At 74.1% G+C, this 57,122-nt stretch carries 49 protein-coding genes (1 of these 49 cut by a window edge); 28 read left to right on the forward strand and 21 right to left on the reverse strand.

What is annotated here, in order from left to right:
• Positions 1-819: the 3' portion of a sensor histidine kinase gene (locus tag ACTEI_RS16090; protein ID WP_164465983.1), read on the forward strand. The gene continues 1,305 nt to the left of window position 1, outside the view; 819 of the gene's 2,124 nt are visible here — the last part of the coding sequence; its start codon lies beyond the left edge, outside the window; it ends in the stop codon at positions 817-819.
• Here the strand turns inward: ACTEI_RS16090 and ACTEI_RS16095 are convergent.
• Positions 786-1,184 (reverse strand): response regulator, encoded by a 399-nt coding sequence (locus ACTEI_RS16095; protein ID WP_122978416.1) that lies wholly within the window; start codon positions 1,182-1,184, stop codon positions 786-788. The genes ACTEI_RS16090 and ACTEI_RS16095 overlap by 34 nt on opposite strands.
• 164 nt (positions 1,185-1,348) lie before the next feature.
• Here ACTEI_RS16095 and ACTEI_RS16100 point away from each other — a divergent pair, with 164 nt between their 5' ends.
• A complete protein-coding gene (locus ACTEI_RS16100) occupies positions 1,349-2,104 on the forward strand; it encodes a ZIP family metal transporter (RefSeq protein WP_122978417.1) in 756 nt (251 codons plus the stop codon).
• Here ACTEI_RS16100 and ACTEI_RS16105 read toward each other — a convergent pair.
• From ACTEI_RS16105 to ACTEI_RS16115, 3 genes are all read right to left on the reverse strand, one after another.
• Entirely contained in the window at positions 2,087-5,200 is a 3,114-nt protein-coding gene (locus ACTEI_RS16105) for an ATP-binding protein (protein WP_122978418.1), read from the reverse strand. The two genes, ACTEI_RS16100 and ACTEI_RS16105, sit on opposite strands and share 18 nt — an antisense overlap.
• A 10-nt stretch (positions 5,201-5,210) precedes the next feature.
• On the reverse strand, positions 5,211-6,845 hold the full coding sequence (locus ACTEI_RS16110; RefSeq protein WP_122978419.1) for a methyl-accepting chemotaxis protein: 1,635 nt from the start codon (positions 6,843-6,845) through the stop codon (positions 5,211-5,213).
• Between the two features lie 78 nt (positions 6,846-6,923).
• Positions 6,924-7,862: a YihY/virulence factor BrkB family protein gene (locus ACTEI_RS16115; protein WP_122978420.1), complete on the reverse strand. Its 939-nt coding sequence runs from the start codon at positions 7,860-7,862 to the stop codon at positions 6,924-6,926.
• 352 nt (positions 7,863-8,214) lie between these two features.
• Between ACTEI_RS16115 and ACTEI_RS16120 the strand changes: the two genes are divergently transcribed.
• The 5 genes from ACTEI_RS16120 (at position 8,215) to pflA (ending at position 15,608) form a co-directional block, all read left to right on the forward strand.
• Positions 8,215-8,511 (forward strand): hypothetical protein, encoded by a 297-nt coding sequence (locus ACTEI_RS16120; RefSeq protein WP_145831127.1) that lies wholly within the window; start codon positions 8,215-8,217, stop codon positions 8,509-8,511.
• 266 nt (positions 8,512-8,777) lie between these two features.
• Positions 8,778-11,444 (forward strand): bifunctional acetaldehyde-CoA/alcohol dehydrogenase, encoded by a 2,667-nt coding sequence (adhE, locus tag ACTEI_RS16125; RefSeq protein WP_122978422.1) that lies wholly within the window; start codon positions 8,778-8,780, stop codon positions 11,442-11,444.
• Between the two features lie 143 nt (positions 11,445-11,587).
• Positions 11,588-11,887, forward strand: coding sequence for a hypothetical protein (locus tag ACTEI_RS16130; RefSeq protein WP_145831126.1), 300 nt, complete (start codon positions 11,588-11,590; stop codon positions 11,885-11,887).
• 641 nt (positions 11,888-12,528) lie between these two features.
• Positions 12,529-14,790 carry a formate C-acetyltransferase gene (pflB, locus tag ACTEI_RS16140; RefSeq protein ID WP_122978425.1) on the forward strand — a complete coding sequence of 754 codons (2,262 nt, stop codon included), beginning with the start codon at positions 12,529-12,531 and terminating at the stop codon, positions 14,788-14,790.
• A complete protein-coding gene (gene pflA, locus ACTEI_RS16145) occupies positions 14,787-15,608 on the forward strand; it encodes a pyruvate formate-lyase-activating protein (protein ID WP_239082758.1) in 822 nt (273 codons plus the stop codon). The genes pflB and pflA overlap by 4 nt, the downstream gene beginning before the upstream one ends.
• Before the next feature lie 170 nt (positions 15,609-15,778).
• On the opposite strand, the gene ACTEI_RS16150 is transcribed toward pflA, so the two are convergent.
• On the reverse strand, positions 15,779-16,774 hold the full coding sequence (locus ACTEI_RS16150; protein ID WP_239082759.1) for an Acg family FMN-binding oxidoreductase: 996 nt from the start codon (positions 16,772-16,774) through the stop codon (positions 15,779-15,781).
• A gap of 269 nt (positions 16,775-17,043) precedes the next feature.
• Here ACTEI_RS16150 and ACTEI_RS16155 point away from each other — a divergent pair, with 269 nt between their 5' ends.
• On the forward strand, positions 17,044-17,532 hold the full coding sequence (locus ACTEI_RS16155) for a universal stress protein (protein ID WP_122978427.1): 489 nt from the start codon (positions 17,044-17,046) through the stop codon (positions 17,530-17,532).
• Positions 17,533-17,670: 138 nt separating this feature from the next.
• Here the strand turns inward: ACTEI_RS16155 and ACTEI_RS16160 are convergent, their stop codons facing one another.
• Positions 17,671-20,112 (reverse strand): phosphoketolase family protein, encoded by a 2,442-nt coding sequence (locus ACTEI_RS16160; RefSeq protein ID WP_244940683.1) that lies wholly within the window; start codon positions 20,110-20,112, stop codon positions 17,671-17,673.
• Between the two features lie 281 nt (positions 20,113-20,393).
• Here ACTEI_RS16160 and ACTEI_RS16165 point away from each other — a divergent pair, with 281 nt between their 5' ends.
• A complete protein-coding gene (locus ACTEI_RS16165) occupies positions 20,394-21,164 on the forward strand; it encodes an alpha/beta fold hydrolase (protein WP_164465984.1) in 771 nt (256 codons plus the stop codon).
• A gap of 173 nt (positions 21,165-21,337) precedes the next feature.
• Positions 21,338-21,775: a hypothetical protein gene (locus ACTEI_RS16170; RefSeq protein ID WP_122978429.1), complete on the forward strand. Its 438-nt coding sequence runs from the start codon at positions 21,338-21,340 to the stop codon at positions 21,773-21,775.
• Between the two features lie 96 nt (positions 21,776-21,871).
• Here ACTEI_RS16170 and ACTEI_RS16175 read toward each other — a convergent pair whose 3' ends face one another.
• The gene (locus tag ACTEI_RS16175) at positions 21,872-22,843 is read right to left on the reverse strand and encodes a zinc-binding dehydrogenase (protein ID WP_122978430.1); all 972 of its coding nucleotides are present in this window, start codon (positions 22,841-22,843) and stop codon (positions 21,872-21,874) included.
• Positions 22,844-23,191: 348 nt separating this feature from the next.
• Between ACTEI_RS16175 and ACTEI_RS16180 the strand changes: the two genes are divergently transcribed.
• The gene (locus tag ACTEI_RS16180; RefSeq protein WP_145831125.1) at positions 23,192-24,259 is read left to right on the forward strand and encodes an ABC transporter permease; all 1,068 of its coding nucleotides are present in this window, start codon (positions 23,192-23,194) and stop codon (positions 24,257-24,259) included.
• Positions 24,260-24,264: 5 nt separating this feature from the next.
• Here the strand turns inward: ACTEI_RS16180 and ACTEI_RS16185 are convergent, their stop codons facing one another.
• Complete coding sequence (locus tag ACTEI_RS16185) at positions 24,265-25,611, reverse strand: hypothetical protein (protein WP_239082693.1); 1,347 nt, start codon at positions 25,609-25,611, stop codon at positions 24,265-24,267.
• Complete coding sequence (locus tag ACTEI_RS16190; RefSeq protein WP_122978432.1) at positions 25,590-26,627, reverse strand: NAD-dependent epimerase/dehydratase family protein; 1,038 nt, start codon at positions 26,625-26,627, stop codon at positions 25,590-25,592. Before ACTEI_RS16190 ends, ACTEI_RS16185 begins: the two co-directional genes overlap by 22 nt.
• 124 nt (positions 26,628-26,751) lie before the next feature.
• On the opposite strand from ACTEI_RS16190, the gene ACTEI_RS16200 reads away from it, so the two are divergent.
• The 11 genes from ACTEI_RS16200 to ACTEI_RS16255 all read left to right on the forward strand — a co-directional run bounded on the left by ACTEI_RS16200 (position 26,752) and on the right by ACTEI_RS16255 (position 39,232).
• Positions 26,752-27,420, forward strand: coding sequence for a glycosyltransferase family 2 protein (locus ACTEI_RS16200; protein WP_187646007.1), 669 nt, complete (start codon positions 26,752-26,754; stop codon positions 27,418-27,420).
• A complete protein-coding gene (locus tag ACTEI_RS16205; protein WP_122978434.1) occupies positions 27,417-28,073 on the forward strand; it encodes a TIGR04282 family arsenosugar biosynthesis glycosyltransferase in 657 nt (218 codons plus the stop codon). Before ACTEI_RS16200 ends, ACTEI_RS16205 begins: the two co-directional genes overlap by 4 nt.
• On the forward strand, positions 28,070-28,888 hold the full coding sequence (locus tag ACTEI_RS37010; RefSeq protein WP_145831124.1) for a class I SAM-dependent methyltransferase: 819 nt from the start codon (positions 28,070-28,072) through the stop codon (positions 28,886-28,888). The genes ACTEI_RS16205 and ACTEI_RS37010 overlap by 4 nt, the downstream gene beginning before the upstream one ends.
• Entirely contained in the window at positions 28,861-30,027 is a 1,167-nt protein-coding gene (locus tag ACTEI_RS16220) for a molybdopterin-dependent oxidoreductase (RefSeq protein ID WP_122978435.1), read from the forward strand. Before ACTEI_RS37010 ends, ACTEI_RS16220 begins: the two co-directional genes overlap by 28 nt.
• Positions 30,027-30,446, forward strand: a complete 420-nt coding sequence (locus ACTEI_RS16225; RefSeq protein ID WP_122978436.1) for a hypothetical protein — start codon at positions 30,027-30,029, stop codon at positions 30,444-30,446. The genes ACTEI_RS16220 and ACTEI_RS16225 overlap by 1 nt, the downstream gene beginning before the upstream one ends.
• Before the next feature lie 9 nt (positions 30,447-30,455).
• On the forward strand, positions 30,456-31,151 hold the full coding sequence (locus ACTEI_RS16230; protein WP_122978437.1) for a response regulator transcription factor: 696 nt from the start codon (positions 30,456-30,458) through the stop codon (positions 31,149-31,151).
• The gene (locus tag ACTEI_RS16235) at positions 31,144-32,151 is read left to right on the forward strand and encodes a sensor histidine kinase (protein ID WP_122978438.1); all 1,008 of its coding nucleotides are present in this window, start codon (positions 31,144-31,146) and stop codon (positions 32,149-32,151) included. The genes ACTEI_RS16230 and ACTEI_RS16235 overlap by 8 nt, the downstream gene beginning before the upstream one ends.
• A 417-nt stretch (positions 32,152-32,568) precedes the next feature.
• Positions 32,569-33,234: a GTP pyrophosphokinase gene (locus tag ACTEI_RS16240; protein ID WP_239082694.1), complete on the forward strand. Its 666-nt coding sequence runs from the start codon at positions 32,569-32,571 to the stop codon at positions 33,232-33,234.
• Between the two features lie 556 nt (positions 33,235-33,790).
• Positions 33,791-35,608, forward strand: coding sequence for a rhamnogalacturonan lyase (locus ACTEI_RS16245; RefSeq protein WP_164465985.1), 1,818 nt, complete (start codon positions 33,791-33,793; stop codon positions 35,606-35,608).
• A 187-nt stretch (positions 35,609-35,795) separates the two neighbouring features.
• On the forward strand, positions 35,796-36,734 hold the full coding sequence (locus tag ACTEI_RS16250) for an SCO6745 family protein (protein ID WP_425321052.1): 939 nt from the start codon (positions 35,796-35,798) through the stop codon (positions 36,732-36,734).
• A gap of 182 nt (positions 36,735-36,916) precedes the next feature.
• Positions 36,917-39,232, forward strand: a complete 2,316-nt coding sequence (locus ACTEI_RS16255; RefSeq protein ID WP_164465986.1) for a PAS domain S-box protein — start codon at positions 36,917-36,919, stop codon at positions 39,230-39,232.
• 26 nt (positions 39,233-39,258) lie between these two features.
• Here the strand turns inward: ACTEI_RS16255 and ACTEI_RS16260 are convergent, their stop codons facing one another.
• Complete coding sequence (locus ACTEI_RS16260) at positions 39,259-41,058, reverse strand: flavin-containing monooxygenase (protein ID WP_187646008.1); 1,800 nt, start codon at positions 41,056-41,058, stop codon at positions 39,259-39,261.
• A gap of 361 nt (positions 41,059-41,419) precedes the next feature.
• Between ACTEI_RS16260 and ACTEI_RS16265 the strand changes: the two genes are divergently transcribed.
• Positions 41,420-41,620, forward strand: coding sequence for a ferredoxin (locus ACTEI_RS16265; RefSeq protein ID WP_203723832.1), 201 nt, complete (start codon positions 41,420-41,422; stop codon positions 41,618-41,620).
• A complete protein-coding gene (locus tag ACTEI_RS16270) occupies positions 41,617-42,741 on the forward strand; it encodes an NAD(P)/FAD-dependent oxidoreductase (protein WP_122978440.1) in 1,125 nt (374 codons plus the stop codon). Before ACTEI_RS16265 ends, ACTEI_RS16270 begins: the two co-directional genes overlap by 4 nt.
• A 30-nt stretch (positions 42,742-42,771) precedes the next feature.
• Here ACTEI_RS16270 and ACTEI_RS16275 read toward each other — a convergent pair whose 3' ends face one another.
• The 5 genes from ACTEI_RS16275 to ACTEI_RS16295 all read right to left on the reverse strand — a co-directional run bounded on the left by ACTEI_RS16275 (position 42,772) and on the right by ACTEI_RS16295 (position 47,174).
• Positions 42,772-43,386, reverse strand: a complete 615-nt coding sequence (locus tag ACTEI_RS16275) for a TetR/AcrR family transcriptional regulator (protein ID WP_239082695.1) — start codon at positions 43,384-43,386, stop codon at positions 42,772-42,774.
• Positions 43,387-43,591: 205 nt separating this feature from the next.
• Positions 43,592-44,683 carry a hypothetical protein gene (locus tag ACTEI_RS16280; RefSeq protein WP_145831123.1) on the reverse strand — a complete coding sequence of 364 codons (1,092 nt, stop codon included), beginning with the start codon at positions 44,681-44,683 and terminating at the stop codon, positions 43,592-43,594.
• A gap of 182 nt (positions 44,684-44,865) precedes the next feature.
• Positions 44,866-45,993: a cation diffusion facilitator family transporter gene (locus ACTEI_RS16285; protein WP_122978443.1), complete on the reverse strand. Its 1,128-nt coding sequence runs from the start codon at positions 45,991-45,993 to the stop codon at positions 44,866-44,868.
• Between the two features lie 48 nt (positions 45,994-46,041).
• Positions 46,042-46,848 (reverse strand): cation efflux transmembrane domain-containing protein, encoded by an 807-nt coding sequence (locus tag ACTEI_RS16290; protein ID WP_122978444.1) that lies wholly within the window; start codon positions 46,846-46,848, stop codon positions 46,042-46,044.
• Positions 46,845-47,174, reverse strand: coding sequence for an ArsR/SmtB family transcription factor (locus ACTEI_RS16295; protein WP_122978445.1), 330 nt, complete (start codon positions 47,172-47,174; stop codon positions 46,845-46,847). The genes ACTEI_RS16290 and ACTEI_RS16295 overlap by 4 nt, the downstream gene beginning before the upstream one ends.
• A 142-nt stretch (positions 47,175-47,316) precedes the next feature.
• Here ACTEI_RS16295 and ACTEI_RS16300 point away from each other — a divergent pair, with 142 nt between their 5' ends.
• The gene (locus ACTEI_RS16300; RefSeq protein WP_211344351.1) at positions 47,317-48,543 is read left to right on the forward strand and encodes a hypothetical protein; all 1,227 of its coding nucleotides are present in this window, start codon (positions 47,317-47,319) and stop codon (positions 48,541-48,543) included.
• Positions 48,544-48,651: 108 nt separating this feature from the next.
• On the forward strand, positions 48,652-49,269 hold the full coding sequence (locus tag ACTEI_RS16305) for a hypothetical protein (RefSeq protein ID WP_122978446.1): 618 nt from the start codon (positions 48,652-48,654) through the stop codon (positions 49,267-49,269).
• On the opposite strand, the gene ACTEI_RS16310 is transcribed toward ACTEI_RS16305, so the two are convergent.
• Both ACTEI_RS16310 and ACTEI_RS16315 read right to left on the reverse strand, forming a co-directional pair.
• Positions 49,249-49,596: an antibiotic biosynthesis monooxygenase family protein gene (locus ACTEI_RS16310; RefSeq protein WP_122982189.1), complete on the reverse strand. Its 348-nt coding sequence runs from the start codon at positions 49,594-49,596 to the stop codon at positions 49,249-49,251. The genes ACTEI_RS16305 and ACTEI_RS16310 overlap by 21 nt on opposite strands.
• A gap of 111 nt (positions 49,597-49,707) precedes the next feature.
• A complete protein-coding gene (locus ACTEI_RS16315) occupies positions 49,708-50,484 on the reverse strand; it encodes an SAM hydrolase/SAM-dependent halogenase family protein (protein ID WP_122978447.1) in 777 nt (258 codons plus the stop codon).
• A gap of 296 nt (positions 50,485-50,780) precedes the next feature.
• Between ACTEI_RS16315 and ACTEI_RS16320 the strand changes: the two genes are divergently transcribed.
• Entirely contained in the window at positions 50,781-51,368 is a 588-nt protein-coding gene (locus tag ACTEI_RS16320; RefSeq protein WP_122978448.1) for a TetR/AcrR family transcriptional regulator, read from the forward strand.
• A gap of 151 nt (positions 51,369-51,519) precedes the next feature.
• Positions 51,520-52,113 carry a DUF4865 family protein gene (locus ACTEI_RS16325; RefSeq protein WP_203723835.1) on the forward strand — a complete coding sequence of 198 codons (594 nt, stop codon included), beginning with the start codon at positions 51,520-51,522 and terminating at the stop codon, positions 52,111-52,113.
• A gap of 141 nt (positions 52,114-52,254) precedes the next feature.
• Here the strand turns inward: ACTEI_RS16325 and ACTEI_RS16330 are convergent, their stop codons facing one another.
• The 4 genes from ACTEI_RS16330 to ACTEI_RS16350 all read right to left on the reverse strand — a co-directional run bounded on the left by ACTEI_RS16330 (position 52,255) and on the right by ACTEI_RS16350 (position 57,009).
• A complete protein-coding gene (locus ACTEI_RS16330) occupies positions 52,255-54,738 on the reverse strand; it encodes an ATP-binding protein (RefSeq protein ID WP_164465987.1) in 2,484 nt (827 codons plus the stop codon).
• Positions 54,739-54,740: 2 nt separating this feature from the next.
• Positions 54,741-55,058, reverse strand: a complete 318-nt coding sequence (locus ACTEI_RS16335; protein WP_122978450.1) for a chemotaxis protein CheB — start codon at positions 55,056-55,058, stop codon at positions 54,741-54,743.
• Between the two features lie 572 nt (positions 55,059-55,630).
• Complete coding sequence (locus ACTEI_RS16345; RefSeq protein WP_122978451.1) at positions 55,631-56,656, reverse strand: hypothetical protein; 1,026 nt, start codon at positions 56,654-56,656, stop codon at positions 55,631-55,633.
• Positions 56,653-57,009: a PadR family transcriptional regulator gene (locus ACTEI_RS16350; protein ID WP_122978452.1), complete on the reverse strand. Its 357-nt coding sequence runs from the start codon at positions 57,007-57,009 to the stop codon at positions 56,653-56,655. Before ACTEI_RS16350 ends, ACTEI_RS16345 begins: the two co-directional genes overlap by 4 nt.
• Between the last annotated feature and the right edge of the window lie 113 nt (positions 57,010-57,122).

Consider the following 57,122-nt stretch of genomic DNA (forward strand, 5'->3'; position numbering starts at 1 on the left):
GACCTGCTGGCCGGCGTCGGCGCGCACATCGCCGAGTTCGTGGAGCGCCGCCGCGCCGACGAGCTCAGCCTGGCGCTGACGCACAGCAAACAGGAGTACCTCGCCCTGATCGGCCACGAGATGCGCACCCCGCTGACCTCGATCAGCGCGTACGTCGAACTGCTGCGCGAATCCGATCCCGCCAGCGTCGTCGACGAGCTGCCCGGGATGCTGGACGTGCTCAGCCGCAACAGCGCCAGCCTGCGCGCCATCGTCGATCAACTGCTGGATCTCGCCGCGCTCGACAGCGGGCACGCGAGGATGGCGCGGGAACCGGTGGACCTGACCGCGACGGTGCGCGCGGCCGTCGCCGCGGTGCAGCCGGTCGCCACCGCGGCCGGGGTGACCGTGGCTCTCGACCTGCGCGCCGATGCCGTCGTGCCCGGCGACGCCGGCCGGCTGCGGCAGGTCGTCGACGAGCTGATCGGCAACGCCGTCAAGCACACCTTCGGCACGGGCCTGGTGACGGTGCTGCTGGAGCGCCCGGACCCGGCCGCCGTGGAGCTGACCGTCGCGGACACCGGCGTCGGGATCCCGGCCGCCGAGCAGGATCGGCTGTTCGAGCGCTTCTACCGCTCCGAGCACACCCGCCAGCACCGGATCCCGGGCAACGGGCTCGGGCTGGCGGTCAGCCGGGCCGTCGTCGAGGCGCACCACGGCAGCATCCGGCTGCTGCCCGCCCCGGGGCCGGGCACCCGGATCACCGTGCGGCTCCCGGCCGGCGCGCTCCCGGACCGCCCGGCGGGTCAGGGACACACCGCCGGCTCCGCGCCGTCGTGATGCCCGCCGTGCAGGGTCTTCTCCACGCAGGCCACCAGGTCGGCCGGTAGGAACGGCTTCAACAGCACCGCCGTGGCGCCGGCCTGCGCGGGCCGGGTGTCACCCGGGGTGAGGCTGCCGCTGACGAAGACCACCGGCAGGTCCTCGGTCGCCGGGTCGCCGCGCAGCGCCATGCACAGCTCGACGCCGGACATCCGCGGCATGTCGATGTCGCTGACCACCGCGGTCGGCCGGTGCTGGTGGACGGCGGTGAGCGCCTCGGCGCCGTCGACCGCCTCGATCACCGTGAACCCGGCCCGGCGCAGGATGCGCGCGGCGAGCACCCGGATGTCGTCGTCGTCCTCGGCGAGCACCAGAAGGGTCATGCGGGGGAACCGTTCTTCAGCGGCGGTGTCCTCGGAGGTTCGGGCCGGCGGGCCGACACCCCCTCCAGGGTAGAGAAGCCGCCGCGCCACCGGAGCTGTTTCGCCGGGGGAGCGGTGGGGCAATCCGACCTGCGCCCATCGACGTCGACGAACAGGAGGACCCGGTGCCACTCTGGCTGCAGGCCGCCGGTTGGGGATCGCTGGCCGGTTCGGCCCTGCTAATCGGAGCGGCGCTCGGCTATGCCGTCCGGGTCCCGCGGCACGTGGTGGCCGCGGTGATGGGCTTCGGCGCCGGCGTCCTGCTGTCCGCCGTCGCGTTCGACCTGATCGCCGAGGCCGAGGAGCGCGCCGGGATGGTGCCCACCGTCCTCGGCGCCGTGACCGGGGCGGTCGCCTACACCGGCTGCAACGTGCTGCTGGCGCGGCACGGGGCCCGGCACCGCAAACGCTCCGGCCGGCAGCAGCCGTCCGAGCAGGAGCAGTCCGGCTCCGGCTCGGCGATCGCCCTGGGCGCGCTGCTCGACGGCATCCCGGAGTCGATCGTGATCGGCGCGAGCCTGCTCGGCGGTGGCGGGGTCGGCGCGGTGACCGTGGCCGCCGTGTTCATCAGCAACGTCCCGGAGGGGCTGTCCAGCGCCGCCGGGATGCGCAACGCCGGCCGTGGCCCCCGCTACGTGTTCGGGTTGTGGACGGCGATCGCCGTGGTCAGCGGCCTGGCCGCGCTGGCCGGGTACACCCTGCTCGGCGGGGCTCCGGCGGCCGCGCTGGCCGCCATCACGGCCCTGGCCGCGGGCGCCATCCTCGCCATGGTCGCCGACACCATGATCCCCGAGGCGTTCGAGAACGCGCACCTGCTCATCGGCCTGGTCACGGTCGCCGGCTTCCTGGTGGCCTTCGGCCTCTCACGAGCCGGCGGTTGAGATCGGCGCGGCCGGCCGCTGGCGCCGGCCCGCGGCGGCCGCCATCCCCGCGTGGGCCTGGGCGAGCGCGGCCGCAAGACCCCGTTCCGCGGTGACGCACGCCCAGCCGATCGACACCGGGGCGCCCGCGTCGGCCAGCTCCAGGTGCAGGCGGCCCAGCGTGAGCTCGGCGTCGGCCCGGTCGCAGCCGTTGAGCAGCAGGCCGAACTCGTCGTCGTCGAGCCGGGCCAGGATGTCGGTGCGGCGCACGGCCGCCCGCACGGTGTCGGCGACCGTCCGCAGCTGGACGGGGTCACCGGCACGGACCGGGTCCAGCCCCAGCACGGCGACCACGGTCGGGTCGGCCAGCCGCCGGTGCCGTGACTCCGCCTCGGCGACGGCCCGGTCCCAGGCACGCCGGTTCGGCAGGCCGGTGAGCTCGTCGGTGTTGGCGACCAGGTGCTCGCGCAGCCGCGTGGTGACCGACTCGTACTGGGCACGGTCGGCGGCCAGCGCGATGGTGAGCAGCCGCCCCAGCAGGGTGAGCAGCGACTCGGCGCCGGCCATCCGCGGGTCACCGGTGTGTGCCTGCGGGTCCAGGCCGCAGATGGCGCCGAACAGCGAGCCGTCGGGCTCGGCGATCGGGGCGCCGGCGTAGGTGCCGATGTCGAGCCGGTCGTTGACGCCGGCGGCGGCGTAGACCGGCACCGACCGGGCGTCCCGGGCGACGGCCGGCGCCCGTCCGGCCGCCATGTGCATGCAGTAGCTGTCCTCCCAGGCGTGGCTCTGCCCCTGGCGCAGGCCGTAGCCGTTGTCGGGGTCCAGATACAGGAACGTCTGCCGGCCGTTCTCCACCCGGGTGACCGCCCAGAACGCCAGCGGCATCTGCTCGTGCAGGTAGTCCAGCACCAGCCGGGCCGCCCGTTCGAAGGTCCCGGCCGTGGGCAGCGCCGCCGCCTCCGGGCCGTCCGCCTCCGGGCCGTCCGCCTCCGGGAACTCCGCCCGTGGCGCGGCGGGCTCGGCGGCGCCGCCCGGCGACTCCGGCCCGGCCGGCTCCGCCGCCGGGGCGCTGCTGGCGTCGGCGGGCAGGGTGAAGGTGAACCGGGACCCGGCGCCGTCCGGGTTGTCGCCGGCGGTGATCGTGCCGCCGTGGCGTTCGACGATGCGCTTGCAGATGCCGAGCCCGAGACCGGTGCCGGTGTACCCGGCGCCCGCGTGCGCGCGGTGGAAGTTGTCGAAGATGCTGCCGTGCTGCCCGGCGGGGATGCCGATGCCGTTGTCGTCGATGGTGACGGTGACCAGGCCGGCCGCGACCGAGGTGCCGATCCGCAGGTGCGGGGTGACACCGGGGGCGATGTACTTGACGGCGTTGCTGATCAGGTTGTCCAGCAGCTGCCGGATCAGCACCGGATCGGCGTACACCGGATGCAGGTCGCCGATCCGGAACACCGGCGCCGGCCGCCCGCTGCTCTGCGCCTGGTCGATGCGCGCGGTGGCGATGTCCGCGGCGATTTCGCGCAGGTCCAGCATGGCCGGGGCCACGGTGGCGTCACGGGCGGTGGTGTACGCGAGCAGGTCGTTGATCAGGTCACGCATCCGGGCGGCGGCCCGGCCGATCCGGGTCAGCCCGTCGCGTGCCTCGGCCGCGTCGGGATGCGCCGAGTCGCCGAAGGTCTCGGCCAGCGCCTCGGTCCAACCCTCCACGGTGGTCAGTGGGTTGAGCAGGTCGTGCGCCACGACGCCGGCGAAGGACGCCAGCTCGCCGCGGTGGCGGCGTTCGGCGGTGACGTCGCGGAAGACGGTCACGGCGCACCGGGCGCCGTTCAGGTCGGCGGGCAGCGCCCGCGAGCTCACGCTCAGCACCCGGGCGTCCGTCAGCCCGGGACTGCGGATCAGGACGTCCATGTCCCGGACATCGCGCCCGGCCAGCGCCCGCCGGTACGGCATCTCCTCCGCCGGCAACGGCGAACCGTCCGGGCGCATCAGGCCGTAGTTCTCCGGGCCGCCGGCCATCCGGTCGGCCCGGCCGAGATCCCCGCCGACCAGCTCCCGCACGGCCGGGTTGCGCAGCAGCAGCCGGCCCTGCTCGTCGACGACGGTGAGCCCCTCGCTCATCGAGTCGACGATGGTGTTCATCAGCTTGGCCTGTGCCGCCGCGGCCCGCTGCGCGCCGCGCAGATCGTGAACCAGCGCGACCCGCTCGTCGCGGCTGAGCGCGAGAGCCAGCCCGGTCACCGCGAGCATCCCGACGAACACCTGCGCCACCAGCGCCCGGGCGGGATACGACCCGATCTGCGCGAACACCCCGTCGCCGTGCAGGGTGAACAGCACCGCGACCGAGCCGAACACCAGGTCGTGCAGGACCACGAACGCCGTGTGCAGCCGCGTGCCGGCCCAGACCGTCATGCCGATCACGGTGAACGCTAGCGGCAGCGTCCGGTTCACGCCGAACACCGCGAGATAGGCGATCACCGACAGCACGACCACCGCCAGGTACTCCAGCTTCCGGGCGGGTCGGACGGCCGAGAGGCGGTCCCGCAGGTCGGCCCGGGAGACACCGCGCAGTTGCACGGCGACCAGGTGGCCGACACGGAGGCCGGCCACCCCGATCAGCAGGATGCTCACCGTGTTGCGGGTCAACCACACCGCCACCGCGGGCCACGAGTAGACGCCGCTGACCGCCCACAACCCGGTCGGGCCCAGCAGCGTGCCGCACCCGACGCTCAGCAGCGCCGCCGCCGCCAGCGGCCCGAGCTGGTGCACCCGGGCCAACGGCTGATCGCCGCCGGCCCCCCACAGCTCCGGCAACCAGCGGCGGACCAGGTATGCGAACAGTCCGGCCTGGACCAGATTCGCCACCACGAACCAGGCCGCCAGCGTGAGCGGCGCGCCGGTCGCCAGGTTCACCGCCATGGTCACCGCGGCCAGCGCCAGGGCGTCCAGGGCGCGCCACCGGGACGTGTACTGCGCCAGCGCCCAGACCGCCGAGACCCCGGCGGCCGGCCACACCAGGCTCAGATTGTTCTGGTCCATGACGGTGAGACGGCCGGCATAGGTGGCCATCAGGTACAGGACGGTGAAGCCGAGGGTCCGGGCCGCCGGCGAGCGGGTACTCACGGGGCTGCCCTCAATGGCGGAAACGTTTGACCAGGTCGGTCAGCTCGTCGGACAGGCGGGTCAGGTCCGCGGCGGCGTGCTGCGTGGTGTCGGCGCCCTGGGCGGTCGCGGTGGCCACCGCGGCCACGCCGGACACCGTGCCGGCCACCTCGCCACTGGTCGTGGCGGTGTCGGCCACCGAGCGGCTCATCTCCGCGGTGGTCGCGGTCTGCTCCTCGACCGCCGAGGCGATCGTGGTGGTGTAATCGCTGATCTGCTGGATGACCTCGGTGATCTCACCGATCGCCTGCGCCGCGGTGCCGCTGGAGCCCTGGATCGCCTCGATCCGTGTGGTGATCTCGTCGGTGGCCTGGGCGGTCTGCTGGGCCAGCTCCTTGACCTCGCCGGCCACCACGGCGAAACCCTTGCCGAGTTCCCCGGCCCGGGCGGCCTCGATGGTGGCGTTGAGCGCCAGCAGGTTGGTCTGCTCGGCGATGCTGGTGATCAGGCGTACCACGTCGCCGATCTCCGCGCTGGCCGCGCCGAGCTGCGCGACCTGCTCGGTGGTGCGCCGCGCGACCGCCATGGCCTGCTGCGCGACCTGGGCCGCCTGTCCCGCGTTGTTCGCGATCTCGGTGATCGAGGCGCTCATCTCCTCGGCGCCGGCGGCGATCGTCATCACGCCCGTGTTGACGTGCTCCGAGCCCTGCGACGCGGCGCTGGCCTGCGCGGCGGCGTCGGCGGCGCCCGACTGCAGCTGGGAGCTGACCGCCGACAGCTGCTTGGACGCCCCGGCCAGGGTGGTGGCCGACTGTCCGATCGTGGCGACGGTGCCGCGCAGGCTCGCCACCGCGGTGTCCAGTGCACGGCCCATCCGGCCCGGCTCGTCGCGGCTGGTCAGCCCGGTGGTGTGGGTGAGGTCGCCGCCGGCGAGGCTCTCGCACACCGACCGGACCCGGTTCAGCGAGCCGACGACGCGGCGGGAGATCAGCGCGGCCAGCCCGAGCGCCAGCAGCAGACCGGCGACCAGCATGACGATCGAGGTGGTGCGGGCGGAGCGGTAGGCCGAGTCGGCCGAGGCGGCGGTGCGCGCGGCGTCGGCGCCCTCCGCCTCGGTCATGTCGGTGATGTCCCGCATCGCCTCGGTCATCAGCGGGGTGATCTCCGCGTCGCGGATCCGCTGCCAGCCCTCGATGTCGTTGCGGGCGCTCGCCGGGATCAGCTTGGTCTCAGCGATCTGCAGCAGCTGCCGGAAGTCGGCGTACAGCTCGTCGATCGCCTCGGGTGGCACGGCCGGCCGGCTGCCCCGGTAGGCGGCGAACGCGTCCTCGACGACCGCCTCGTTGTCCGCGAGGGTCTCCAGGTACCGCGCCTTGGTCGCCTGGTCCTGCGAGATCGCGTTGTTGGCGATGGTCAGCCGGGTCTGCAGGATCGCCGCCCGCACGTTGCCCAGCGCCTCCACGCTGGCCAGATTGCTGCCGTAGATCTGCTGCGAGGTGCCGTTCGCGTGCCGCAGCGCGCTGACGCTCAGCACCGTCACGGCCACCGCGACCACCGCGGCAAGCAGCACCGCGCTGAGGAACTTCGCGTTGACGCTCAGGTCGGCGAACCATCGACCGGCGGCCGTCCTGGCTGGTGGTGTGGCAGTAGTACTCGACTCACGCACCCGGTGAATCCCCTCGATCGGCGTCCCGCACCATCCCGTTCGGCACGTGGTGGCGGCGGCTGAGCCGGACGGCGAACGTCAGTCGCCGTCGAGGGCGCCGGTGTCGCGCAGCGGCATGTACGGCTCCTCGTCCGCCGGATGACCGGCCGCGATGGCCCGCGCGCGGTGCAGCTCGGCATCCAGTTCGGCGCCGAGCAGGATCGCGATGTTGGAGATCCACAGCCAGACCAGGAAGACGATGACCCCGCCGAGCGTGCCGTACGTCTTGTCGTACGAGCCGAAGTTCGCGGCGTAAACGGCGAACCCGACCGAGGCGGCGATCCACAGCAGCACCGCGATCACCCCGCCCGGGCTGATCCAGGTGAAGCCGGCCTGCCGGGCGTTCGGCGCCGCCCAGTACAGCAGGTCGAACACCGCCCCGACCAGCAGGACCAGCACCGGCCATTTGGCGATCGACCAGGCGGTGATGGCGGTGTCGGCGGCGCCGAGGGCACGCCCGACCCGGTCGGCGAGCGCGCCGGTGAACACCACGATCAGCGTGCTCGCCGCCAGCAGCGCGCCGACCAGGACGGTGACGCCGATCCGGATCGGCAGCGTCTTCCAGAGCGGCCGGCCCTCCGGCACGTCGTAGATGATGTTGGAGGCTCGCATGAACGCCCCGACGTAGCCGGAGGCGGTCCACAACGCGCCGGCCAGGCTGACGATCGCCAGCCCGGCGCCGGAGACGTCCTGCAGGCCGATCAGGCTGTCGGTGAGGATCCGCTGCACCGCGCCGGGCGCGATGCCGGACAGATTGTCCAGCAGCGGCTGGGTGGTGGACTGACCGGCCATGCCCAGGACCGAGGCGAGCAGCAGCAGTCCCGGGAAGACCGACAGCACGCCGTAGTACGTGAGCGCGGCGGCCCAGTCGCTCAGGTTGTCCCGGTCGAACTCGCGGACGGTACGTTTCGCGGTGTTCCACCAGGCGTGCCGGTCGAGCTCGGCGGGTGTCCGCGGCGGGGCCTCGGGATCGCTCATGGAACCTCCCCGGCCCGGGCGACGGTGTGCACGTGTTCCTGCTACCCAGGAGGGGGCCCGCCCTCACCTCGCACCCGGGCGGGTGACCGCGCCGGTGGCGGTCCACCCGGCGCGGCTCACGGGATCCGCCGCACTCACCCCGGGCCCGCCCGGCAGCGTCCCTTCGTCGGCCTGCACGGCAGTGCGCCTCGCCGCGCCGGCATGACAGCTGCGGGCCGGGGGTGTCCGGGGCCGGGTTCCTGGGCCGGGTGGGTCGCTGGTCGGGCGGGGGCGCCGCGGGGCGGGCCGTGGCCTCGCTGGGTCTGCGCTGTTCCGGCGGTGTGCGCGGCGGCGAGTGGGTACGGTGGCGGACGTGCGCACCGATCTGGAGGTGTGGGTCGCCGTTCAGCGGCTGGTCTGCCAGTCGACCATGATCCGGCAGGTGCTGCGCTGCCTGGAGGCGTGCGGCATGTCCGGGGTGCAGGTGGCGGTGATGGGCGCGCGGCTCGACGAGCTGGAGCTGGTGCTCGACGAGGTCCGTCGGCGGCTGCTGCCGGGCCTGGTCGGCCCGGTGTCCACGCCGGTACGCCCCCGCGCCCGCGCTCGGGACCACCGCCGCCCGCCAGCCCGGCGTCCGGTGCCGGTGCGGCCCGCGCCGCCGGGGCGGTGACCCGGCCGGGCGCCGATACGGTCCGCGGGATCGGGGCGGTGACCCGGCTCGGATCGGAGCCTCCCGCCACCTCGGGGCGGCGGCCTCATCTTCGTATCCGTCGATACGCCGGTCGTGCCGTCCGCTGAGGGACATCCTCGAACGAAAGAGACTGCCGGCGGTTCCGCCCTCATCGCGCAGCCGACCGTCCGAGCAGCCCGCAGACCCGTCGGCGCAGCTGGCGCTCCGCGAGCGGCTGTCGCCATGACCGTTGAAGGTGGCCCACCATGACCGCAGTCCAGGCCAGCCCCGCAACGTCGTCCGGCCCCGCCCCGCACACCCCATCCGAAGTGTCGATCATGGTGGATGCCCTGGTGACCGCGGGGTTGAAGGCGCTCGTCGACTACGAGGCGTACGACCAGGAGAAGATCGATCACATCGTCAAGAAGGCCTCGGTCGCGGCCCTGGACCGGCACGCCGCGCTGGCGAAGCTGGCCGTGGAGGAGACCGGACGCGGCGTCTTCGAGGACAAGGCCGTCAAGAACATCTTCGCGTGCGAGCACGTCACGCACAGCATGGCCACCCTGCGCACGGTCGGTGTGATCAGTCAGGACGACATCAACGGGATCACCGAGATCGCCGATCCGGTGGGGGTGGTCGCCGGCATCACCCCGGTCACCAACCCGACCTCGACGGCGATCTTCAAGGCGCTGCTGGCGCTCAAGACCCGCAACCCGATCGTGTTCGCGTTCCACCCGGCGGCGCAGCGCTGCAGCGTGGAGGCGGCGCGGATCGTGCGGGACGCGGCGATCTCGGCGGGCGCGCCGGAGAACTGCATCCAGTGGATCGAGCACCCGTCGGTGGAGGCGACCACCGCCCTGATGCGTCACCCGGGGATCGCCACGATCCTGGCGACCGGGGGCAACAACATGGTCCAGGCGGCGTACTCGGCGGGCAAACCGGCGCTCGGCGTGGGCGCCGGCAACGTGCCCGCCTACATCGAGGCCAGCGCCAAGCTCGACCGCGCGGTCAACGACATCGTGCTGTCGAAGTCGTTCGACAACGGGATGATCTGCGCCTCCGAGCAGGCCGCGGTCATCGACGACGAGATCTACGAGGCGGCCCTGCAGGGTTTCCGGGACCTGCACGCGTACGTCGTCTCCGCCGACGAGAAGCGGATGCTCGAAGAGCTGATCTTCGGCGCACAAGCGTACGGGACCGCCTGCAGCGGCGCGAAGCTCAACCCGGACGTGGTCGGCCGGTCGCCGGCCTGGATCGCCGAGAAGGCCGGCTTCACCGTGCCGCCGAAGACGTCGATCATCATCGCCGAGGTCGGTGAGGTGGGCCCGAACGAGCCGCTGACCCGGGAGAAGTTGTGCCCGGTGCTGGCCGTGCTGCGGGTCCGCTCGCGCGATGAGGGGCTGCGCGTCGCCACCGAGATGGTGGAGTTCCACGGGCTGGGGCACAGCGCGGCGATCCACACCGAGGACCGCGATCTGGTGGTCGAGTTCGGCAAGCGGGTCAAGGCGGTCCGGGTGCTCTGGAACTCGCCGGCCTCGCAGGGCGGTATCGGCGACATGTACAACGCGTTCGTGCCGTCGCTGACCCTCGGCTGCGGCAGTTACGGGCGTAACTCGGTGTCCAACAACGTCTCGGCGATCAACCTGATCAACATCAAGCGGATCGGCCGGCGGACCAACAACATGCAGTGGTTCAAGGTCCCGTCGAAGATCTACTTCGAGCCGTACGCCATCCGCTACCTGCGGGACATGCCGGACGTGCGGCGGGTCACCGTGGTCACCGACGCCACGATGACCCGGCTGGGTTTCGTCGACCGGGTCAACCGGGTCCTGCAGGCGCGCCCCGAACAGGTGGCCCTGCAGATCATCGACGACGTGGAGCCGGAGCCGCGGATCACCACGGTCGACCGCGGCGCGGACCTGATGCGCTCGTTCCGGCCGGACACGATCATCGCGCTGGGCGGCGGATCGGCCATGGACGCCGCCAAGGTGATGTGGCTCAAGTACGAGCACCCGGACATCAACTTCGACGACATGCGGGAGAAGTTCTTCGACATCCGCAAACGCGCGTTCGCCTTCCCGACGCTGGGGGAGAAGGCCCGGCTGGTGTGCGTGCCGACGACCTCCGGCACCGGCGCGGAGGTGACCCCGTTCGCGGTCATCACCGATCACCGGACCGGCAAGAAGTACCCGCTGGCCGACTACGCGCTGACACCGACGGTCGCCATCGTCGACCCGGCGCTGACCGCGAGCATGCCGCGGGGGATCGCCGCGGACAGCGGCTTCGACGCGCTCACCCACGCGATCGAGGCGTACGTCTCGGTCTACGCCAACGATTTCACCGACGGCCTCGCCCTGCACGCCATCCGGCTGATCTTCACGAACCTGGAGCAGTCGGTGGTGCACGGCGACCCGGACGCCCGGGAGCGGATGCACAACGCCGGCACCATCGCCGGGATGGCGTTCGGCAGCGCCTTCCTCGGCATCGTGCACGCCATGTCGCACACCCTGGGCGCCACCTTCCACATCGCACACGGCCGTACCAACGCGGTGCTGCTGCCGCATGTGATCCGCTACAACGGCAGCAACCCGTCGAAGCTGTCCGGCTGGCCCAAGTACGAGAGCTACCGGGCCCCGCAGCGGTTCACCGAGATCGCCGCCATGCTCGGCCTGCCGGCGGGCAACCCGGCCGAAGCGGTGCACGCGCTGGCCGAGGCGGTCGAGCGGCTGCGGACCGCGGTCGGGATCGAGTCGTCGTTCGCCCAGATCGGCGTGGACGAGAGGGCCTTCCTCACCGCGCTGCCGCAGCAGGCGCTCAACGCGTACGAGGACCAGTGCGCGCCGGCCAACCCGAGGATGCCGATGCTCGACGACATGCAGCAGCTGATGCGCGCCGCCTACTACGGCCCCGGCGGCGCGGCCCCGCGGGACTGACCCGCCGGGACATGCCGGCCCGCGCGGCGCCGCGCGGGCCGGTCGCCGTGCCACCCGGCGGCCCCCGGCCCGCACCGGCGGCGCACCCGGCGGCCGTGACGATGGGTCGTCACACCGAGGACCGTCGACGCCGGGAGGCCGCCATGACCCAGCCAGCCGTCACCCCGCCCGCCCGGCACGTGCCGGGGCAGCAGCCGGGGCGCCCGTCCGTGCGGGTCGAGGCGACCGGCAGCGCGGTGCACCCGTACGCCCTGCAGGTCGGCGACCATGCCGGGCTGAGCGTGCCGATGACCGCGGTCGCGGTTCGCCACCTGCGCGACGCGCTCACCGCCGTGCTGGCCGGTTCACCACCGGCCGAGCCGGACGACTTCATCACGGAGTGGGCCCGGACGTACCGCGCCGCCGTGGTCACCGCCGAGCCGGCCGCCACCGACGCCGCCTGACCGCACCGCGGCCGTCCGGCTGTCACGGCCCTTGCCGCACCGGCGGCCGTCCGGCCGCCACCGACCGTGTCTGACCGCACCGGCGGCCGTCCGGCCGCCGGCGACCGTGTCTGACCGCACCGGCGGCCGTCCGGCCGCCGGCGACCCCCGACCGCGCCGGCGCCCGCCGGGATGTGGCCGTGCCCGGCCGCCGGGCGACCGTCCCGGACCGGACAGGCCGTGTGGCCTGCATCACCGGGAGAAGCACATCCCGGCCGGCGATCCGGCCGCGCGGCGACCCGGACGGTCCCGCGCCGGCGGGGCGGAACCGGACCCGCGGCGGCGCCCCCTCCGTGACCAGCGTGATCTGCGTCGCACGGCGCCACCGGGCCGTCCGGCCGCGACGCGACAACGCGCTGGTGGGCGGCGATCCGCCGGGCCCGCGCGGACCCCGGGTGGGGCCGAAGGTCCCGGACCCCCGGTGCCATTGCACCTGATCGCGGAACCGGTCGCGGACCATCCTGGACTTGGGCTCAGGCCCGGTTGATGCGGACCGAACAATCAGCCGGCGGGCGGGTGACGACGGTCGCCCTCCGCACCGCATCGGCGAAGGGCTGGGCACACGAGCCCGGCCGGACAGATCACGACTCTGGGAGATCGACATGAGCGCAACCGTTCTGGACGCGACCGCCACCGGCCTCGACCCGTGGCGCGGCTTCAGCGGGGACGCTTGGCGCGCCGGCGTCGAGGTGCGTGACTTCATCCAGGCCAACTACGCGCCGTACACCGGCGACGCGTCGTTCCTGGCCGGCCCGACGGAGCGCACCCAGGGCATCTGGCGCACGCTGACCGCGATGTTCCCGGCCGAGCGCGAGCGCGGAATCTACGACGTCGACGCGATCACCCCGTCCACCATCACCAGCCACAAGCCCGGCTTCATCGACCAGGCCAACGAGCTGATCGTCGGCCTGCAGACCGACGCGCCGCTGCGCCGCGCGATCATCCCGAACGGCGGCTGGCGGATGGTGGAGAACAGCCTCAAGGCGTACGGGTACGCGCCGGACCCCGCCGTGGCGGAGATCTTCACCAAGTACCGCAAGACCCACAACGCCGGCGTGTTCGACGCCTACCCCAAGGACGTGCTGGCCGCCCGCAAGTCGCACATCATCACCGGCCTGCCGGACGCGTACGGCCGCGGCCGGATCATCGGCGACTACCGCCGGGTCGCCCTCTACGGCGTCGACCGGCTGATCGAGGCGAAGAAGGCCGACCGGGACGCCTGCGCGAACATGGCGATGACCGAGGAGGTCATCCGCCGCCGCGAGGAGCTCTCCGAGCAGATCCGCGCGCTGACCGAGCTCAAGGAGATGGCCGCCTCCTACGGCTACGACATCTCCGCCCCGGCCGCCACCGGCCGCGAGGCCATCCAGTGGCTGTACTTCGCCTACCTGGCCGCGGTGAAGGAGCAGAACGGCGCCGCGATGTCGCTGGGCCGCACCTCCTCGTTCATCGACATCTACCTGGAGCGCGACATCGCCGAGGGCCGCCTCACCGAGGAGCAGGCCCAGGAGCTGGTCGACGACTTCGTGATCAAGCTGCGGATCGTGCGGTTCCTGCGCACGCCCGAGTACGACGAGCTGTTCTCCGGCGACCCGACCTGGGTGACCGAGTCGATCGGCGGCATCGGCGCCGACGGCCGCCCGCTGGTGACCCGCACCAGCTTCCGCTACCTGCAGACGCTCTACAACCTCGGCCCCGCGCCGGAGCCGAACCTGACCGTCTTCTGGTCGCCCGAGCTGCCGCAGGGCTTCAAGGACTTCTGCGCGCAGGTCTCCATCGACACCAGCGCCATCCAGTACGAGTCCGACGAGCTGATGCGCCCCCGCTACGGCGACGACACGGCGATCGCCTGCTGCGTCTCGGCCATGGAGGTCGGCAAGCAGATGCAGTTCTTCGGCGCCCGGGTGAACCTCGCCAAGACCCTGCTGTACGCGATCAACGGTGGTCGCGACGAGGTGTCCGGCGCGCAGGTCGGCCCGCAGCTGCCGCCGCTGACCGGTGACGTGCTGGACTACGCGCAGGTGGCCGAGCGCTTCGACACGATGATGGAGTGGCTCGCCGCCACCTACGTCAACGCGCTCAACATCATCCACTACATGCACGACAAGTACGCCTACGAGCGCATCGAGATGGCCCTGCACGACACGGACATCCTGCGCACCCTGGCGTGCGGCATCGCCGGTCTCTCGGTGGCGGCCGACTCGCTCTCGGCGATCAAGAACGCCACCGTACGGCCGGTCCGCGACGAGCGTGGCCTGGTCGTCGACTACACCGTCGAGGGCGAGTTCCCGACGTACGGCAACAACGACGACCGTGCCGACGCGATCGCCGTGGAGCTGGTCGAGTCGTTCATGGCCAAGATCCGCAAGCACCCGACCTACCGGGGCGCGGTGCACACCCAGTCGGTGCTCACCATCACCTCGAACGTCGTCTACGGCAAGCACACCGGCAACACCCCGGACGGCCGGCGCGCCGGTCAGCCGTTCGCCCCGGGCGCCAACCCGATGAACGGCCGGGACAAGCACGGGATGGTCGCCGCGGCGCTGTCGGTGGCGAAGCTGCCCTACGAGCACGCCCAGGACGGCATCTCGCTGACCACCACGGTCACCCCGAACGGCCTCGGCAACACCCGGGACGAGCAGGTCCGTAACCTGGTGGGCGTGCTGGACGGCTACACCGCCACCGGCGGCTTCCACATGAACGTCAACGTGCTCAACCGGTCCACCCTGGAGGACGCGATGGCGCACCCGGAGAACTACCCGCAGCTGACCATCCGGGTCTCCGGATACGCGGTCAACTTCGTCCGGCTGACCCGCGAGCAGCAGTTGGACGTCATCTCACGCACCTTCCACGGTGCCCTGTGACCGGCACCCTGCACCGCCCCGACCTGGGTATCACCCCGGTCGGGGCGCACTCCGGGCCGGCCGGTGAGCTGATCGGCTCGGTGCACTCGTGGGACGTGGTGACCGCCGCCGACGGGCCGGGCACCCGGTTCGTGACCTTCTTCGCCGGGTGCCACCTGCGCTGCCTGTACTGCCACAACCCGGACACCTGGGAGGGGCGTAACGGTCAGCACATCACGGTGGACGACCTGGTCGCCAAGATGACGTCGTTCAAGCCGTTCATCAAGGCGGCCGGGGGCGGGGTGACCGTCTCCGGCGGGGAGCCGCTGCTGCAGCACCACTTCGTCGAGGCGTACCTGCGCCGCTGCAAGCAGGAGGGCATGCACACCGCCCTGGACACCGCCGGGTTCCTCGGCGCCCGGGCCACCGACCAGCTGCTCGACGACACCGACCTGGTGCTGCTGGACGTGAAGAGCTCGGATGCGAACACGTACCGGAAGGTCACCGGCGTGGCGCTGCACCCGACCATCGCGTTCGGTGACCGGCTCGCCGCGCGTGGCAACCGGATGCGGGTGCGGTTCGTGCTGGTGCCCGGCCTCACCGACGACCCGGCCAACATCGCCGGTGTCGCCGACCTCGCCGCCCGCTGGGGCAGCGTGGACCGCGGCGGTGTGGTGGAGCAGGTCGACATCCTCGGCTACCACCGCCTCGGCGTGGTCAAGTACCAGGAGCTCGGGATGCGCTACCCGCTGCCGGACACCGTCCCGCCGGACGCCGGGCAGCTGGCCGCCGCGGCGGCGCACTTCGCCGAGCGGGGTCTGCGGGTCACCACGTCCTAGAGCCGGGTGACGGCCCGGCCGAGCGGCCCACCGGCGGATGCCGGTGGGCCGCTCGGCGTCTCCGAAGCGCGGCCTGACCCGCCCCGCGGGCAGCCCGGTCGCGGCCGGCCCTGGTCCGGCCCGGCCGAGGTCGGGCCCGGCTCGGGTGCGACCAGCCCCGGCTCCGGCGCTCACTCGCCGGAGGGCAGCAGCACCTCTTCGAGCCGGCGGCGCGGGGTGGCCGTGGCCGGCCGGCCGTACCCGACCCGCAGGATGATCTGCGCCCAGAGCCCCGCGCCGGTGTCGGTGAGCTGCTCGCGGATGCCCGGCACCTCGACCGCCTGGCTGATCGGGGTGGTGGCCAGGTTCAGCCAGGTCGCGGTGAGCAGCACCCGCTGCAGGGCCTGCCCGGCGGCCAGCCAGGCGGCGCGGTCGTCGCCCCGGGTGGCGAGCACCATGACGCTCGGGTACGGCTCGAACGCCTCGGTGGGCCGGCTCAGCTGCGGCTGCAGCAGGCCGAAGTCGCGCAGCGGCAGCATCTCCATGGCGTCCCACGGCCCGATCACCGACGGCGGGACACCGTCGCGGCGCGGGATCCGGTGGGTGGTCCAGCGGGCCAGTTCCGCCCGGTAGCCGCCGGTGGCGCGCTGTCGCCGCCCGGCGGCCTGGGACAGCGCGATGATCGCGTTCCGGCTGACCGGGTTGGCCAGGGTCAGCCGCGCGTGTTCGGTGGCGGCGGCGTCGATCATGTGCTCGATCGCGTCGGCGGGCACGGCGGCACGGGAGAACGGGTACCGGTTGGTGTGCCGGTGTCCGATCGCGGCGGCCAGCCGCTCGACGGCCGCCGTGACCGTGGCCGGTCCGGCGCAGGTGACCCGGGCGGCCAGCTCCGGCTGTTGCGGGTCGGGGAAGACCTCCAGATGTGGCAGGTGACCGGCGGCGCGCAGGCTCAGCCGGAGGGTGAGGACGGCGGCGCCGACGCTGATCATGAGCTCCCGACCGGCCGGGTCGAGCACGTCGAGCCGCCGGCTCTGGTCGGCGTACACCTCCACGCTGTCGGCCCCGATCCGGAACAGCCACGGCTGGCTGTTGTGCAGCGACGGCGCCGCCGTCGCGGCCCGGACGCAGCTTTCCAGCACCGCACGTGCCGGTGCCGCGACCTTCTCGCCCTGTGTGCTGGAGTTCACGGTCATCACCTTCCGGCTTCGTCACCGCCCTGTCGCGTTCAGTATTTGGTGACGGTGGGGAGCGCGGAGAGGGGCGTTGGACCCGCAGACCCGAGGCTTTCGCTGTGACAACCGCCTGAACTGGGTATTCGGGAGCGCAGGCCGATCTTTTCAGCGCTCTTGACCGGGTTCGGGACTTCCGGCCCTGCTACGGAACGCTGACCGGTTGAAGACTGACCGTGATAACAGTGATGTGACCGTCGTCACCCGAAAGTGTACGAAGGGAAGCGATGACCATGATGCTGCAGAGCGTGATCGATGCACCGGATGCCGGCAGCGAGGTTGTCATGTACGACCCGGAGAGGCGCGGCGGCGCCGGGGGATCGTTCGTCGTGGCCGCGGTCGACGCGGACGACAGCGCCGCCGCGGTGCTCTCCTATGCCGCGGCGCGCGCCCGTGAGCTGGGTGTCTGTCTGCGCGTGGCGCACGCCTGGAGCGGTGACGAGCGATTGCCGGAGGTGGACCTGCTGCTGTCCTCACTGTTGTACGACTGCCTGCCGGCCGCCGAGGCGGCGGGAGCGGAGCGGGCGATCCTGCACGACGACCCGGTGGCCGCGCTCACCGCGGTCAGCCGCGACGCCGCGCTGCTGGTGGTCTCCGCGTCGAGCAGCGGCGCGAGCGACAAGCGGCCGCTGGGCGACACGGCCCGCGCCCTGGCCGGCCACACCGCCTGCCCGCTGGCCGTGGTCGTGCCGGCCGCCCGCGAGCCGCAACCCTGACCCGGTTCCCGGGGTTCCCCGACCGACCGGACGGCATCCGCGCCGCGGCCCCGGCGCGGTTGCCGGGGATCTCCGGAACGGCCGGGCACGTGCCTGTCGTGGCGTCCCCGGGGACGCCACGACCGGCGGCCGGACGGCTCAGTGCTCGGCCCAGTCCTCCAGCGACCATTCGTGCACCTCGGGCATGTCCTCGAGGTGTTCGACGACGTAGGTTTCGTGGCGGGCCAGTTGTGCTTCGCACCAGGCTTTGAGTTCGGAGGCGCCGCTGGGCAGGCGTTTGGCGTTGTTGATGGCGTCCATGACCAGGTGGTAGCGGGACGCGCGGTTGCGGACGGTCATGTCGAACGGGGTGGTGGTGGTGCCCTGTTCGATGAAGCCACGCACCCGGAACCGGTCGGCGTCGGGCCGGCCGTGCACGAGCTGGTGGATCGCGCCGGGGTAGCCGTGGAAGGAGAAGACCACGTCGACGTGGTCGGTGAACAGTTCCCGGAACATGGTCTCGCTCATGCCGTGCGGGTGGTCCTTCGGCCGTGGCAGGGTCATCAGGTCGACCACGTTGACCACGCGGACCTTCAGCTGCGGCAGTTTCTCCATCAGGATCCGCGCGGCGGCCACGGTCTCCATGGTGACCACGTCACCGGCGCAGGCCAGCACGATGTCCGGGTCGCTGGAGCCGTCGTCGGTACCGGCCCATTCCCAGATCCCGGCGCCCTTGGTGCAGTGCTCGATGGCCTGGTCCATGTCCAGCCACTGCAGCTGCGGCTGCTTGTCGATCACGATCAGGTTGATGTACGACCGGGACCGGAAGCAGTGATCGGCGACCGACAGCAGGGTGTTGGCGTCCGGCGGCAGGTAGACCCGGGCCACGTCACCGCGCTGGGTCAGCACGTTCTGGATCAGGCCCGGCCCCTGGTGGGAGAACCCGTTGTGGTCGTTACGCCACGCGGTCGAGGTCAGCAGGATGTTCAGGCTCGGCACCTTGGCCCGCCACGGCAGGTGCGAGGCCTCCTGCAGCCACTTGCCGTGCTGGATCGTCTGCGACGCGCTGACCATCGCGAACGCCTCGTAGGTGGCGAACATGCCGTGCCGGCCGGTCAGGTTGTAGCCCTCCAGCCAGCCGTGGCAGTTGTGCTCGGAGAGCACCTCCATCACCCGCCCGGACCGGCTGATCTTCACGTCCTCGCCGGTGACGGTCTCCATGAACGCCCGGTCGGACACCTCGAACACCGCGCCGAGCCGGTTGCTGTTGGTCTCGTCCGGGCAGAACAACCGGAACCGATCCGGGTTACGGGTGTAGATGTCCCGCATGAACTCACCGAGCCTGCGCGTCGACTCCGCCCGCCCCTGCGCCGGCCGTTTCACCTCGACCGCATAACCACGGAAGTCCGGCAGATCCAGATCCCGGGTCAGCAACCCCCCGTTGGCATGCGGACTCGCGCTCATCCGCAGATCACCCTCCGGCGCCAACGCCCGCACCAGCTCCACCGGCGCGCCGGTCGCGTCGAACAACTCCTCCGGCCGGTACGACCGCAGCCACTTCTCCAGTTCCTTGAGGTGATCCGGGTTGCCCTTCACCCCGGACAGCGGCACCTGGTGCGACCGCCACGTCCCGGTCACCGTGATCCCGTCGATCTTCTCCGGACCGGTCCACCCCTTCGGCGTCCGCAGAACGATCAACGGCCAGCGCGGGCGCGAGCCGTCCCAGCCGGCCCCGTCCGACCCGCCGCGCGCCGCCGCCTGAATACTCTTGATCCTGTTCCAGGCCTCGGCCAGCGCGGCCGCGAACCGGTGATGCATCCCCGGGATGTCGTCGCCGCTGACCTCGATGATCTCGTAGCCGTGGCCTTCGAGGAGCTTGCGGACCTCTTCCGGGTCCTTGCGCGACAGCACGGTCGGACCGGCGATCTTCGCGCCGTTGAGATGCAGGATCGGCAGCACCGCGCCGTCGTGCTCCGGGTTGATGAACGAGATGCCCTTCCACGAGCCCTCCAGCGGGCCGGTCTCGGCCTCACCGTCACCGACCACCGCGATGCTCAGCAGATCCGGGTTGTCCATCACCGCGCCGAACGCGTGCACCAGCACATACCCCAGCTCACCACCCTCATGGATGGAACCCGGCGTGGTCACCGACACGTGACTCGGGATGCCACCCGGACTGGAGAACTGCCGGAACAACCGCAGCATCCCGGCCTCGTCCAACCCGACGTTCGGATACACCTCCGAATACGTGCCCTCCAGATAACCCGCCGCCACCAGCGCCGGGCCACCATGCCCCGGACCGGCCAGATAGATCGCCTGCTGCCCGGTCGTCTTGATCAACCGCGACACGTGCGCGTAGATGAACGACAACCCCGGACTGGTCCCCCAGTGCCCGAGCAGACGCGGCTTGATGTGTTCGTTCCTGAGCGGCTCACGCAGCAGCGGGTTGCCCTGCAGATAGATCTGGCCGATGGTCAGATAGTTGTTCGCCCGCCACCACGCGTCGAGGCCGGCGATCTCGGTATCGTCCGGCGCGGCGAGATTTCGTGCGAGTTGTTCGTGGTCCAGGGTTGCGGCGCGGTTGTCCGAAATGGCGGTCACTTGAGGTGGTCCTCTCGTTGCGATATCACCTCGATCGGATGCTATTGACGTGCTCGGGCGTCCGCAGGGAAAGGGCGATCGGCGTTACTGGCGGTACTGCTGAGGCAGCCGGTGGCGGGCCGCGAGCGGCGCCGGACGGCGGCGCGGCGCGCCACCGGCCGGCCGTGGCCCGCGGACGGGGCCGCACCGGTCGTACCGGAACGGGGTGGCGAAGAACCGGGGCATCGCCGCCGGTCCACGCGCGGTACGGTGACGCGGCAGCCGCCGTCGATGGGAGGCCGATGTCCGGCAGAGTCCGACGTACGATGCTCGCCGCGACCCTCGCCGCGCTCTGTGGCGCCTGCGGCTCCGAGCCGGCCTGGGGGTCGGTCCAGGACGCCGCCGGGCAGCGGCAGCGGGTGCTCTGCGCGGGCAGCACCGGGCCGGCCGTGGTGCTGGTGCACGGCATCGGCGACAAGGCCGGCTCCGCGTCGTTCGCCGAAGTCCTCGACGCGCTGCCGGACGACCGGCGGGTGTGCCGCTACGACCGGCCCGGCGCCGGTGACAGCCCGGCCCCGTCCCGGGACGGCCGGGACGCCGGACAGCTCGACGCCGAACTCGACACGGTGGTGCGGGCGGCCGACGACCAACATCCGGTCGTGCTGGTCGGACACTCGTTCGGCAGCTACCCGGTGCTGTACTACACCGCCCGGCACCGCGACCGGGTCGGCGGCGTCGTCCTGGCCGACGGCGTCGACCCCGGCCTCGGCCTGCTGGCCGCTCTCGGCGTGCCCTCCTGGTCGGACGTCGCGATGGCCAAGGAGCGCCTGGACCTGGCGGCGGTGCAGGCGCAGACCGCGACGGCGGTGACCGAGGGCCGGGAGGCGTTCCGTGACCTGCCGCTGACCGTCATCCGCCGGGACCGGAACGCCACCGCGGCCTGGCTGAGCGCCCAGCAGCATCTGGCCGGCCTCTCCACCCGGGGACAGCTGACCGTGGCCGCCGGCGCCGGCCACCAGATCCCCCAGGACGAGCCGGCCGCCGTGGCCGACGCCATCACGCGGCTCTCCTGACCGCCGCCCGGGTTTCGGCGCGACCCCACCGGGCAGGACGGCAGGATGATCCGCAACCGGCCGGCCGCCTGCCGGGACGCCACGGTGTGCGGCCCGCGCCCGGCCGAGGACGGGCGGGGCCGCCCGCCGGTCGCGCGGCCGGCGCTGCGCCGGCCGGTCCGGTAGGGGCGCGCGTGCCGGCGAGGCGCTACAACTGCCGCTGCGGAAAGAAGCGCTACCGCGACGAGCGGCAGGCGCTCGCCGCGGCCGCCGCCGACCAGCGGGCGCACCACGTCGCGGCCACCGTCTATCGCTGCCCGGGCGGGCTGGCCTGGCACGTCACGTCACGTGGCTGCACCCCGCAGGCGCTGCGGTCGGTGGGCCGGCGGCTGGCGTACGAGCTCGTCGCGCACGGCGAGGTGGACCTCGACGAGTTCCGCGCCCGCGTGGCCGGGACCGATCCGCGCCGCCGCGCGCGGGTGTCCCGGTGCGCCCGGCAGATGACCGACCTGGCGCTGACCCGATGGGCGCCGGCCGCGGCCGGGATCCGCCTGGCGGCGACCGACCGGGCCGGTTTGGCCCGCGTGGTGCAGATCGGGCTGGACGGGTACGCCGCCGAGCGGGCGCGCTGACCGCCCCCGTCACGGTGTCCGGCGCATCCCGCGCCCCGGGCCCGGTGCGGTGGGGAACTCGCCGGACTCCCGGACGCGACGCGCGGTTGGTCCCGCTCAGATCAGCAGCAGGGTCTTGCCCACCGCGGTGCGGTTCTCGATCGCGGCGTGCGCCTCGGCGGCCTGCTCCAGCGGGAAGGTCTGCCCGATCACCGGCCGCAGCGATCCCGCCGCGGCGAGAGCCATGACCTCGTCCGCCCAGCGCGCCGCGTGCGAACGGAACCCGAAGAGCTGATCGATGCCGATCACCCGCACGCCCCGGTCCGCGGCCTCCGCCTCGTCGATGCCGGCGAGCTCACCGCTGGCCGCGCCGTGCACGGAGAACCGGCCGCCGCGGGCGGTCACCTCGAACGCGGCCCGCCCGATCCGGCCACCGACGCCGTCGAACACGACGTCCGGCCCGGCGCCCCCGGTCGCCTCGAGCACCCGCCCGGTCCACCCGGGCTCGGCGTAGTCGACCACCACGTCGGCGCCCAGTTCCCGGACCGTCCGCAACTTCCGGGCCCCGCCGGCCGCCCCGATCACCCGGGCCCCCGCCGCGCGGGCGAGCTGCACCAGCAGGCTGCCCACCGCACCGGCCGCCGCCTCGATCAGGACCCGGTCCCCGGGCTCGATGCCGGCGCGTTCGACAAGGCCCCGCGCCGTGACGCCGTCGGTGCGCAGGGCCGCCGCCACCGGCAGGCTCAGCCCGTCCGGGACCGGGAGCAGGTCCTCGGCCGGGGCCACCGCGCGCTCGGCGAAGCCGCCGGTCCCGCCCGTGCCGGCGACGACACGCTGTCCCAGCCAGGCCGGGTCGACCCCGGGCCCGGCCGCGCTCACCAGCCCGGCGACCAGGCCGCCGGGCACGTACGGCAACCGGGGCGGCTGGTGCCACCTGGCGGTGCCGCGCCGGATCTGCGTCTCGACGAACGTCATGCCGGCCACCGCCACCTCGATCACCACCTGGCCCGGGCCGGCGACCGGGTCGGGTGTCTCGCCGGGAACCAGCACCTCCGGACCGCCGAAACCGATCGCCTGGACCACCCGCATCCGCCCCACCCCGTCCGCTCGCCGAAACCGGTCTGCGGTGCCGGACGTTCCGGCACCGGTCTGCGGCGCCGGCAACCCCCGGCACCGCAGACCCAGGATCGAATCTCAAGCAGGGTTGAGGTCAATGGCGGGCGGTGAGCCATTTCGCCGGGTGTCCGAGACCACCACCGCCGAGCGTGGTGGCCGACCGCTCTGCGGCGGTGGCCGACCGCCCCGCCCGGCGGTGACCGCTCCCGGCGCGGCCACCGCCGGGTTCCCGGGCGGACGGCGAATCGGCTGAATCAGCACGACGGCATCAGCGCTCTGCGAGCATCGTCGAGGGAGAGACGCCGGGAGGAAGGCAACCGCATGAGCGCGCTGCCCCGGGACGCCGGGCACCCCGTACCGCCGGGACCGGACGGGCCGCACGAGCCCCCTCCCGAGGTGGAACGGCGCCGGGAGCTGCACTTCTGGGCGCGTGCCGGGGCCCTCGCCGCGCTCGGGGTCGCCATCGTGGCCCTGCTCGGCGCCGCCCTGCTGAGCGTCTCGCACGCGCCGAAACCGCATCACGTGCCGGTCGGCCACGTCGGCGGCGCCGACTCGCGGGCCGCGCTGGCCGGCACGGCCGGCGACGCCGTGAAGGTCGTCTCCTACGGCAGCCGGGACGCGGCGCTCACCGGGATCCGGCGCATGGACGTCTACGGCGCGGTGGTCGTCGGTCCCGGCGGTATCGAGCTGCTCAAGTCGACCGCCGCGTCACCGCAGGTCGCCGCGGCGCTGACCACCCTGGTCAGCACGGCCGCGGGCCGGGCCACCCCGAAGATCACCGACGTCAGCGCGCTGCCGGCCGGCGACTCCGGCGGCGGCAGCGTGGCGGTCCTGCTGCAGGTGGTCGTGCTCGGCGGCACGATCGGCGCGATGGGACTGGGCCGGCTGGTGCCGCGGTACCGGTCCAACTGGGCGCGCGGCGAGCTGCCCCTGCTCTTCCTGATCCTGTACGGACTGTGCGTCGGCGCGGCCATCGCCGGGCTGGCCCAGGCCTTCGGGGTGGGCGTGCACCTGAACTTCGGCCGGCTCGCCCTGTGCCTGGCCCTGATCAACCTGGCCGTCACCGCCTCGATCAGCGCGCTGGTCTCGCTGGTCGGCAGCGCGGGCGCGGCCGTCGGTGGCGTGCTCTACTTCCTGCTCGGCACGCCGATCAGCGGCGCCACCACGGCCGGCCCGATGATGCCCGCCTTCTGGCACCACTTCGGGCAGGCGCTGCCACCCGGCGCCGGCGCCACCCTGCTGCGCCGCGTGCTGTACTTCCCGGACGCGCCGCTGGGCCGCCTGCTGCTCATCCTCGGCCTGTACGCCGGGCTCGGCGCTCTGATCCTCGGCATCGTCAACCTCGTCGCCGGCGCCCGGCACCGCAACAGCCTCGCCGACCTGCCCTGACGGCCTCACCACGAGGTCAGCACCAGATGGTTGACCACCAGGGCGGCGCCGGCCTGCAGGCCCAGCCAGCCGCGCCGGTCCGGCGCGGGGAGCAGGGCCGCGGCCGCCGGCAGCCAGATCGCGAACGGCAGCCAGATCCGCTCCACCTCGGCCTTGCTCAGCCCGGACAGGTCGGCCGCGGCGACGGCGGCGGCCGCGCCCAGGCACAGCAGCACCGCCGGGGTCCGGGCGGCCGGTGCCCGCGCCGCGGCCCGGCGCAGGATCGCCGCCGCGGCCGGCCCGGCGCTCAGCGTCAGCGCGGCCAGGTTCGCCCAGACCCAGTACGGGTACGGCCGTTGACTCGCCAGCCCCTGGTAATAGCGCTGCCGGACCAGGTGGTAGCCCTGCCACCAGTCGAACCCGAGCCCGGTGACGGTGGCCAGCACCGGCACGGCGCCCAGCCCCGCCCAGATCAGCATCGGCACGCGTCGCAGCCGTACGGCCGCCACCGCGGCGGCCGGCAGAACGAGCAGGATCAGGCCGTACGAGAGATAGGCGCACACCGCGAGCAGAGCCCCGCCGGCCGCGGCCGCCCACCGTGACGGCCCGGCCAGACCGGTTGCCAGCAGCGCCAGCGCGGCCGCCGCCACGCCGGTGAACAGCCCGTCGGCGGAGACCCCGACCCACACCGCGCCGGGGAACAGCACCAGGAACGGCAGCGCCGCGCGGGCCGCCGGCTCGTCGCCCAGCGCCCGCAGGGTCACCGCGACCGTCACGGTGGCCGAGCACCCGGCCAGCACGCACAGCGCCGCCGCCCAGCCGCCGCCGCCCAGTCCCACCCGGTCCAGCCCGACGAAGACCAGCAGCGCGCCCGGCGGATGCCCGGCGACGTGCGTGGCCCACGGGTCCGGGCCGTCCGCCAGGATCCGGCCGGCGAAGCCGCGCAGCAGGGCCGGCACATCGGTGACGCCGGGCACCTCGCTCAGGTACTCGAACCGGGTGGTGAGCCGGCCGGTCACCCCGCGCCGCCACCCGTCGACCAGGGCGAGCGCGAAGGTCCACGCCGTGGAGGCGGCCCATGCGTACGCCAGCAGCGGTCGCCAGCGCAGCCGGGCCGCGAGGTCCGGGCCGCACCGGACGACGGCCACGGCGAGCAGCACCGCCGGCACGGTGCCCGGGCCGGCGTGCGGCCACACGTGCCCGAACAGCGGGGCGGCCGGCGCGCGCACCGGCCGCCCCGCCCAGCCGAGCGCCGCGCCGGTCACCACGGCGGCGGCGACCAGGGCGACCGCGGTGCCCAGCGCCCAGCGGTCGCCCGCCGTCGACGGCCAGGTCCGGACGCGCCGCGATCTCAGCCGCGCAGCGGCGCGCACGCGAACTCCCGCAACCCGTCGGCCGGCGGCACCGCGGCCCGGAAGCCGAGCTCGGCGGCGGCCCGGGCCGGCGAGGCCACCACGTGCCGCACGTCGCCCAGCCGGAACTGCCCGGTGACCACCGGGCGCGGGCCACCGAACGCGTCCGCGAGCAGCCCGGCCATGTCACCGACCGTGGTGGGCCGGCCGGACGCCACGTTGTACGCCCGGAAGCCGCGCCCGGCGCCCAGCGCCGCCACGTTCGCCGCCGCCACGTCGCCCACGTGCACGAAATCGCGGACCTGGCCGCCGTCCTCGTACACCCGGGGCGCCCGGCCGCCCGCCAGCGCGGACCGGAAGATCGCCGCCACCCCGCTGTACGGGGTGTCCCGCGGCATCCGCGGCCCGTACACGTTGTGGTAGCGCAGCGCGGCCACCGACGCGTCGCACTCGCGCGCCCACACCGCGGTCAGGTGCTCCTGGGCCACCTTGGTCGCGGCGTAGACGCTGCGCGGGTCCACCGGGGCGTCCTCGGCCACCAGCCCGGCGGTCAGCGGCTGCCGGCAGTGCGGGCAGGACGGCTCGAACCGCCCGGCCGCCAGGTCGTCCGCGTCGCGTGGTGTGGGGCGTACCGGTCCGTGCCGTTCGCACCGGTACGCGCCCTCCCCGTACACCACCATCGAACTCGCCAGCACCAGCCGCCGGATCCCGGCCTCGGACATCGCCGCCAGCAGCACCGCGGTGCCCAGGTCGTTGCAGCCGACGTACTCCGGCAGGTCGTCCGGACCGGCGCCGAGCCCGACCAGGGCCGCCTGGTGCACCACCGCGTCGACGCCGCGCAGCGCCGCCCGTACCGCGCCGCGGTCCCGGACGTCGGCACGGTGCAGGATCGCCCCGTCCGGCGCCGGCGGCGGCTCGCGGTGCGCCGCCGGATGAGCACAGTCCAGTACGGACACGTCGTGGTTCGCCGCCAGCAGGGCGGAGGTCACGTGCGAGCCGATGAAGCCGGCGCCGCCGGTCACGAGAATGTGCGTCACGACGACGACCGTAGGGGCGCCGTCCCGGTCGTGGCAGCGGCCGGCGCCGATCCGTCAGCGGTTCGTAAGAACTGTCGCCGGCGTCCCCACTTCGTAAGAATCAGCCGCCGCGACCAGCGCTAACTTGCCAGCCATGACCGATGTGGTGTTGCCCTGCCTGAACGAGGCCGCCGCGCTGCCGTGGCTGCTGGCCCGGATGCCGGACGGCTACCGGCCGATCGTCGCCGACAACGGCTCGACCGACGGGTCGGCCGGCGTGGCCCGCCGGCTCGGCGCGCGGACGGTCGAGGTGCCGCAGCCCGGCTACGGCGCCGCGGTGCACGCCGGCATCCTCGCCGCCGACCCCGCCGACGGGGTGGTGTGCGTGATGGACGCCGACGGCTCCTTCGACCCGGCCGAACTGCCGTCGCTGGCCGATCCGGTCCGCGCCGGGGACGCCGACCTGGTGTGCGGCCGCCGCCGGCCCACCGCGGCCGGCGCCTGGCCGGTCCACGCCCGGCTGGCCAACGCGGTGCTGGCCCGGCGGATCCGCCGTGGCACCGGCCTGCCGGTGCACGACATCGCCCCGATCCGGGCCGCCCGCCGCGAGGCCCTGCTCGCCCTGGACCTGCGCGACCGCCGCTTCGGTTACCCCTTGGAGCTGCTGCTCGGCGCGGCCCGGGCCGGATGGCGGGTGCGCGAGCTGGACGTCGCCTACCACCCGCGGGCCGCCGGCACCCGCTCCAAGGTCACCGGAACCGTCCGCGGCACGCTGCGTGCGATCCACGACATGCGGGCGGTACTGGCCGGATGATCCAGCTGCTGGTGATGGCCAAGGCGCCGGTGCCGGGCCGGGTGAAGACCCGGCTCTGCCCGCCGTGCACCCCGGGCGAGGCGGCGGCGATCGCGGCGGCCGCCCTCGCCGACACCCTCGACATCGCCGCCGGGGTCCCGGCCGCCCGGCGCACCCTCGTGATCGACGGCGGCCATCCGGCGCCGCCCGGCTGGGCCCGCGTGCCGCAGCGTGGCGCCGGGCTGGGGGAGCGGCTCGCCCACGCGTTCGCCGACACCGCCCGGCCCGGCATCCCGGCGCTGCTCATCGGCATGGACACCCCGCAGGTGACCGGCGAGCTGCTGCGTGCCGCGGCCGCCGCGCTGACCCGCGCCGGCGCGGTCCTCGGACCGGCCGACGACGGCGGCTGGTGGGCGCTGGGGCTGAGCGACCCGGCCGACGCGGGCGTGCTGCCCGGTGTGCCGATGTCCGCGGCCGACACCGGCGCGCGCACCCTCGCCGCCCTGCGCGGGCGCGGGGTGCACCCGACCCCGCTCCCGCGGCTGCGGGATGTCGACACCGCGGGCGACGCGGTCGCGGTCGCGGCCCTCTGCCCGCCCGGCCGCCGCTTTCCGGCCGAGGTGGCCCGCCACCTGCCCGCCACGGCCGCCGGACTTGCCGGTGCTGCGGCATGACCGCGGCCGCCGTGGCCTGCCCGCCCGCCGACCGGGCCGCCCTGGATCTCTACGATCGCGCCCTGCTGCGCGCGATGTCGGGCGCGCGCAGCCCGCTGATCCTGCGCGGCGCCGACGGGCGCGAGACCCGGGTCGACGCCGGGCAATGGTGCCGCGACCACCGCCCGGGTGACACCGGGTTGCTCGCCCGGTGTACCGGCGCCACCCTCGACGTCGGATGCGGGCCGGGCCGCCTCACCGGCGCGCTGCTGCGCCTGGGCCGGGTGGCGCTCGGCATCGACGTGAGCGCGACCGCCGTACGCCTGGCCCGGGCCCGCGGCGCCGCCGCCCTGCGCCGCGACGTGTTCGCGCCGCTGCCCGGCCACGGCCGGTGGCAGCATCTGCTGCTCGCCGACGGCAACCTCGGCATCGGAGGCGACCCGACCGCCCTGCTGCGCCGCTGCCGGGAGCTGATCTCCGGGCGCGGGTGGGTGCACGCCGAGGTGGAGCCGCCGGGCACGGGCAGCTGGTCCGGCACGGCCACGCTGCACGCCGGGACCGACACCCTCTCCGCCGGCCGCGCCACCACCGCGCCCGGCCCCACCACCGCGCCCGGCCCCACCACCGCGCCCGGCCCCACCACCGCGCCCGGCGCCGGCCGTGCCGTGCCCGGTGGCGACCGTGCCGTGGCCGGTGGCGATCGTGCCGTGGCGCCGCTGCGCTGGGCGCGGGTGGCCGCCGACGACCTGGACCCGCTGGCCCGGTCCGCCGGCCTGCTCGTCCGGGACACCTGGACGGAGGAGGGCCGATGGTTCGCCACCCTGGCCGCCGCCTGACGCGCGCCCTGGCCTGGCTCGCCCACCCACCGGTACGCCCCGAGTCGTTCCCGTCACCGCTGCGTTCCACGCGGCTGACCAGCCGGCTCGGCCTCGCCCTCGGGGTCGCGTTCGCCGTCTGCTTCGTCACCGGGCTGCTCAGCCACCTGATCCAGCAGCCACCCGGCTGGTTCCGGTGGCCGTCGCACCCGGCCGGGCTGTACCGGTTCACCCAGGGGCTGCACGTGGCGACCGGCCTGGCCACCGTGCCGCTGCTGGGCGCGAAGCTGTGGTCGGTCTACCCGCGGCTGTTCACCCGGCCGGTGCTGCGTGACCTCGCCCACGCCGCCGAGCGCCTCTCGGTCGCCGTGCTGGTCGGCGCGGCGCTCTTCCAGGTCGTCAGCGGGTTGCTGAACATCTCGCACTGGTACGCCCCGATGCCGTTCTTCTTCACCGCCGGGCACTACTGGGTCGCCTGGCTGTCGGTCGGTGCCCTGCTCACCCACATCGGTGTGCAGCTGCCCGCCATCCGGGCCGCCCTGCCGCGGGGCGGGGACGACCCGCAACGGCGCCGCTTCCTGGCGACGGTGGCCGCCGCGGCCGGGGTGATCACGGTCGCCACCGCCGGGCAGACGGTCCGCCCGCTCGCCGCCGTGTCGGTGCTGGCGCCGCGCCGGCCGGGCACCGGTCCGCAGGGCGTGCCGGTGAACCGCACCGCCGCGGCCGCCGGTGTCCGCGACGCCGCCCTCCACCCGGGGTACCGCCTGACCGTCGCCGGGTTCGGCCGCACCGTCGAGCTCGGCCTCGCCGACCTGGCCGGGCTGCCGCAGCACACCACGGTGCTGCCGATCGCCTGCGTGGAGGGCTGGAGCTGCACCGCCACCTGGACCGGGGTGCGGCTGGCCGACCTGGCCCGGCTGCTCGGCGTGGACCCGGCCGGCTGCGTGGCCGTGGTGCGGTCCCTGCAGACCGCCGGCCGGTACCGGTCGTCGACGGTGGCCGGTCCGCACCTCGTCGACGGCCGCACGCTGGTGGCGCTGCGGCTCGGCGGTGAGCCGCTCGCCCTCGACCACGGCTATCCGGCGCGGCTGATCGCACCGAACCGGCCCGGCGTGTTGCAGACCAAGTGGCTGTCCCGGATCAGCCTGCGGGCGGCGTGATGCGCCGCGTGCTGGTCGCCTCGGGCCTGCTGATCATGGCGTACGCCCTGGTGGGCGCGGTCGCCGACGGACAGGTCGACCTGCTCGGCGTGCTGGTGTTCGGCGTCGCGGTGCTGCTGCTGCACGACGCGGTGTTCGTGCCGCTGCTGCTGGCCGGCGGGGCGCTGATCCGCCGGCTGGTTCCGGTGCGCTGGCAGACCACGGCGCGGGCGGTCGCCGTGATCGACCTGGCCGTCGCGGTGGTCGGGCTGCCGCTGGTGGCGGGCTTCGGGCGGCGCGCCGACGATCCGTCGGTCCTGCCCCGGCCGTACGCCACGGGTCTGCTCTTGATCGTGGTGGCGACCGCGGTGACCGCGGTGCTGGGCCGTAAGGGAATCGAAAGGTGGCGGGGCGGGCGCCGACGGCGCCGGCCTCGGTAACCTGCCGGGGTGACCCCTCAGGTGCTGGTCGTGGACGACGATCCGACCGTCAGCGACGTGGTGCGCCGCTATCTCGAACAGGACGGCTGCCGGGTGCGGCTGGCCGGGGACGGCCTCGCCGCGCTCGCCGCCGTCGACGCCGAACGCCCCGATCTGGTGGTGCTCGACCTGATGCTCGGTGGCGTCGACGGCCTCGAGGTGTGCCGCCGCCTGCAGCGTGACCAGCCGGGCCTGCCCGTGGTCATGCTGACCGCGCTGGGGGAGGAGAGCGACCGGGTGCTCGGTCTGGAGGTGGGCGCGGACGACTACGTGACCAAGCCGTTCAGCCCCCGCGAGCTCACCCTGCGGGTGCGGTCGGTGCTGCGCCGCGCCGGGCCGGCCGCCGCGCCGCGCCCGGCCCTGCTGCGCGACGGCGACCTGGTGGCCGACACCGGCCGGCGCACCGCCGAGCTGGCCGGCCGGCCCCTGGCGCTGACCGTGCGCGAGTTCGACCTGCTGGAGTTCCTGCTGCGCCACCCGGCGCGGGCCTGGTCGCGGGCCGAGCTGCTGGAGCGGGTGTGGGGCTGGCGGTTCGGCGACCAGTCCACCGTCACGGTCCACGTGCGCCGCCTGCGCGAGAAGATCGAGGTTGATCCGGCGGCGCCGGCCCGGCTGGTCACCGTCTGGGGCGTCGGCTACCGCTACGAATCGGCCGGCGATGCGTGACCTGCTGCTGATCGGCCTCTACTCGCTGGCCGCGGGCGCGGCCGTCGCCCTGTGCGGGGCGCTCGTGCTGCGGCTGCTGCGCGGCCGGTCGATCGCCGTGCACGTCTGCGTGCTGCTGGCGATCACGGTGGCCGCGGTGGTCGCCGGGGTCGGCACGGTCGCCCAGGCGATGTTCCTGTCCGGGCACGACCTGCAGGTGGTACTGGTCACGGTGGGCGCGTCGGCGATGGTCAGCCTTGCGGTCGGGACGATCTTCGGGCGCCGGCTGGCCGCCGCGGCGGTGTGGGCCGCGCAGGCCCGGGAGCGGGAGCGGCGGATGGAGGCCGGGCGGCGGGACCTGGTGGCCTGGGTGTCGCACGATCTGCGTACGCCGCTGGCCGGGCTGCGCGCGATGACCGAGGCCCTGCAGGACGGGGTGGTCGACGACCCGGCGACGGTCGCGGAGTACCACCGGCGGATCCGGGCCGAGACCGACCGGATGACCGGGCTGGTCGACGACCTGTTCGAGCTGTCCCGCATCCACGCCGGCGCGCTGCGGCTGACCCCGGCCGACCTGGCGCTGGCCGACATCGTGTCGGACGCGGTCGCGGCGGTCACCCCGCTGGCGGCCGGCCGCGGCATCCGGGTGGAGGCGGCCGCCAGCGGGTGGCCGGTGGTGACCGGCGGCGCGGCCGAGCTCAACCGGATCGTCAGCAATCTGCTGACCAACTCGGTGCGGTACTCGCCGCCCAACGGGACGGTGCAGGTCGAGGCCGGCCGAGATGCCCGTGAGGTGTGGTTCGCCGTGTCGGACAGTTGCGGCGGCATCCCGGAGGACGATCTGCCGCGGCTGTTCGACGTCGCGTTCCGCGGCACCCGGGCCCGGACCCCGGACAGCGCCGGTGGCGGCCTGGGGCTGGCGATCGTGCGTGGCCTGGTGGAGGCGCACGGCGGGCGGGTGGTGGCCGGCAACATCACCGGCGGCTGCCGGTTCGAGGTACGCCTGCCGGCCCCGGCCTGAGCAGGCCCCGCCGGGATCGGCGTCCGGCCGCTGGGATCGGTCTCCGGTCCGGCGTCCGCCGGCCGGGATCGGTCTCCGGTCCGGCGTCCGCCGGCTGGGATCGGTCTCCGGTCCGGTGGCCGCCGGCCGGGATCGGCGTCCCGCCTCGCGTCCGCCCGCCGGGATCGGCGTCCCGCCTCGCGTCCGCCCGCCGGGATCGGCGTCCCGCCTCGCGTCCGCCCGCCGGGATCGGCGTCCGGCTGCGGCGTCCGCCGCCGGGGTCGGGCCGGGGAAATCCGGTCACCCGGGCGGTGGTCGCCCCTTTTCGTCCGGGTGCGGCGGCGGTCGGCTACCGTGCGGTGCGGAAATGCCGATTGTCTGTGGAGGACCACCGAGCGCACCGAGGGGTAACGGATTGTGACGACCGAGCATCCCGGGTTGAGCGAACTCGCTCGGCGACCGGCTGCCGACAGCGTCAGCGAGCCGTTCGGCGCACACGGCTTCGCCGACGTGAACAAGTTCCTGCTGGTCTACAAGTTCGGCCTGGCCGAGATCGGGACAAAGATCAACATCCTGGCGGAGGAGCTGGCGCACCGCGGCCGGGGCAACCCGATCGAGCACGTCAGCCCGCGCCTCAAGACACCGGCCAGCATCGCCGCCAAGGCGCGGCGGATCGGGTGCCCGCTGACCTTCGACGACCTGCGCGCGCGGATCCGGGACATCGCCGGCATCCGGATCGTCTGCGGTTTCGTCCCGGACGTCTACACGGTGGCGCGTATGCTGACCGGCCAGCCGGACGTGCGCCTGGTGGTGACCAAGGACTACATCGCCGAGCCGAAACCCAACGGCTACCGCAGCCTGCACCTGATCGTGGAGATCCCGGTCTTCCTGTCCGACCGGGTGGTCGCGGTGCCGGTGGAGGTGCAGCTGCGCACCGTGGCGATGGACTTCTGGGCCAGCCTGGAGCACAAGATCTACTACAAGCACGACGCCCACGTGCCGGCCGGGCTGCGCGCCGAGCTGGCCGCGGCCGCCGAGGACGCGGCCCGTCTGGACCAGCGGATGCAGCGGCTGCACCAGGAGATCCACGGGCCGCGCGGCTGACGCCCGCGCGGGCCGCTGCCGGCGCGGCACGACAACGGCACACGCGGGACGAGCGCCACCGGCGGGTCGGGCGCCACCGGTGGGACGACGCCACTGGTGGGACGGGCGCCACTGGTGGGACCAGAGCCACCGGCGGGTCGCCGCCACCGGTGGGACCAGCGCGATCGGTGGGATTAGTGCCACCGGTGGGACCAGCGTCACCGTGGGGCGAGCGCCACCGATGGGATTAGTGCCACCGGCGGAAAGGGCGTCACCGGCGCGACGAGTCACCGGCGGGACCAGCGCGACCGCGGGACCGGCGGCGCCGCCGGGATGGGCCCGCCGCCCGGCCATCGGCGAATCGTCGCTGCACGGCGGGGCGGCCGAGCTGCGGAAAGCGCATTCCGGATGGGTGCGGTGCCCCGCCCGACCGTTGCATCCATCGGAGTTCATCTATAGCATCGGCCTCGCCCGAGGTCGTGCCCCGCTTGCTGAAAGCTTTCAGCGACCTCGGAACAACGCGGCGCATCCCCCGACACCGCCGCCCATCCCCGTCCTCCATCACGTTGGGATCCCCATGCACAGAGGCAGACTGCTCACCGGCCTGACCGCGGCCGCCGCCTCGGTCCTGCTGGTCACCGGCGGAGTCCCCGCCGCCGGGGCGCAGGCGCCGGCCGCCACCGCCGGCACCACCGAGAACCTCGACCGCGGCCTGGTCAGCCTGCGCACCGCGGGCGGCAACTTCGTCTCCTGGCGGCTGCTCAGGTCCGACCCGGCCGGGGTGGCGTTCAACGTCTACCGTGGCTCCACCCGGATCAACTCCAGCCCGATCACCGCGGGCACCAACTTCACCGACAGCGGGGCGCCGGCCGGCGCCTCGTACACCGTCCGGCCGGTGATCGCCGGGGTGGAGACGTTCGCCGCCGCCCCGGCGACGCCCGCGCTGGCCGCCGCCTACCAGGACGTGCCGATCCAGGCGCCGCCGGGCGGGACCACCCCGGACGGGGTGTCCTACACGTACTCCGCGAGCGACGCCTCGGTGGGCGACCTCGACGGCGACGGCGCCTACGAGATCGTCCTCAAGTGGGACCCGTCGAACGCCAAGGACAACTCCCAGGCCGGCTACACCGGCAACGTCTACATCGACGCGTACGAGCTCACCGGCACCCGGCTGTGGCGCCTGAACCTGGGCCGCAACATCCGGGCCGGCGCGCACTACACCCAGTTCCAGGTCTTCGACTACGACGGTGACAGCCGCGCCGAGGTGGTGATGAAGACCGCCGACGGCACCGTCGACGGCACCGGCGCGGTCATCGGCAGCTCCACCGCCGACTACCGCAACTCCTCCGGTTACGTCCTGTCCGGCCCGGAGTACCTGACCGTCTTCAACGGCCAGACCGGTCGCGCCCTGGCCACCGCCGACTACGTCCCGGCGCGCGGCACCGTCTCGTCGTGGGGCGACAGCTACGGCAACCGGGTCGACCGGTTCCTGGCCGGCACCGCCTACGTGACCGGGTCGTACCCGAGCATCATCATGGCCCGCGGCTACTACACCCGCAGCGTCATCGTCGCCTGGGACTACCGCAACGGCACGCTCAGCCGCCGCTGGACGTTCGACAGCAACTCCTCCACCAACGGCTCCGCCTGGACCGGGCAGGGCAACCACCAGCTGTCGGTCGCCGACGTCGACAGCGACGGCCGCGACGAGATCCTGTACGGGGCGATGGCCGTCGACGACAACGGCGCCGGCCTGTGGGTCAACGGCCAGGGCCACGGCGACGCGTACCACGTCGGTGACCTCATCCCCGGCCGTTCCGGCCTGGAGGTCTTCAAGGTCGACGAGAGCGCGACCAAGCTCGCCGCCTGGATGGCCGACGCCCGCACCGGCCAGATCATCTGGTCGAACGCCTCGTGCGGCTGCGACAACGGCCGCGGCGTCTCCGACGACATCTACGCCGGCAGCCCGGGCGCCGAGTCCTGGTCGTCCGCGGTGTCCGGGCTCCGCAACACCGCCGGGCAGAACATCGGCCGCAAGCCGTCCAGCGCCAACTTCGTCATCTGGTGGGACGGCGACGCGCAGCGCGAGCTGCTCGACGGCACGCACATCGACAAGTACGGCCTCAGCGCCGACACCCGGCTGCTGACCGCCAGCGGCGTGCACTCGACCAACGGCACCAAGGCCACCCCGTCCCTGCAGGCCGACATCCTCGGCGACTGGCGCGAGGAGGTCATCTGGCCGACCACGAACAACACCGCGCTGCGGATCTACTCCACCACCGACCCGACCGGCATCTCGCGCGTCTCGCTGATGCAGGACCGGATGTACCGCGAGGCCGTGGCCTGGCAGAACACCGCGTACAACCAGCCGCCGCACCCGAGCTTCGCGATCTCCTAGCGCGCCGCGGCTCCGGGCTGCCCCCGCCGGGCCGCCCCCCGCCGGGCCGCCCCCCGCCGGGCCGCCCCCCGCCGGGCCGCGCCTCGCGGGTGCGCCGGGCGCGGCGGGGCGGGCGCCGCCGGTCCCGGACGCCCGGGCAGTGCCCCGGCCCTTGACGAGCCGGGGCGCCGTGGTGGCCAATGCAGGGATGGACGTCGCCCGCCGGATGTGGACCCTCGTCGAGCCGCTGCACGCCGTCACCTATTTCGCTCCGCAGGCGCGCGCCGCGTTCGAGGCCGCCGGGCTGCGCGGCTTCTGGCGCGGCTACTTCGCCGGCCGGGCCGCGCCGCTCGGCGCGGTCGGGCCCGGCCCGGTGTGCGCCACCTTCTTCGGCTTCGCGCCGGCGATGGTGCGCCGGGCGCTGCCCGACGTGTGGAGCCGCGCGACGCCGGCCGCCGCGCTGGCCGCGCGGCTCGACGGCGCCCGCGCCGCGCTGACCGCGGCGCTGCCCGGGGTGCCCGCCGACCATCTGGCGCAGGCCGCCGCCGCGCTGCGCCGGGCGGCCGAGGCGGCCGGCGCCGACTTCGCCGGCCGGCCGCTGGCCGCCGCCAACGCCGGCCTGCCCTGGCCGGACGACCCGGTGGGTACGCTCTGGCACGCCGCGACCGTGCTGCGCGAGCACCGCGGCGACGGCCACGTGGCGGCGCTGCTGGTCGCCGGCCTCGACGGCGTGGAGTCGCTGGTCTGGCGGGCGTCGCTGGACAGCTCACGGGACGTGCTGCAACCACCGCGGGGCTGGACCGACGAGCAGTGGGAGGCGGCCGCCGAGCGGCTCACCGCGCGCGGCTGGCTGGCCGGCGGGGCCGCCACCGCACCGGCGCACGCCGCGCGTGACCGCGTCGAACGGCGCACCGACGAGCTGGCCGCCGCGCCTTGGCGGGCGCTCGGGCCGGACGCCACCGCACGCCTGGCCGGGCTGCTGGAACCGGTGGCCGCGGCGGCGGGCCGGGTGCTGCCGTTCCCCAATCCGATCGGCCTGCCGGCCCTCGGCGGTGCGGACCGGGCGCGGGCCGCCGCCGCGCGGGAGACGCCGCGTGCCGGCTCTCACCGTCCCGGGGACCGAGGAAACGGCGGTATTCACGCCTGAGCGGTTCCCCGCCGGATGACAATGGGTGAGCCCACGCAGGTCCGGCCCGCCCGGCCGGTCGCCCCGCCGGGCGCCGGTCCGCGAGCCGGGGAGGACCTGCAGTACGGATGGTGAGCGTCGTGGTCGCGCGGGACAGTGAACAAGCCGGGATGAAGCATGTCGAGGCGTTCTTGTCATCGGTCGTGAGGTCGACCGCGGACGCCATCGTCGGCTGCGACGCCCAGGGCCGGATCACCGCCTGGAATCCGGCGGCCGAACGGATCTACGGCTACCGTCGGGAGGAGGTCCACCACCGGCCGGTGAGGATGATGTACCCGCCGGACGTCGCGGAGCGCGACTGGCAGGTGTTCCAGAAGGCGCTGCGCGGGACCCCGACCGGCCAGTTGCGCACGGTCCGGTTGCGCAAGGACGGCACCCGGGTCCCGGTCCGGATGTCGTTCGCCCCGATCGAGGGGGTGGACGGGTCGGTGCGGGGCGTGGTCAGCGTCGCGCACGAGCTGACCGGGGAGATCCGGTCGGAGGCGCGGATGGCGGCGCTGCTGGAGGCCACGCCGGACGCCATCGTCGGCATGGACCGCGACGGGCGGATCGTCTTCGCCAACCAGGCGTGCGAGCGGCTGCTCGGCTACCGCCCGGGACAACTGGCCGGGCAACAGGCGCGGATGCTGTTCCCCGAGGACACCCGGGCCGACATGGTCGAGTTGGGGGAGCAGCTGTTCGCCGATGCCGGGCTGCGCGCGCGGACCACCACGCTGGCCACCCGGATGATGCGCCGCGACGGCACCGTGCTGCCCGGCGAGACCACGCTCAGCTGGCTCGTCGAGCCCGACGGCGCGCTGCTGATCACGGCGACGCGGGACCTGTCCGAGCTGCGCCGGGCCGAGTCCCGGTTCCACGACCTGCTGGAGGCGGTCCCGGACGCGATCACCGGCGTCGACCAGCGCGGCCTGATCGTGCTGCTGAACCAGGGCACCGAACGGCTGCTCGGCCGTCCCCGCGAGCAGCTGCTGGACCGCCCGTACGCGGTGCTGCTGCCGCCGGAGGCGCGCGAGCGCATCGACCGGGAGGTCGCCAAGGTGTTCGCGGCGCCGTCGCAGCAGCAGCACACGGTGATCTACGCCGACGTGATCCGCCCGGACGGTGTCCGGGTGCCGACCGAGAACAACGTCACCCGGTACAACAACGGCGCCGAGAACATCCTGCTCGTGGTCAGCCGGGACATCACCGAGCGCGTCACGGCCGAGCGGGAGCGGGCGCGGCTCGCCGAGCAGGTGGAGCGGGAGCGGACCGAGCAGGCGATGCTGCGGGCGCAACGGCTGGAGGCGCTCGGGCAGCTCGCCGGCGGGGTCGCGCACGACTTCAACAACCTGCTCGCGGTCATCTCCAACTACGCCGTCCTGCTGGACGACGAGGTCAGCGAGCTGTCCCGCGGCGACCCGCAGCGCTGGCAGCCGTTCGTGGACGATCTGGCCGCGATCCAGCGCGCGGCCCAGCGCGGCGCGACTCTCACCCAGCAGCTGCTGGCCTTCAGCCGCCGCGACGTCAACCGGCCCGAGGTGCTGGCGCCGGCGATCGTACTGGAGAATCTGCGGACCCTGCTGCTGACCGCCATCGGTGAGCGCCACGAGCTGTGGATCGACGCGGCGACCGGCCTCTGGCCGGTCCTGCTGGATCCGGGCCAGCTGGAGCAGATCCTGGTCAATCTGACCGTCAACGCCCGCGACGCGATGCCCGACGGCGGGCTGGTGCACGTCATCGCCGACAACCTGCGCGCCGGGGAGGCGGAGAGCGACTACCAGCCGCCGCCCGAGCCGGGGCGGCGCTACGTGCGGATCCGGGTCGCCGACACCGGTGTCGGGATGGCGCCCGAGGTCGCCGCCCGGGCCTTCGAGCCGTTCTTCACCACCAAGCCCAAGGGCCACAGCGCCGGGCTGGGCCTGGCCACCGTCTACGGCATCGTCGGGCAGGCCGGCGGGTGCCTCGGGGTCACCTCACAGCCGGGGTCCGGGACCACCATGACGGTGCTGCTGCCCGCGACCGACCAGCCGTTGCCGGCCCCGACCGGCCGGACCGGACCGGACACCGGGCCGGTCGCGGCGGAGACCGGCGCGGCGGGGCCGCACACCATCCTGCTGGTCGACGACGAGCAGGAGGTACGCGACTCCACCGCCCGGGTGCTCACCCGCCACGGCTACCGGGTCCTGACCGCCCACGACGGCCCGCACGCGCTGGAGCTGGTGCGGGAGCACCACGACGACATCGACGTGCTGCTCACCGACGTGATCATGCCCAGGATGCACGGCGGTGAGCTGGCCGAGCACGTCAGCCGCCTGGTCCCGGGCGTGCGGGTGATCCTGATGTCCGGGTACGCCGAGCCGCTGCTCGACACCGACCCGCCGACGCACGCGGCCGCCCCGCTGCTGAAGAAGCCGTTCAGCACCGCGGAGCTGCTCCGCGCCGTGCGCGCGGCCGCCACCGCCGGCGCGGCCCCGTCCTGAGCGCGCCCGGTCCCCGAGGCCCGCGCTCAGCCGGCGTGCAGCACCTCGTCGATCCCGCCGTTCTCCCGCCAGTCGCGCAGCAGCTCGTGGAAGACCACCGGGCCGGGTCCGAAGGAGTTGTTGACCGGGCGCGGCCGGCCCTCGCCGTTGTAGTAGCCGGGGGTGCAGTCGGCCTGGAACGTGAAGGTGTCCGGGGCGGTCTCGCGGATGGTGTCCACCCAGCGCTGCTCGGCCTCGGCGGTCGGCTCGATCCGGCGGGCGCCGCGACGCGCGGCTTCGGCGATCACGGCGGCGATGTGGGTGGCCTGCTCCTGCAGGACGTGCACGAAGTTGACGCTGGCGGCGTTCTGCAGGGCGCCGAGGTGGAACAGGTTCGGGAAGCCGTGGCTGGAGAAGCCGTGCAGGCTGCGGGGCCCGTTGCGCCAGTGATCGAGCAGCGGCAGGCCGTCGCGGCCGTGGACCGGCAGGGTGCCGGAGACGACGCCGGAGATGCCGACCTCGAAGCCGGTGGCGAAGATGACGCAGTCGACCTCGTACCGCTGCTGGCCGACGACGACGGCGGTCTCGGTCAGCGCGGTGATCCCGCCGGTGTCGGCGGTGTCGACGAGGGTGACGTCCGGCCGGTTGAAGGTCTGCAGGTAGAGGTCGCTGAAGGTGGGGCGTTTGCACATGTACCGGTACCAGGGCTTGAGCAGCTCGGCGGTGGCCGGGTCGGTGACGATCTCGTCGACCCGGGCGCGGATCTGGTCCATCTTGCGGAAGTCGGCGAGCTCGTCGAGGTGGTCGCGTTCCTCGGCGGAGATGGTCGGGTCCAGCGTGCCGGTGAGCATCTGCCGTTGCAGCCGGGCGGTGGCGGTCCAGCCGTCGTCGATCAGGTCCTGGTCGGCGTGGCCGCCGGTGACGATGGTCAGGAAGTTGTCCATCCGCTCCCGCTGCCAGCCCGGCTTCAGCGTCGCCGCCCAGGCGGGGTCGATCGGGCGGTTGTCGCGGACGTCGACCGACGACGGGGTGCGCTGGAAGACGTACAGGTGCTCGGCGTCGCGGGCGACGTGCGGGATCACCTGGATGCCGGTGGCGCCGGTGCCGACCACACCGACCCGCTTGCCGGCGAGCTTGTGCAGGCCGCCGTCCTGGTCGCCGCCGGTGTAGCCGTAGTCCCAGCGGCTGGTGTGGAAGGTGTGGCCGCGGAACGTCTCGATGCCCGGGATGCCGGGCAGTTTCGGCTGGGTCAGGGTGCCGGAGGAGACCATCACGTAGCGGGCGCGGAACCGGTCGCCGCGGTCGGTGGTCACGGTCCACTCGGCCGTGTCGTCGTTCCAGCGCAGCTCGGTGGCCCGGGTGTGGAACAGCGCGTCGGCGTAGAGGTCGAACTGCTTGGCGATCGCCATGGCGTGCCGGCGGATCTCCTCGCCCGGGGCGTAGCGCCACTGCGGGACGTAGCCGACCTCTTCCAGCAGCGGCATGTAGACGGTCGACTCGATGTCGCAGTGGATGCCGGGGTAGCGGTTCCAGTACCAGGTGCCGCCGAAGTCGCCGGCCTCGTCGAGCATCCGGATGTCGCGTACCCCGGCCTGCCGCAGCCGGGCCCCGGTCAGCAGACCGCCGAACCCGCCGCCGATGACCAGCGCCTCGACCCGGTCGTGCACCGGTTCCCGCTCGGTGCGCTCGGTGTACGGGTCGGTCGCGTAGTAGCCGAACTCGCCCGCGGCCCGCCGGTACTGACCGGTGCCCTCGGGCCGGATGCGGCGGTCCCGTTCCCGCTGGTAGCGAGCGCGCAGTGCCGCCAGTTCGTCGGGCCGGTAGCGGTGCGGGGAGTGGGGGGACATGCGCAGCCCTTTCACGGCGATCGTCCGGTGTGGTCAGAGCCAACCCAAGGGCCTTATTTAAAGCAACTGATTGAGTGTGAATGTGGCCCAGCGCACTCTAGCGCCACGAAATGTCTTCCCGCGGAACCCGGCGAGCCGTGCGCCGGTGTCCCACCGCCCCGGGGCTCACCGGAGGCGGCGGTGAGCTGGATCACGCTAGGGTGCTGTCAGGCTCGTGTCCGGAGGCGGTCAGCGCGCTCTGCTTGCATGGGATCGTGCGGGACGCCCGAGCGCGCGCGGCGGGATCCGGGTGCTGCCCGGCGGCGCGGCCGCGCATCCGGTCAGCGGGACCAGCCGGCGCCGGTCACCCAGGGAGGACGATGTGCTGACAGTGGAGCTCGACGAGTCCAGGTGCGCCGCGACCGGGCAGTGTGTCCTGGCCGCTCCGGACGTCTTCGACCAGCGCGACGACGACGGCGTCGCGGTCGTCCTGGACGATGCGCCCGGCCGGGAGCGGCACGGCGCGGTGCGCACGGCGGCCGCGGCCTGCCCGGCCGCCGCCATCCGCCTGGTCGAGTCGTGAACCGGATCGTCGTGGCCGGCGCCTCCGCCGCCGGCCTCACCGCCGCCGAGACGCTGCGCCGCGAGGGGTTCGACGGCACGATCACGGTGGTCGGCGAGGAGGTCGATCCGCCGTACGACCGGCCACCGCTGTCCAAGCAGGTCCTCGCCGGTGCGTGGGACGCCGACCGGCTCGCCCTGCGCACCCGCGAGCAGCTCGCCGGCCTGCGCCTGGACCTGCGGCTCGGCACGCGGGCGGTCGCGCTGGACACCGCGGCACGCGCGGTGCGGCTGGCCGACGGCGCCGACCTGCCCTACGACGGGCTGATCATCGCCACCGGGGTGCGGCCGCGGCGGCTGCCCGGGGACGGCGGGCACGTGCTGCGTACCGTCGGCGACGCCCTCGCCCTGCGCCGCCACCTGCGTCCCGGCACCCGGCTGGCGGTCGTCGGCGCCGGGTTCCTCGGCGCGGAGTGCGCCGCGGTCGCCCGGGGCCTCGGCTGCGACGTGGTGCTCCTGGAGCCGGCGCCGGTGCCGCTCGCGCACGCGGTCGGCGAGCCGATCGGTCGGATGCTGTCCGAGGTGCACCGCGAGCACGGCGTCGACCTGCGCACCGGGGTCGCGGTCGGCTCCCTCGCCGACGAGGCGCCGGCCGGCGCCGACGTGGTGCTGGTCGCCATCGGATCGCAGCCCAACACCGAGTGGCTGGCCGGCAGCGGCCTCACGCTCGACGACGGGGTGGTCTGCGACCAGCACTGCGCCGCCGCTCCGGACGTCTACGCCGCCGGTGACGTCGCCCGCTGGCACAACCCGCTGTTCGGGGTGGCGATGCGCATCGAGCACCGGACGAACGCCGCCGAGCAGGGCATGGCCGCCGCCCGCAACCTGCTGCACCCGCAGGCGCGCAAACCGTTCGCCCCGGTGCCCTACTTCTGGTCCGACCAGTACGACTTGAAGATCCACGCCTACGGCTACCTGCGTGGTCACGACACCGTGTCGATCGTCGAGGGATCGGTGGAGCAGCGGCACTTCCTGGCCGCCTATCACCGCGCCGGCCGGCTGGTCGGCGCCCTGGCCGTCGGCCTGCCGCCCAAGGCCATCCGCCCGTGGCGGCAGGCCGTCGCGCTGGGCGTGGCGCCGTGAACCGCCCCGGCCCGCGCCGCCCGGTCCCGATCAGACCGGGCTGACCGGAGCCCGGTACACGCCCTCGATCGCGTCGATCAGGCCGCTCGCGGTGGCGGCCCAGTCCGGCGCGGCGGTCCGCTCGCGCTGCGCGCAGAAATGCACGATCAGCGTACGGACCATGTCGTCGCGCTCGGAGCGCACCGCGGCCGGCAGGTCGGGCAGGCACCGGTGCAGCGCCGCGGTCACCGTGCCCAGCAGCGACTCCTCGCCGATCTCGGCGGCGGCCAGCTCGCGCAGCGCCGGCTCGGTGATCACCTGGGCGGCGAAGCGGGCGTACCAGCTCGGCGTGCCCAGCGACGTCAGATGCTCGGTGAACGGCAGCACCACGCAGGCCACCCAGTCGCGCAGGTCGGTGCTGCCGGCGCACCGCGCGATCAGCCCGGCGCGCCGGGCGTCCATGGCCTCCGAGTGCCGGCGCACGATGGCCCGCACCAGGCCGGCCTTCGTACCGAAGTGGTAGTGCACCGCGGCGGTGTTGCCCTGGTCGGCGGCCTCGCTGATCTGCCGGTTGGAGGTGGCGAAGACACCGTGCTCGGCGAACAGCCGCTCGGCCGTCTCGATGATGCGCTGACGGGTGTGCTCCACCCGCCGGGTCCCGTCCATCTTCGCCGACATCCGTTCTGGTGGTCGTCCCGCGCAGGGCGCGATCCTACCGTGCGGGTCGCGTCACCGCGTGTCGCCGGCCGGCCGCGACGGCGGGCGGCCGGTTCCGCGGCGCGACATCGTCTACTTCGGCCGGCCGCGCGGTGAGTCGCCGCCGGACCGGCCACCACGTCCGGACAGGCCCGGACGTGGTGGCCGGTGCGGATCAGTCTCCGGCCCGGTCGGTCTCCGCGTCCTCGTCGTCGGCCACCGCGGCGCCCCGCCGCGCCCGCTCGGCGCGGGCCGCCCGCAGCAGCGGGGCCAGCCCGGCGAACCACTCGACCGTCTCCTCGATCACCTGATCGCGGGTCGCGCCGGCACGCAGCGGCACCGGCACGGCGCACCCGTCCCTGAGCTCGACGAGGCCGTGCCGGCGCAGCGCCTCCCGGGCCACCCCGGCGCCCCGCCACCAGCGCAGCCACCACGGGCTGACCCCGTACTCGGCCTGCAGCGCGGGGCTGACCTGGAAGGCCGTCCAGTGCCCGCCGAGGTGAACGACGCAGCCGACGGCCGAGCCGGCACGCGACGGCGCGTTCTTCCCGGCCCGGTCCAGGACGCCCCGGCGCTGCGCGCGCTCACGGACGTCGGCGGTGAGCCGGTACAGCTCGTGCTGCCGCCGCGGCGTCTCCTGGTCGGTGATCTGCTCGACGGTCCAGGGGACGAACGCGTTCCGGTCGACGGCGTCGACGAAATGCTTCAGCTGCCGGACGTCCTCGGCCAGTTCCCGGCCGCCCGCGGGTTCGAGGGTCGCGCACAGCGCCGGCCAGGACACCAGCGCCACGCCCTGACCGGCGCCGGTACGCGCGAACCGCCACGTCACGGCGTCGGCGGCGGGCATCTCCTGCGCGCCGCTGAGCCGCAGCACCTCCCGCCACAGCTGAGTGGCGCGCCGGGGCGGGCACACCCACAGCAGCACGCCGGGGCACCGGTGCCCCGGGTCCCGCAGCCGGTGTTCCCGCTCCAGCCGGCGAAGATAGCCGCCGTCGGCCTGCGCCTCGGTCAGGCCGGCCCAGAACTTGCCCTCGACGACCAGCACCTCCCGGTCGTGGTGCAGTCCCAGCACGTCGGGGCGGGTCCCCTCGCTGCCGCGCTGGGTGACGAAGCGGATCTCCTCCGGCAGTTCCGGGAAGCCGGTCCGCAGGGCGGCGGTGAACGCCCGGGCGGCGTCCGGATCCTCCAGAACCAGTCCGAGCGCGTCGGTGCCGGTCTTCTCCTGCGGCCCGCCGGTGTGGGCGGCGAGACGGGCGAGCAAGGGCATGGTCGGGGTCCTCCTGCGGTGCCGGCCGGCGGGGTCGCGGCCCATCCTCGCAGGGCGCGCCGCACCGGGGTACGCCGGTGGACGGCCGGGCCGCCCGCGCACCGCGCTCCGGCCGGCGGCCTCGGGCCGGCGCTCGCCGCTGGATCCGACGCCGTGGCCGCTGCCCGCCCGGCCACCCGGGCTCAGTGCGGGTGGACCCGCCGCCCGGCCGGTGCGGCGCCGCGGTGGATCGGGCCGTGCGACTCGTCGCAGTGCGGCTCGTCGCCGGCCGCTCCGACGACCTCGTCAGCGTGATCGACCTGCAGGGTGGTGTGCCGGATGTCGTGCCGGTCGTGCAGCAGCCGCTCCAGCAGCCCGCGGATGGTGTGACAGTCGGCGTGGTCGGCGACGATGACGTGCGCGGACAGGGCGGCCTGACCGGAGGTGATCTGCCACAGGTGCAGATCGTGGATCTCGGCGACCGCCGGGACGGCGGCGAGTTCGGCGCCGATCGCGTCGACGTCGACACCGTGCGGCGCGGCCTCCAGCAGGACCCGGCCGGAGTCGCGCAGCAGCCGCACCCCGGCGGTGGCCATCAGCGCGACCACGATCAGCGAGGCGATCGCGTCGGCCCGGGCGAAGCCGGTGAACACCATGACGACACCGGCGACCAGGGTGGCGGCGAACGCGAACAGGTCGTTGAGGATGTGCTGGTAGGCGCCCTCGACGTTGAGGCTGGTGCGGTTGGCGCGCGACATGCACCAGGCGGCCGCGACGTTGACCACCACCCCGACGGCGGCGGTGGCGAGCACCAGTCCGCCGGCGACCTGCGGCGGCGCCAGCAACCGCTGGACCGCCTCGTAGCCGAGCCAGCCGCCGAGCAGCAGCAGGGTCAGCCCGTTGGCCTGCGCGGAGAGGATCTCGGCGCGTTTCAGGCCGTACGTGTAACCGCCCTTCGGCGGCCGGGCGGCCAGCCGCATGGCGATCAGGGCGAGGACGATCGCGGCCGCGTCGGTGAGCATGTGCGCGGCGTCGGAGAGCAGCGCGAGGGAGCGGGCGACGACACCGACGACGACCTCGCCGGCCATGAACACGGTGATCAGGGCGAGGGCCGCGGTCAGCCAGCGCCGGTCGGCATCGGCCCGCACCCCGTGGTCGTGTCCGGCGTGCCCGCCGTGCGCTGCGTGCCCGCCGTGCGCTGCGTGCCCGCCGTGCGTTGCGTGCCCGCCGTGCGCTGCGTGCCCGTCGTGCGCTGGGTGCCCGTCGTGCGCTGCGTGCCCGCGGTGTGCGGCGGCGACGTGCTCGTGGTCGTGCCGGTGATTGCTGGACATGGCGTTCCCTCAGCTTGATCGTCGACAGGGCGGTCCTGAATTACTGAATCACCGTTCGCCGGCGCAGCACCCGTCATCGCCGCCGGCAGCCGGCGGCCGGGGCGCGCAGCAGGCATCCCCACGCCACGTCTCACGCCCCTCCTTGACCGCGACCGCGGCGATGACGAGGGCGGCGACCGGGTCGGCCCAGCTCCAGCCGAACAGGCTGTCGACCGTCAGCCCGGCCAGCAGCACCGCCGACAGGTAGGTGCACAGCAGTGTCTGCCGGGAGTCGGCGACCGCGGTGCGCGAGCGCAACTCGCGGCCGGCACGGCGCTGAGCCGCCGAGAGGCCCGGCATGACCAGCAGGGACACCGCGGCGAGGAGGATCCCGGCGGTGGAGTGCCCGGCGTCGGCCCCGCTGAGCAGCGCGCGCAGCGACTCGGCGGCGACGTAGCCGGCCAGCGCGAAGAACGAGACCGCGATGATCCGCAGCGCGGTCCTCTCCCGCGCCTGCGGGTCACGACCGGCGAACTGCCAGGCCACCGCGGCGGCCGAGGACACCTCGATGACCGAGTCCAGGCCGAATCCGATCAGCGCGGTCGAGTCCGCGGCCGTGCCGGCGGCGATCGCCACCACGGCCTCCACCACGTTGTACGTGATGGTGGCCGCGACCAGCAGCCGGATCCGGCGGGCGAGCGGGTCCCGGCGTGGCCCGTCCCGCCGGTCCCGCCGGTCCGGCGAGTCCCGTAAGTCCCGGCGGTCCGGACCGTCCCGGCCGTCTGGACCGTCCCGGCCGTCCGGACCGTCCCGGCGGTCCGGACCGTCCCGGCCGTCCGCACCGGCCTGGGCGGACGGGATCAGCGGCAGGCTCATCGGCAGCAGTCCTCGGCGGCGTCCGCGCACGCGGCCGGGTCGACCGCCAGGACCAGCCCGAGCAGGTCGCCGAGGGCGTGCCGGATGCGCGGGTCGGCCAGCTCGTACCGGGTGCGGCGACCCTGCGGGACGGCGACGACCAGGCCACAGCCGCGCAGGCAGGCCAGGTGGTTGGACAGGTTCTGCCGGGTCACCCCGAGCAGGTCGGCCAGCTCGGCCGGGTAACCCGGCGCCTCGCGCAGCGCCAGCAGCAGCCGGGCCCGGGTGGGGTCGGACAGCGCATGTCCGAATCGGGCCAGCACCTGGCCGTGCGTCACCGTCTCCATGACACGACAGTACATCGTTGGATGTATTCAGTGGAAGGTGTATCCCGGTACCCCCTAACTAAAGCGAACGATCGTTCTTGACAGGGTCCCGGCTGCGGTTCCACACTAAAACGAGCAATCGTTCGTTTTCAGGGGAGTCGTCATGTCCACGCAGACCCGGCCCATCGCACCGGCGCCGTCGCCCTGGCCGAAGGTGGCCGGTGTGGTCGCCCTGCTCACCGTGATCGTCAGCGTGCTGCTGACCGCATTTGCCTGGCCCTCGGTGCGCTCGTCGGTGCACGACGTGCCGATCGCCGTCGCCGGGCCGGCCACCGCGACCGGCCCGGTCACCGCCGCCCTGCAGCAGCGGCTGCCGGGCGGCTTCGACATCACCCCGGTCGCCGACACCGCGGCCGCCGAGCGGCTCATCCGTGACCGGGAGGTCTACGGCGCCGTCGACGTGAGTGGCGCCGTCCCGCAGGTGCTCACCGCCTCGGCCGCCAGCGCCACGATCGCGCAGACGCTGCAGGGGGTCGCCACCGCGCTCGGGCAGGCCCGGTCGGCGACGCCGGGCCCCGCCGTCGCCGTACGCGACATCGTCGCCCTGCCCGCCGACGACCCGCGCGGCGCGGGCCTCGGCGCCGCCGCCCTGCCCCTGGTCATGGGCGCTCTGATCACCGCGGTCCTGCTCACCGGCCTGCTGCGCGGCGCCGGCCGTCGGGTCGCCGGCGCGCTCGCCTTCTCGGTCACCGGCGGCCTGGCCATGGCGGCGATCCTGCAGTTCTGGTTCGGCTCGATCGGCGGGGCCTACCTGGCCAACGCCGGCGCCGTCGCGCTGACCGTCGCCGCCATCTCGACGACTCTGCTCGGCCTGGAGGCGCTGCTCGGCTACCCCGGGTTCGGGCTCGGTGCGGCGCTGATGATGCTGGTCGGCAACCCGTTCGCCGGCTCCGCCACCGCCCCCGAGATGCTGCCCGGCTGGGGCGGCGCGCTCGGGCAGCTGCTCCCGCCCGGCGCCGGCGGGCAGCTGCTGCGCTGCACCGCCTTCTTCGACGGTGCCGGCAGCGGCCACGCCGTCACGGTGCTGCTGTCCTGGCTGGCCCTCGGCGTGAGTCTCTGCCTGGTCAGCGGCCTTCGCACCGGGCGTGCCGCCACGGGCGGGGATGCCGGTGCCGGGCGTGCCGCCACGGGCGGGGATGCCGGTGCCGGGCGCGCCGCCACGGGCGGGGATGCCGGTGCCGGGCGTGCCGCCACGGGCGGGGATGCCGGTGCCGGGCGCGCCGCCACGGGCGGGGATGCCGGTGCCGGGCGTGCCGCCACGGGCGGGGATGCCGGTGCCGGGCGCGCCGCCACGGCCCGGCCCGCCGGTGCCGGGCAGGCGCCGGCCTGACGGGGTCGCTGTGGGCGCCACTCCCGGCCGGGAAGCCGGTGCCGGGCAGGCGCCGGCCTGACCGGGGTCGCTGTGAAGGCTGCGGAGGCGTCGGATAGAAAGAGCGCCGTGACTCTCCTTCCGGGCTACGACGACCGTGGCCCCGACGAATCGGACGGGCCGGGCCTCGCCGTGGACGGATCGGCGCTGCTCGACCTGCCCGGCTTCTGGGCCGCCCACCTGGACCTGGTCGGCCTCGACCTGGACGAGGAGCTGGCCGAGCTGTTCGGCGACCGGCTCGCCGACATCCGCGCCACCTACGACCGGCTCACCGACCTGCGGACCTGGCCGGTCTTCCCGGTCGATCTCGGCGACCGTGGCCGGCTGGCCGTCGTCTACCGCAACTTCGACGGCGACCTCGGCGTCGACTATCTGAGCTCACCCGGCGCCGGCCGCGACTACCAGGTGATCGCGTCCTCCGACGGCGGGGGGAGCCTCTCCTGGGCCGAGATCGTCGCGGCTGCCGACCACCAGCCCGACCCGCTGTCACGGGCCCGGGCCCTGCTGTTGCTCACCCCGATGCTCTACGACACGCCGCCGGACCCGGCCGCGGCCATCGACCGCCTGGCCGACGCGCTGCGCACCGCCGGAGTGGCCGGCGACGTCACCGCGATCGCCGGACGGATCGTGCACCGGGACGACGAGGGCGGGCAGCAGCCGGCCGGATCAGCCGGCGTCGATCGGTGACGAGTCCATGGCGTAGTCCCGCTCGACCGTGGCCACCCGGACGCGATAATCCCGGTACCACGTGGCGCGGCCGCGGCGCTGCGCCACCAGATGGGCCGCGACCTGCTTCCAGCCGCGGGCCGCCTGCTGGTCGGCCCAGTACGACACGGTGATCCCGACACCGTCACGAGCCGACTCGATGCCGAGGAAACCGGGCTGCTCCCGGGCGAGCCGCTCCATCGACGCGGCCATCGCGGCGTACCCGTGGTCGCCGTCCGCGCGGATCGACGTGAAGATCACCGCGACGTAGGGCGGTGGCGGGGTGTCGGCGAACGGCTGGTCGGGCATGGCCACACGATGCCACAGAGCGATGGCGTGGCGCCGCCCCGTGCCCCCGGCCGGCGAGCGGTGAGGTGGTGCCACCGCCCGGCCGGCGAGCGGTGGCGCTGTCGCCCGGGGTCAGACGAGCACCTCCACCGGCGTACCGGAAACGGGGTTGCCGAACAGCTCGGCGGCGTTGCGGCCGCGCGCGAAGATCTCGTGGCTGACCCGGGCCCCGCCGCCGTCCCCGCGCGGCCAGCCGGAACTGCCGGGCGCGAACGCGATCGCGCCGGCCGGCACCGCGAACACGCCGTCGCTGATGACCACCTCGTGCACCACGGCGCCGATCCGGACCCGGGCCGACGTGCCCGGCGCGGCGGGCGCGTCGTACCAGCTCGTCTTGAGGTTGCCGTAGCCGTCCGAGTACGCCACCGCGCGAACCGGCGCCGGATCGACGGTCACCGGCTCGCCGAGCAGGCCGGTGTCGCCGCGCACCAGGGCGGCCAGCGCGTCGGGGAACACGTCGCGGGACCGGAACTGCGAGCCGGCGTCGGCGACCTCGACGGCGTGCAGCGGCACCTCCTCGTCGGCCAGGAACGACATGCTCGCCCCGGCGGCCACGCCGACCACCAGCACACCCGAGGGCAGCCGGGCCGCGACCAGCCGCTCGCCGGCGTTGTCCTGCCGTGGCCGGTCCTCGTCCTGCCGGGGCGCCACGTTGGCGTAGAGCACCCGGTCCGGCGGGCCGTCGCCGAAGGCGAGCTGGGCGAGGCAGAAGCCGGCGCTGACCGTGTCGAACGGCGGCACCGGGATGGCCGTGACCTCGGCCTCGGGCAGCAGCAGGGCGAGGCGCTGGCGCACCTCGGCGAAGGCGAGATCCCCGACCCCGTAGTCGGCGACGACCGTGAGCAGCACGGAGTCAGCCTACGGGGTACGGCGCCCGCGCGCGCGGTTCCACCCGCCTCGGTCACCGCGAAGCCGTCCGGATCGGACGCTCGTGCCGCGCGCGGTTACGCCCACCCCGGTCACCGCGAAGCCGCCCGGATCGGACGCGCCTGGCCCCGCGCGGGGTCCGCCCCGGTCGGGCGGACCCGGTGGGTGGCGGATCCCCGCGGACGCGGAATCGTTCTTCGGCCGCCGCCGACACCCGTGACCGTGGATCGCCGGGGACCGGGGGTGCGTCGCTGTTCTGTACCTACTAGTATGTACGGGTGACTGGAGCCGGTTCCACCCGTGACCATCTGATCGAGAGCACTCAGGAGCTTCTCTGGGAACGCGGCTACGCCGCGACGAGCCCGCGCGCCATCCTGGACCGCGCCGGTGCCGGGCAGGGCAGCATGTACCACCACTTCCGGGGCAAGGAAGACCTGGCCGCGGCGGCGATGGCGGCCACCGCGCAACAGTTGCTCGCCCGGGCCGAGGCGGCTCTGACCGGCGAGGGCTCCGCGTTCGAGCGCCTGGCCGGCTACCTGCTGCGCCAGCGCGAGGTTCTGCGCGGGTGCCCGGTGGGCCGGATGACCGGCGACGCCGACGTGCTGGAGTCCGCGGTCCTGCGGCGGCTGGTCGCCACCACGTTCGACAGTCTGCGGGCACACGTCGACGCGGTCGTCCGGGCCGGGGTGCGCGACGGCGAATTCGACTCCGCGGTGGACCCCGCCGAGCTCGCCGACACCGTGCTCGCCGTCGTGCAGGGCGGTTACGTGCTGGCCCGCGCGGCCGGGGATCCCGCGCCGTTCGACCGCGCCGTCCGTGGCGCCGTCGCCATGCTCGACCACCTGAGGAGGAAGGACACCGTATGAGGCGGATCGACACCGCGCCGGCCGATCTTCCGGACGGCCCGCGTTCCACCGGCCCGGGCCCCGGGCCGCGGCCGGCCCCGCCGGGGAGCACGCCCGTGACCCGCGCTGCGGCCCCGCACCGTGCGACGACCCGTTCTGGCCGGGGGCGGCGATGAGCGAACCACAGCTGCTGATGCAGTACCCCATCACGCTGCCCGCCGACTACGACATGGAGATCATCCGGACCCGGGTACGCACGAGAGGCGGCGCGCTCGACGATCGCCGGGGTCTGCTGTGCAAGGCATACTGCATCCGTACGGCGGGTGTCGACGGATCGCCGGTCAACCAGTACGCGCCGTTCTACCTGTGGGCCGACAGCGGCGCCGCGGCCGATTTCCTCTGGGGTGGTCAGGGCTTCGACGGCATCGTCCGCGACTTCGGCCGCCCGCGCGTCCGGACCTGGGTGCCGGCCGCGTTCGGGGTGGGCGGATGCGGCCGGGCCGAGGTCACCCACGCGATGGTGCGCACGTGGGCCATCGACCAGGACGCCGATCTGCGTACCGTGGCGGACGCCCTCGGCGCACGGGTCCGTGACCGCGCCCGGCATCCGCGAACCCACCTGGCTGCCGGCGGGATCGACCCGGCGACCTGGCAGGCCGTCGAGGTCACGACCGTCGCCGGACTCGACGACGGGACGGTGCCGCCGGACGCCACACTGTTCACGGTGTTGCACGTGAGCGAACCGGACCGCAACTCAGCGACCTGAATGCCTGGCCCGGGCCGCGGATCCGCTCCCCGGCGGGACTTCGGCGACGATGCTGACCGCTGACCATCGCCGCGATCACCGAACGGCGGTGGCCGACGTCGACACCGGGCCCGGCGGCCGGGACCGCCCTCAGGTTCAGCGTCAAGCCTGCTCGTTGCGCAGCGGTAGCCGGACGACCGCGGTGGTGCCGGTCGGCTCGTGGCCGGTGATGGTGATGGCCCCGCCGTGCATCTCGACGATGGTGCGCGCCCGGGTCAGTCCGAGTCCGCTGCCGGGAACGCCTTGATGGCGGACGTTACTGGCCCGGTAGAAGCGGGCGAAGAGCTGATCGATCTCGTCGCCGGGCACGCCGATGCCGGTATCCGTGACGCGCAGTTCCGCGGTCGTGCCGTGGGACCGTAGGTGTACCCGCACGTCGCCGCCGTCCCGGCTGTATTTGATCGCGTTCGAGAGCAGGTCGTCGACGACCTCCCGCAGCCGTGCCGGATCGCCGGTCATGCCGAGCCGCTCCGGCAGGTCGGTGCTCAGCCGCACGCCGTTGCCGGCGGCGGTCGGTCCGGCGGCGTTCGCCGCGTCGGTGACGAGAGCGGCCAGGTCGACGTCCCGGACGGTGAGGCCGATGTGACCGGCCTCCAGCCCGGCGAGATCCAGCAGGGTCTCGACGATGCCTCGCAGGGCCGCGGTGTTGCGCTCGATGGACCGCACCATCTGCCGGCTGTCCTCGTCCAGGCCGGCCGCCTCCTCGCCCAGGAGGGTGGCGTTGGCCGCGATCGAGGTCAGTGGCGTACGCATCTCGTGGCCGATCAGCGCGAGAAAGTCGTCCCGTGCGCGCTCCAGCTGGCGGGACAGCTCCGTGGCCCGGCACATCGCGACGAAGACCCCGAACTGTGCGGCGACGCCGTCCAGCAGCACCGTGAGGACGTCCTGGTGCGGTTCGACGACGGTGGAGTAACAGCTGAGCACGCCGAGCATGGTGTTGCCGTTACGCACCGGCACGGACAGCACGGTGCGGATGCCCAGCCGCACGCTGAGTTCGGTGCGGGCGCGGCTGTCCGGGGCGTACAGCCAGTCGGCGTCGGCGAGGTTGGCCACCCACAGCGGCTGGCCGGTGGCCCAGACCCGGCCGGTGACGCCGACACCTTTCACCGGGATGTAGTCCGCAAGTTCCTCGGAGCCCGGCGCACTCCAGCGGCCGACGGAGTCCAGGTGCTCGCCGGTCTGGTCGATCACCCACAGCTCCGCGTACGGCCAGCCCAGCGTGATGGCCACCGCCCGCAGGACACCGGGCGCCGCCGCCGGCGGCTCGTTCGCCGCCGCGATGGCCTCGGCCACGGCGAGATGGCAGGTGCGGAACCGTTCCACCCGGCGCAGCGCGGTGATCTCCCGGCCGACCGCCACGGCGCCCAGCATGCGGCCACCGGAGCCGGTGATCGGTTGAGCGATGGTCGAGAACGTCCGCGGCCGGTGCCCGGGCCGCTCCACCACCACATCGGTCGCCGGCACGGTCTCGCCGTGCAGGGCGCGCATCAGCGGCGTTCGTTCCCAGCTTATCGGCGTCCCGTCGGGGTGCAGCAGGGAGCCGGTCACCATCCGCGGCCAGTCGATCGGCACCTCGCCGACCGGCGGCAGCCCCTGCGCCTCCCGCAGCACGCGGTTGACCACCACCAGCCGGCCCTCGTTGTCGCAGGCGATCACCCCGACGGTCAGGCTTTCCAGCAGGGCCGCCAGGAAGCTGCCGTTGCGGTCGGCGGCCTCCTCGGCGGCGGCCTGCCCGGTCAGGTCGGTGAGGAACACGCACGCCCTCGGCCCGTCGGCGGAGCCGACCACCGACAGCGACGCCTGGGCCGTCAGCCGCCGGCCGTTGCGGTGCCGGACACTCACCCGCCGGGACACCTCGCGGCGCGGCGAGGTGGAGAACAGCCGGGTCAGGGCCACGCCGATCGGACGTCCGTCGTAGTCGGGCAGCACGCTCTCGTCCAGGTGCCGGCCGCACACCTCGTCGGCGGTGTAGCCGAGCATCTCCTCGGCGGCGCGGTTCCAGCTCACCACCACACCGTCGCGGTCCACCGCGAGGAACGCCTCCTGCGTGCTGTCCAGCAGGGACGCGCTGTCCATCCCGCCGGCGGGCACCGGCCCGGGAAGCGCACCAGGCCGCAGCAACCCGGCGATCTCCGCCAGCAGGGCGGCCTGCTCGTCGGACCACTGCCGGGCCTCGGTGTCGAGCACCGTGAGCGACCCCACCGGCTGGCCGGCGCCGTCGCGCAACGGCACGCCCAGGAACGCCCGTACGCCGTACTGCGTGGCCAGCAGATGCTCCCGCAGGCCCGGCTCCCGGAACATGTCCCCGGAGTCGACCGGGCGGCCCGCGCTGACCACGTACTTGCACACGGAGTACGCCATCGGCGCATGCCCCTGCTCGTTCAACGCCGGCGGCGGGTGGTGCACACCGACGAAGTACTCCTCCTCGTCGCCGATCAGGGTGACCATTCCCATCGGCGCCTCGGTCAGCCGCGCCGCGAGCGCTGCCACCGCGTTCAGCGCGACCGGCAGCAGGGCCAGCGCCCGGCGAGCAGTGTCCACCGCCGCGAGCCGCACCGGATCGCGCAGCAGTGCGTCGTCAACCACGATCATGGACACGACCGATATCCGGGGTACACGCCGCGGCCACCGCCTTCGCGCGGCGGTCGCGCCGCGGCCCGGGTAGCGCCCTCGGGATCCGGCCCGGCGAGGTAGACCCGTCCCGGCCGCAGCGCCTGGCCGTCGACCGCCACCGCGGCCGGCAGCGGCCCGGCGCGGTCGAACTGCGCGGCGTCCCGCTCCCCGGCCGCGGTGATCGTCACCAGCAGCGCGGTGCGCAGGTCCGGGGGCAGGCCCGCGAGCAGGGTGGTGGCGGCCTCCAGAGCGCCGAGCGAGCCTCCGATCGCCACCAGATCTCGATTCGCCATGAAGCACTCGCCCCTCGTCCCGCCGGAACCGGCGCGGAGCGTCTTCCCCGTCAGCGGGAAAATATTCCTGATTTGCCGGATTAGATGGCTTGTCGGTACGGTACCGGCGCGCGCCCAGCACGCCGTCGGCCCCGAGACCGCGTCGAGGGCGCCGGCAGCTACGGCGCCGGGCTGTCTCGATACCTGCTCGACGAGGGCATCTCGGTGGTGGAAGTGGTGCGGCCGAATCGGCAGACCCCAGCCGTCGCGGTAAGACCGACGCGATCGACGCCGCGGCCGCTGCGCGGTCGGTGCTGGTCACGCTCGCAGGTGCGGCGCGACCGGCTGCGCACCCCTGCCGCTGCCACAGCTCGTCGGCGCCGCGGCGCGGTACCGATGTACGCGTGTAGGGGCGCTCACGCGTCGGCCCCATCGGCGGCCGCCGGGGTCGGTCGTCAGGATGGCCGGCTCGCCGGCCGGGCCGGCCGGTGGTCGTAGCGGGCCGCTGTCGCTTCGTCCTGTTGCCGCTGTCGCTCCGTCCTGTTGCCGCTGTCGCTTCGTCCTGTTGCCGCTATCGCTTCGTCCTGCTGCTGCTATCGCTTCGTGCTGTCGCGGGTGAGCGAGCCGCACACCGCGTCACGTTCGGCGCGGCCGTAAGCTCGGACGACCCGTCGCCGGGCGATCAGCGCAGCCGGCACGACGATCACCGGGGCAGCCGCCGAGACGGCGATCGCCGCTGTGGCCAGCGTCGTCCAGTCCGCGTTCGGTCCGCCGCCGTACAGGCCGACGGCGAGTTCCTCGGCCAGCGGATGCAGCCACAGCATGCCGATCGGGTAGAGCAGCACCAGCAGTGCCCAAGCGCCACGGAGGTCGTTGCGCGCTGCCGGCCCCATGCCGGCGAGCAACGTCACCAGCAGAAGCGCCGTCCCGGCGCCGGGAAGGACCTGCCCGGCGGGCCAGCCGTAGGACACGGACAAGGCTTCGCCGCTGTCATGGGCGAAGGTCGCCGCCACGGGGAGCGCTGCGGCGGCGCCGGCGAGGGGCAGCAGTCGTAGCCACACGGGCAGCCGGGCCGGAACGCCGAGCGCCACCAATCCGAGGCTGGCCTGGGCGAGCAGTACGAACAGCGGAGGCCGGGACCGGCCGACGACGGCGGCAAGCGGTCCGACGGCAAGGGTGAGGACGAGGGCGGAACCGATCGCCAGGCGCGTCCACCGGCCGGGTGCCACCACGTGCACCACCGCAGCGAGCAGCCAGGCCGCCCACACGCCGACGCCGAGTGAGGCGGACATGCCGTGCTGCTCGAAGCCGAACCACGGCGTCGTCCACGGGTTGAGCTCCAACACGGTCCAGCCGCCGGCGAGAGCCGTGGCGGTCAACAGCGCCAGCGGCGCGGCCAGCCGCAGTCCCGGGCCGATACCGGTCGCGCCGACCTCGCGTAGCCGCTGGCGTAACCCGCCGCCGGCCAGGTCGGTCACATCGGCGGCCGAAGGCCACCGCTGGTCCGGCGAGGAGAGGGCGAGGTACGTACCGACGATCTCGGTGCCGCGCTCGTTGCGGTAGCCGGCCGGATAGAAGATCCGGACCAATCGCAGATAGCGGCGTTCCAGGTCGCTCATGCGGGCCCTCCGCTGAGCCGGGGTGTGCCCCGACGGGTACGGGCGTTCAGTCGCGCGGTCGCGGCCTCGACGTTGCGGCGCATCCGCTCGGTCTCGTCGGCGAGCAGATCACCACCGTGCTCGGTGAGCCGGTAGTAGCGGCGCAGCCGGCTGTCCACCACCTCCTCCCGCTCGACGGTGACCAGGCCGGCGTCGAGCAATCGGTCGAGGGCGCCGTAGAGCGTGCCGGGGCGCAGCGAGACGCGGCCGCCGGAAAGCCGGGCCACCTCGGTGATCAGCGCGTAGCCGTGCAGAGGCTCGGCCGCCAGGGCGGTGAGGATGAGGAAGGTGGGCTCGCGTACCGGTGTCTCCACCCCGGCAATGTATCGGGTCCGAAGATATAACGGTAGGTGTGCGGAGGGTTGAGGGAAGCGGCCGGTGTAGAACCGGTACGCCTTACGGCTGGCAGCGGTGGCGCTGCCGGCGC

This window comes from Actinoplanes teichomyceticus ATCC 31121, from assembly GCF_003711105.1.
Lineage (GTDB): Bacteria > Actinomycetota > Actinomycetes > Mycobacteriales > Micromonosporaceae > Actinoplanes > Actinoplanes teichomyceticus.

Excerpts from the sequence above, each read along its gene's own strand:
- ACTEI_RS16095 (WP_122978416.1), bottom strand. The coding sequence starts at position 1,184 with ATGACCCTTCTGGTGCTCGCCGAGGACGACGACGACATCCGGGTGCTC.
- ACTEI_RS16115 (WP_122978420.1), bottom strand. The coding sequence starts at position 7,862 with ATGAGCGATCCCGAGGCCCCGCCGCGGACACCCGCCGAGCTCGACCGG.
- adhE (WP_122978422.1), top strand. The coding sequence starts at position 8,778 with ATGACCGCAGTCCAGGCCAGCCCCGCAACGTCGTCCGGCCCCGCCCCG.
- ACTEI_RS16130 (WP_145831126.1), top strand. The coding sequence starts at position 11,588 with ATGACCCAGCCAGCCGTCACCCCGCCCGCCCGGCACGTGCCGGGGCAG.
- pflB (WP_122978425.1), top strand. The coding sequence starts at position 12,529 with ATGAGCGCAACCGTTCTGGACGCGACCGCCACCGGCCTCGACCCGTGG.
- ACTEI_RS16155 (WP_122978427.1), top strand. The coding sequence starts at position 17,044 with ATGACCATGATGCTGCAGAGCGTGATCGATGCACCGGATGCCGGCAGC.
- ACTEI_RS16165 (WP_164465984.1), top strand. The coding sequence starts at position 20,394 with ATGTCCGGCAGAGTCCGACGTACGATGCTCGCCGCGACCCTCGCCGCG.
- ACTEI_RS16175 (WP_122978430.1), bottom strand. The coding sequence starts at position 22,843 with ATGCGGGTGGTCCAGGCGATCGGTTTCGGCGGTCCGGAGGTGCTGGTT.
- ACTEI_RS16180 (WP_145831125.1), top strand. The coding sequence starts at position 23,192 with ATGAGCGCGCTGCCCCGGGACGCCGGGCACCCCGTACCGCCGGGACCG.
- ACTEI_RS16205 (WP_122978434.1), top strand. The coding sequence starts at position 27,417 with ATGATCCAGCTGCTGGTGATGGCCAAGGCGCCGGTGCCGGGCCGGGTG.
- ACTEI_RS37010 (WP_145831124.1), top strand. The coding sequence starts at position 28,070 with ATGACCGCGGCCGCCGTGGCCTGCCCGCCCGCCGACCGGGCCGCCCTG.
- ACTEI_RS16220 (WP_122978435.1), top strand. The coding sequence starts at position 28,861 with ATGGTTCGCCACCCTGGCCGCCGCCTGACGCGCGCCCTGGCCTGGCTC.
- ACTEI_RS16225 (WP_122978436.1), top strand. The coding sequence starts at position 30,027 with ATGCGCCGCGTGCTGGTCGCCTCGGGCCTGCTGATCATGGCGTACGCC.
- ACTEI_RS16235 (WP_122978438.1), top strand. The coding sequence starts at position 31,144 with ATGCGTGACCTGCTGCTGATCGGCCTCTACTCGCTGGCCGCGGGCGCG.
- ACTEI_RS16245 (WP_164465985.1), top strand. The coding sequence starts at position 33,791 with ATGCACAGAGGCAGACTGCTCACCGGCCTGACCGCGGCCGCCGCCTCG.
- ACTEI_RS16250 (WP_425321052.1), top strand. The coding sequence starts at position 35,796 with ATGGACGTCGCCCGCCGGATGTGGACCCTCGTCGAGCCGCTGCACGCC.
- ACTEI_RS16260 (WP_187646008.1), bottom strand. The coding sequence starts at position 41,058 with ATGTCCCCCCACTCCCCGCACCGCTACCGGCCCGACGAACTGGCGGCA.
- ACTEI_RS16275 (WP_239082695.1), bottom strand. The coding sequence starts at position 43,386 with ATGGACGGGACCCGGCGGGTGGAGCACACCCGTCAGCGCATCATCGAG.
- ACTEI_RS16280 (WP_145831123.1), bottom strand. The coding sequence starts at position 44,683 with ATGCCCTTGCTCGCCCGTCTCGCCGCCCACACCGGCGGGCCGCAGGAG.
- ACTEI_RS16285 (WP_122978443.1), bottom strand. The coding sequence starts at position 45,993 with ATGTCCAGCAATCACCGGCACGACCACGAGCACGTCGCCGCCGCACAC.
- ACTEI_RS16290 (WP_122978444.1), bottom strand. The coding sequence starts at position 46,848 with ATGAGCCTGCCGCTGATCCCGTCCGCCCAGGCCGGTGCGGACGGCCGG.
- ACTEI_RS16295 (WP_122978445.1), bottom strand. The coding sequence starts at position 47,174 with ATGGAGACGGTGACGCACGGCCAGGTGCTGGCCCGATTCGGACATGCG.
- ACTEI_RS16300 (WP_211344351.1), top strand. The coding sequence starts at position 47,317 with ATGTCCACGCAGACCCGGCCCATCGCACCGGCGCCGTCGCCCTGGCCG.
- ACTEI_RS16310 (WP_122982189.1), bottom strand. The coding sequence starts at position 49,596 with ATGCCCGACCAGCCGTTCGCCGACACCCCGCCACCGCCCTACGTCGCG.
- ACTEI_RS16325 (WP_203723835.1), top strand. The coding sequence starts at position 51,520 with ATGAGCGAACCACAGCTGCTGATGCAGTACCCCATCACGCTGCCCGCC.
- ACTEI_RS16335 (WP_122978450.1), bottom strand. The coding sequence starts at position 55,058 with ATGGCGAATCGAGATCTGGTGGCGATCGGAGGCTCGCTCGGCGCTCTG.
- ACTEI_RS16345 (WP_122978451.1), bottom strand. The coding sequence starts at position 56,656 with ATGAGCGACCTGGAACGCCGCTATCTGCGATTGGTCCGGATCTTCTAT.